55 protein-coding genes, 1 tRNA gene and 1 pseudogene (2 of these 57 cut by a window edge) are annotated in these 55,556 nt (G+C 72.0%); 26 read left to right on the top strand and 31 right to left on the bottom strand.

The window, feature by feature from the left end:
• Positions 1-360, bottom strand: the 5' portion of a protein-coding gene (locus QP939_RS31995; protein ID WP_020646628.1) for an ANTAR domain-containing response regulator. The gene continues 255 nt to the left of window position 1, outside the view; 360 of the gene's 615 nt are visible here — the first part of the coding sequence; it begins with the start codon at positions 358-360; its stop codon lies off the left edge, out of view.
• 174 nt (positions 361-534) lie between these two features.
• Between QP939_RS31995 and QP939_RS31990 the strand changes: the two genes are divergently transcribed.
• Positions 535-608 (top strand) — tRNA-Leu (locus tag QP939_RS31990).
• A gap of 86 nt (positions 609-694) precedes the next feature.
• Here the strand turns inward: QP939_RS31990 and QP939_RS31985 are convergent.
• The 3 genes from QP939_RS31985 to QP939_RS31975 all read right to left on the bottom strand — a co-directional run bounded on the left by QP939_RS31985 (position 695) and on the right by QP939_RS31975 (position 3,628).
• Positions 695-1,447 (bottom strand): hypothetical protein, encoded by a 753-nt coding sequence (locus tag QP939_RS31985; RefSeq protein WP_285449934.1) that lies wholly within the window; start codon positions 1,445-1,447, stop codon positions 695-697.
• A 72-nt stretch (positions 1,448-1,519) separates the two neighbouring features.
• Positions 1,520-2,689 (bottom strand): cytochrome P450, encoded by a 1,170-nt coding sequence (locus QP939_RS31980; protein ID WP_285449932.1) that lies wholly within the window; start codon positions 2,687-2,689, stop codon positions 1,520-1,522.
• Positions 2,690-2,695: 6 nt separating this feature from the next.
• The gene (locus QP939_RS31975; protein ID WP_285449931.1) at positions 2,696-3,628 is read right to left on the bottom strand and encodes a PDR/VanB family oxidoreductase; all 933 of its coding nucleotides are present in this window, start codon (positions 3,626-3,628) and stop codon (positions 2,696-2,698) included.
• An 84-nt stretch (positions 3,629-3,712) separates the two neighbouring features.
• Here QP939_RS31975 and QP939_RS31970 point away from each other — a divergent pair, with 84 nt between their 5' ends.
• Entirely contained in the window at positions 3,713-4,465 is a 753-nt protein-coding gene (locus tag QP939_RS31970) for an IclR family transcriptional regulator (RefSeq protein ID WP_285449929.1), read from the top strand.
• Positions 4,466-4,661: 196 nt separating this feature from the next.
• Here QP939_RS31970 and QP939_RS31965 read toward each other — a convergent pair whose 3' ends face one another.
• The 10 genes from QP939_RS31965 to QP939_RS31920 form a co-directional block, all read right to left on the bottom strand.
• A complete protein-coding gene (locus QP939_RS31965; protein ID WP_285449927.1) occupies positions 4,662-6,431 on the bottom strand; it encodes an amidohydrolase in 1,770 nt (589 codons plus the stop codon).
• 121 nt (positions 6,432-6,552) lie between these two features.
• Positions 6,553-8,145, bottom strand: coding sequence for an amidohydrolase (locus QP939_RS31960; protein WP_285449926.1), 1,593 nt, complete (start codon positions 8,143-8,145; stop codon positions 6,553-6,555).
• Positions 8,142-9,188 carry an ABC transporter ATP-binding protein gene (locus tag QP939_RS31955; protein ID WP_285449925.1) on the bottom strand — a complete coding sequence of 349 codons (1,047 nt, stop codon included), beginning with the start codon at positions 9,186-9,188 and terminating at the stop codon, positions 8,142-8,144. The genes QP939_RS31960 and QP939_RS31955 overlap by 4 nt, the downstream gene beginning before the upstream one ends.
• On the bottom strand, positions 9,178-9,993 hold the full coding sequence (locus QP939_RS31950; protein WP_285449924.1) for an ABC transporter permease: 816 nt from the start codon (positions 9,991-9,993) through the stop codon (positions 9,178-9,180). The genes QP939_RS31955 and QP939_RS31950 overlap by 11 nt, the downstream gene beginning before the upstream one ends.
• Entirely contained in the window at positions 9,986-10,852 is an 867-nt protein-coding gene (locus QP939_RS31945; RefSeq protein WP_285449923.1) for an ABC transporter permease, read from the bottom strand. Before QP939_RS31945 ends, QP939_RS31950 begins: the two co-directional genes overlap by 8 nt.
• Positions 10,853-10,877: 25 nt before the next feature.
• Positions 10,878-11,882 (bottom strand): extracellular solute-binding protein, encoded by a 1,005-nt coding sequence (locus QP939_RS31940; RefSeq protein ID WP_285449922.1) that lies wholly within the window; start codon positions 11,880-11,882, stop codon positions 10,878-10,880.
• An 11-nt stretch (positions 11,883-11,893) separates the two neighbouring features.
• The gene (locus QP939_RS31935) at positions 11,894-13,201 is read right to left on the bottom strand and encodes an aminotransferase family protein (protein ID WP_285449921.1); all 1,308 of its coding nucleotides are present in this window, start codon (positions 13,199-13,201) and stop codon (positions 11,894-11,896) included.
• Between the two features lie 20 nt (positions 13,202-13,221).
• Positions 13,222-14,655 (bottom strand): NAD-dependent succinate-semialdehyde dehydrogenase, encoded by a 1,434-nt coding sequence (locus tag QP939_RS31930; RefSeq protein WP_285449920.1) that lies wholly within the window; start codon positions 14,653-14,655, stop codon positions 13,222-13,224.
• Positions 14,656-14,833: 178 nt separating this feature from the next.
• Positions 14,834-15,415 (bottom strand): TetR/AcrR family transcriptional regulator, encoded by a 582-nt coding sequence (locus QP939_RS31925; RefSeq protein ID WP_285449918.1) that lies wholly within the window; start codon positions 15,413-15,415, stop codon positions 14,834-14,836.
• Between the two features lie 69 nt (positions 15,416-15,484).
• A complete protein-coding gene (locus QP939_RS31920; protein WP_285449917.1) occupies positions 15,485-16,594 on the bottom strand; it encodes an FAD-dependent oxidoreductase in 1,110 nt (369 codons plus the stop codon).
• Positions 16,595-16,664: 70 nt separating this feature from the next.
• On the opposite strand from QP939_RS31920, the gene QP939_RS31915 reads away from it, so the two are divergent.
• Positions 16,665-17,354 (top strand): TetR/AcrR family transcriptional regulator, encoded by a 690-nt coding sequence (locus QP939_RS31915; RefSeq protein WP_285459895.1) that lies wholly within the window; start codon positions 16,665-16,667, stop codon positions 17,352-17,354.
• A 95-nt stretch (positions 17,355-17,449) separates the two neighbouring features.
• On the opposite strand, the gene QP939_RS31910 is transcribed toward QP939_RS31915, so the two are convergent.
• Both QP939_RS31910 and QP939_RS31905 read right to left on the bottom strand, forming a co-directional pair.
• Positions 17,450-18,769 (bottom strand): alpha/beta fold hydrolase, encoded by a 1,320-nt coding sequence (locus QP939_RS31910; RefSeq protein ID WP_285449916.1) that lies wholly within the window; start codon positions 18,767-18,769, stop codon positions 17,450-17,452.
• A complete protein-coding gene (locus QP939_RS31905) occupies positions 18,766-20,064 on the bottom strand; it encodes an MFS transporter (protein ID WP_285449915.1) in 1,299 nt (432 codons plus the stop codon). Before QP939_RS31905 ends, QP939_RS31910 begins: the two co-directional genes overlap by 4 nt.
• A gap of 118 nt (positions 20,065-20,182) precedes the next feature.
• Here QP939_RS31905 and QP939_RS31900 point away from each other — a divergent pair, with 118 nt between their 5' ends.
• The gene (locus QP939_RS31900; RefSeq protein ID WP_285449914.1) at positions 20,183-21,037 is read left to right on the top strand and encodes a PaaX family transcriptional regulator; all 855 of its coding nucleotides are present in this window, start codon (positions 20,183-20,185) and stop codon (positions 21,035-21,037) included.
• 4 nt (positions 21,038-21,041) lie between these two features.
• Here QP939_RS31900 and QP939_RS31895 read toward each other — a convergent pair whose 3' ends face one another.
• Complete coding sequence (locus tag QP939_RS31895; protein ID WP_285449913.1) at positions 21,042-22,346, bottom strand: MFS transporter; 1,305 nt, start codon at positions 22,344-22,346, stop codon at positions 21,042-21,044.
• Positions 22,347-22,386: 40 nt separating this feature from the next.
• Positions 22,387-23,874, bottom strand: coding sequence for an argininosuccinate lyase (locus QP939_RS31890; protein WP_285449912.1), 1,488 nt, complete (start codon positions 23,872-23,874; stop codon positions 22,387-22,389).
• 142 nt (positions 23,875-24,016) lie between these two features.
• Here QP939_RS31890 and QP939_RS31885 point away from each other — a divergent pair, with 142 nt between their 5' ends.
• Positions 24,017-25,009: a LacI family DNA-binding transcriptional regulator gene (locus QP939_RS31885; RefSeq protein ID WP_285449911.1), complete on the top strand. Its 993-nt coding sequence runs from the start codon at positions 24,017-24,019 to the stop codon at positions 25,007-25,009.
• Positions 25,010-25,077: 68 nt separating this feature from the next.
• Positions 25,078-26,019: a threonine ammonia-lyase gene (locus tag QP939_RS31880; RefSeq protein ID WP_285449909.1), complete on the top strand. Its 942-nt coding sequence runs from the start codon at positions 25,078-25,080 to the stop codon at positions 26,017-26,019.
• A 6-nt stretch (positions 26,020-26,025) separates the two neighbouring features.
• Here QP939_RS31880 and QP939_RS31875 read toward each other — a convergent pair whose 3' ends face one another.
• Positions 26,026-26,307, bottom strand: coding sequence for a helix-turn-helix transcriptional regulator (locus QP939_RS31875; RefSeq protein WP_285449908.1), 282 nt, complete (start codon positions 26,305-26,307; stop codon positions 26,026-26,028).
• Positions 26,308-26,492: 185 nt separating this feature from the next.
• Here QP939_RS31875 and QP939_RS31870 point away from each other — a divergent pair, with 185 nt between their 5' ends.
• Positions 26,493-27,419, top strand: coding sequence for a TerC family protein (locus QP939_RS31870; protein ID WP_285449907.1), 927 nt, complete (start codon positions 26,493-26,495; stop codon positions 27,417-27,419).
• Between the two features lie 44 nt (positions 27,420-27,463).
• On the opposite strand, the gene katG is transcribed toward QP939_RS31870, so the two are convergent.
• Both katG and QP939_RS31860 read right to left on the bottom strand, forming a co-directional pair.
• Positions 27,464-29,740: a catalase/peroxidase HPI gene (katG, locus tag QP939_RS31865; RefSeq protein ID WP_285449906.1), complete on the bottom strand. Its 2,277-nt coding sequence runs from the start codon at positions 29,738-29,740 to the stop codon at positions 27,464-27,466.
• Positions 29,737-30,186, bottom strand: a complete 450-nt coding sequence (locus QP939_RS31860; RefSeq protein ID WP_285449904.1) for a Fur family transcriptional regulator — start codon at positions 30,184-30,186, stop codon at positions 29,737-29,739. Before QP939_RS31860 ends, katG begins: the two co-directional genes overlap by 4 nt.
• Before the next feature lie 250 nt (positions 30,187-30,436).
• Between QP939_RS31860 and QP939_RS31855 the strand changes: the two genes are divergently transcribed.
• Positions 30,437-30,943, top strand: coding sequence for a hypothetical protein (locus tag QP939_RS31855; RefSeq protein WP_285449903.1), 507 nt, complete (start codon positions 30,437-30,439; stop codon positions 30,941-30,943).
• Here the strand turns inward: QP939_RS31855 and QP939_RS31850 are convergent.
• Entirely contained in the window at positions 30,937-31,734 is a 798-nt protein-coding gene (locus QP939_RS31850) for a GntR family transcriptional regulator (protein ID WP_285449902.1), read from the bottom strand. The genes QP939_RS31855 and QP939_RS31850 overlap by 7 nt on opposite strands.
• Before the next feature lie 119 nt (positions 31,735-31,853).
• On the opposite strand from QP939_RS31850, the gene QP939_RS31845 reads away from it, so the two are divergent.
• The 3 genes from QP939_RS31845 to QP939_RS31835 all read left to right on the top strand — a co-directional run bounded on the left by QP939_RS31845 (position 31,854) and on the right by QP939_RS31835 (position 34,677).
• Positions 31,854-32,723 carry a Cgl0159 family (beta/alpha)8-fold protein gene (locus QP939_RS31845; RefSeq protein WP_285449901.1) on the top strand — a complete coding sequence of 290 codons (870 nt, stop codon included), beginning with the start codon at positions 31,854-31,856 and terminating at the stop codon, positions 32,721-32,723.
• A gap of 26 nt (positions 32,724-32,749) precedes the next feature.
• Complete coding sequence (locus QP939_RS31840) at positions 32,750-34,243, top strand: CoA-acylating methylmalonate-semialdehyde dehydrogenase (protein WP_285449899.1); 1,494 nt, start codon at positions 32,750-32,752, stop codon at positions 34,241-34,243.
• Positions 34,244-34,323: 80 nt separating this feature from the next.
• A complete protein-coding gene (locus tag QP939_RS31835; protein ID WP_285449898.1) occupies positions 34,324-34,677 on the top strand; it encodes a hypothetical protein in 354 nt (117 codons plus the stop codon).
• Here the strand turns inward: QP939_RS31835 and QP939_RS31830 are convergent.
• Positions 34,674-35,240 carry a TetR/AcrR family transcriptional regulator gene (locus QP939_RS31830; protein ID WP_285449896.1) on the bottom strand — a complete coding sequence of 189 codons (567 nt, stop codon included), beginning with the start codon at positions 35,238-35,240 and terminating at the stop codon, positions 34,674-34,676. The two genes, QP939_RS31835 and QP939_RS31830, sit on opposite strands and share 4 nt — an antisense overlap.
• Positions 35,241-35,433: 193 nt before the next feature.
• Here QP939_RS31830 and QP939_RS31825 point away from each other — a divergent pair, with 193 nt between their 5' ends.
• From QP939_RS31825 to QP939_RS31805, 5 genes and pseudogenes are all read left to right on the top strand, one after another.
• A complete protein-coding gene (locus tag QP939_RS31825; RefSeq protein WP_285449895.1) occupies positions 35,434-35,889 on the top strand; it encodes a (2Fe-2S)-binding protein in 456 nt (151 codons plus the stop codon).
• On the top strand, positions 35,876-36,838 hold the full coding sequence (locus QP939_RS31820; protein WP_285449894.1) for an FAD binding domain-containing protein: 963 nt from the start codon (positions 35,876-35,878) through the stop codon (positions 36,836-36,838). The genes QP939_RS31825 and QP939_RS31820 overlap by 14 nt, the downstream gene beginning before the upstream one ends.
• Complete coding sequence (locus QP939_RS31815; protein WP_285449893.1) at positions 36,835-39,009, top strand: xanthine dehydrogenase family protein molybdopterin-binding subunit; 2,175 nt, start codon at positions 36,835-36,837, stop codon at positions 39,007-39,009. Before QP939_RS31820 ends, QP939_RS31815 begins: the two co-directional genes overlap by 4 nt.
• 306 nt (positions 39,010-39,315) lie before the next feature.
• A pseudogene (locus QP939_RS31810) lies at positions 39,316-40,587 on the top strand (carboxylesterase/lipase family protein); the annotation flags it as partial.
• Positions 40,588-40,646: 59 nt separating this feature from the next.
• Entirely contained in the window at positions 40,647-41,423 is a 777-nt protein-coding gene (locus QP939_RS31805; RefSeq protein WP_285449892.1) for an alpha/beta fold hydrolase, read from the top strand.
• On the opposite strand, the gene QP939_RS31800 is transcribed toward QP939_RS31805, so the two are convergent.
• Both QP939_RS31800 and QP939_RS31795 read right to left on the bottom strand, forming a co-directional pair.
• A complete protein-coding gene (locus tag QP939_RS31800; RefSeq protein ID WP_285449891.1) occupies positions 41,401-42,678 on the bottom strand; it encodes a sensor histidine kinase in 1,278 nt (425 codons plus the stop codon). The two genes, QP939_RS31805 and QP939_RS31800, sit on opposite strands and share 23 nt — an antisense overlap.
• Positions 42,679-42,854: 176 nt before the next feature.
• The gene (locus QP939_RS31795; protein WP_285449890.1) at positions 42,855-43,217 is read right to left on the bottom strand and encodes a hypothetical protein; all 363 of its coding nucleotides are present in this window, start codon (positions 43,215-43,217) and stop codon (positions 42,855-42,857) included.
• A 142-nt stretch (positions 43,218-43,359) separates the two neighbouring features.
• Here QP939_RS31795 and QP939_RS31790 point away from each other — a divergent pair, with 142 nt between their 5' ends.
• Positions 43,360-43,806: a DUF2269 family protein gene (locus QP939_RS31790; RefSeq protein WP_285449889.1), complete on the top strand. Its 447-nt coding sequence runs from the start codon at positions 43,360-43,362 to the stop codon at positions 43,804-43,806.
• Here the strand turns inward: QP939_RS31790 and QP939_RS31785 are convergent.
• From QP939_RS31785 to QP939_RS31770, 4 genes are all read right to left on the bottom strand, one after another.
• Positions 43,803-44,480: a GNAT family N-acetyltransferase gene (locus tag QP939_RS31785; protein ID WP_285449887.1), complete on the bottom strand. Its 678-nt coding sequence runs from the start codon at positions 44,478-44,480 to the stop codon at positions 43,803-43,805. The two genes, QP939_RS31790 and QP939_RS31785, sit on opposite strands and share 4 nt — an antisense overlap.
• A gap of 55 nt (positions 44,481-44,535) precedes the next feature.
• Positions 44,536-45,168, bottom strand: a complete 633-nt coding sequence (locus QP939_RS31780) for a hypothetical protein (RefSeq protein WP_285449886.1) — start codon at positions 45,166-45,168, stop codon at positions 44,536-44,538.
• 99 nt (positions 45,169-45,267) lie between these two features.
• A complete protein-coding gene (pspAB, locus tag QP939_RS31775; RefSeq protein WP_285449885.1) occupies positions 45,268-45,825 on the bottom strand; it encodes a PspA-associated protein PspAB in 558 nt (185 codons plus the stop codon).
• A gap of 216 nt (positions 45,826-46,041) precedes the next feature.
• On the bottom strand, positions 46,042-47,031 hold the full coding sequence (locus tag QP939_RS31770; RefSeq protein ID WP_285449884.1) for a zinc-dependent alcohol dehydrogenase family protein: 990 nt from the start codon (positions 47,029-47,031) through the stop codon (positions 46,042-46,044).
• 85 nt (positions 47,032-47,116) lie between these two features.
• On the opposite strand from QP939_RS31770, the gene QP939_RS31765 reads away from it, so the two are divergent.
• From QP939_RS31765 to QP939_RS31740, 6 genes are all read left to right on the top strand, one after another.
• Positions 47,117-47,440, top strand: a complete 324-nt coding sequence (locus QP939_RS31765) for an ArsR/SmtB family transcription factor (protein ID WP_285449883.1) — start codon at positions 47,117-47,119, stop codon at positions 47,438-47,440.
• Positions 47,441-47,510: 70 nt separating this feature from the next.
• The gene (locus QP939_RS31760; protein WP_285449882.1) at positions 47,511-47,951 is read left to right on the top strand and encodes a MarR family winged helix-turn-helix transcriptional regulator; all 441 of its coding nucleotides are present in this window, start codon (positions 47,511-47,513) and stop codon (positions 47,949-47,951) included.
• Positions 47,948-48,751 carry an ABC transporter ATP-binding protein gene (locus tag QP939_RS31755; protein WP_285449881.1) on the top strand — a complete coding sequence of 268 codons (804 nt, stop codon included), beginning with the start codon at positions 47,948-47,950 and terminating at the stop codon, positions 48,749-48,751. The genes QP939_RS31760 and QP939_RS31755 overlap by 4 nt, the downstream gene beginning before the upstream one ends.
• Positions 48,711-49,532 (top strand): ABC transporter permease, encoded by an 822-nt coding sequence (locus QP939_RS31750; protein WP_285449880.1) that lies wholly within the window; start codon positions 48,711-48,713, stop codon positions 49,530-49,532. Before QP939_RS31755 ends, QP939_RS31750 begins: the two co-directional genes overlap by 41 nt.
• A gap of 36 nt (positions 49,533-49,568) precedes the next feature.
• Positions 49,569-51,689 carry a transglycosylase domain-containing protein gene (locus QP939_RS31745; RefSeq protein ID WP_285449879.1) on the top strand — a complete coding sequence of 707 codons (2,121 nt, stop codon included), beginning with the start codon at positions 49,569-49,571 and terminating at the stop codon, positions 51,687-51,689.
• Between the two features lie 136 nt (positions 51,690-51,825).
• Positions 51,826-52,703, top strand: a protein-coding gene (locus QP939_RS31740; RefSeq protein ID WP_285459629.1) for an IS5 family transposase whose coding sequence is annotated in 2 segments (ribosomal slippage) — positions 51,826-52,219 and positions 52,219-52,703 — 879 coding nt in all. Because the reading frame shifts where the segments join, the coding sequence is not laid out codon by codon here.
• Between the two features lie 18 nt (positions 52,704-52,721).
• Here QP939_RS31740 and QP939_RS31735 read toward each other — a convergent pair.
• Complete coding sequence (locus QP939_RS31735) at positions 52,722-53,147, bottom strand: nitroreductase/quinone reductase family protein (protein ID WP_285449878.1); 426 nt, start codon at positions 53,145-53,147, stop codon at positions 52,722-52,724.
• 134 nt (positions 53,148-53,281) lie between these two features.
• Between QP939_RS31735 and QP939_RS31730 the strand changes: the two genes are divergently transcribed.
• The gene (locus tag QP939_RS31730; protein ID WP_285449877.1) at positions 53,282-53,698 is read left to right on the top strand and encodes a zinc ribbon domain-containing protein; all 417 of its coding nucleotides are present in this window, start codon (positions 53,282-53,284) and stop codon (positions 53,696-53,698) included.
• A 254-nt stretch (positions 53,699-53,952) separates the two neighbouring features.
• Here the strand turns inward: QP939_RS31730 and QP939_RS31725 are convergent, their stop codons facing one another.
• Positions 53,953-54,564, bottom strand: a complete 612-nt coding sequence (locus tag QP939_RS31725; RefSeq protein ID WP_285449876.1) for a PhoU domain-containing protein — start codon at positions 54,562-54,564, stop codon at positions 53,953-53,955.
• 129 nt (positions 54,565-54,693) lie between these two features.
• Here QP939_RS31725 and QP939_RS31720 point away from each other — a divergent pair, with 129 nt between their 5' ends.
• Both QP939_RS31720 and QP939_RS31715 read left to right on the top strand, forming a co-directional pair.
• Positions 54,694-55,152 carry a single-stranded DNA-binding protein gene (locus QP939_RS31720; protein WP_285449875.1) on the top strand — a complete coding sequence of 153 codons (459 nt, stop codon included), beginning with the start codon at positions 54,694-54,696 and terminating at the stop codon, positions 55,150-55,152.
• A gap of 224 nt (positions 55,153-55,376) precedes the next feature.
• On the top strand, positions 55,377-55,556 hold the 5' portion of the coding sequence (locus QP939_RS31715; RefSeq protein ID WP_285449874.1) for a hypothetical protein. The gene runs 93 nt beyond the window's last position; the window shows 180 of its 273 coding nt (coding positions 1-180); its start codon is at positions 55,377-55,379; its stop codon lies off the right edge, out of view.

Genomic DNA, 55,556 nt, shown 5'->3' with positions numbered 1-55,556 from the left:
CGCGAAGGGCTTGACGAGGTAGGCCATGGTCCCGGCGTCGCGAGCGCGTTCGACGAGGTCACGCTGGCTGAAGGCGGTGAGGATGACCACGGGCGCGATCCGGTCACCGGTGATCTTGGAAGCGGCCTCGATGCCGTCGAGCTTGGGCATCTTGACGTCGAGGATCACGAGATCGGGCTTGAGATCGGTGGCCAGCGCGATGGCCTGCTCGCCATCCCCGGCCTCCCCGACGACTTCATAGCCCTCTTCACGCAGCATTTCGACGAGGTCCAGCCGGATGAGCGCCTCGTCCTCCGCGACGAGCACCCGACGCTGCGGAACGGTGGCGGCACCGTTGGCCTCGGTAGCCTGATCGGTCACCGGGGTCCTCCTGAAGACTCGGCGGGACGTTCGGTTTCGCGGCTTCCCGCGAACCTGAAGCCTACCGGGAACGATCCAGTTGACGAGATGGCGTTCACCACGTAGTGGCGGTGGCGACACCGATGGACCCGGTCACTGGCCGGATCCGGTGATCCCGTAGGGTTACGACGTCACGCCCCCGTAGCCCAACTGGCAGAGGCAACGGATTCAAAACCCGTCCAGTGTGAGTTCGAATCTCACCGGGGGCACAGTGGCCCACCAGCACGAACGTTGCCGGGGCATCCGGCCGCCTACGGACTCCGCCCCCGATACGCCCCCGAGAGTCGGGCTGTGATCAGGGGGTGGCCAGCGCGGCCTCCGGGCCGCACGGTTTCTCCTGCATCTGGTCGCGCCCGTTCAGTGACCACACTTTGACCGCGCCGTGCAGGCGGTGGCCCATCGTGCAGTCTCCAGTACTCGTGAAGAGGGCCACGCCCACATCCGCACCCTTGACCTGGAAAGCAGTTTCCGGCGGGATGGCGGCGAGGTGGGTCTCCGGGTCCACTCGCGGGGCAGGCAAACCAGTCGCCAGCGCCGTACGGACATCCGCGTCGCTGGGCGTTGTGGGCAACTTGCCGAGAAGAACTTCCAGCGCCGGCGCGTATTCCGGCGGGATGTCCCGCCGCGGCAAGGGCGCCGGCGTTATCGGCGCGGCGTTCGCCGGGCATGTGGTCCGGTCCACCGCGGTCGGCCCGTAGTAGTTGAACTCGACGGCGTAGCACGCGTCGAACGCCGGCGTTGTGTCCCAGCCCGTGCCCGCGGCACGGTGGATCCGCCACACCAGGTGCGCGAACGGGTCGTCGGCCGCGCTGTGGGCCAGGTCTCTGGCCTCGAGCACGCTCAAGCTGTCGCTGCGGCCCAGGGTGGTAGCCAGCGCCGCCCGGGCGAGCCCGGCCGCGTCGGGCTGCCGCGGGTAGCTGATCGCGTCCGCCAGCGTGGTGGACTGGCGGTCGGTTTCGGCGTCGCCCGTTGCCGATTCGAAGATGCCGCAGGCGGCCAGGAGCAAGCCCGCACCGAACAGCGTCAGAACCCCGCCCACCATCCGCATGGATCACACGCTAGCGACGTCACGGCGTCGCGCACATGAGTAGATCTGCTCAGGTCCCACGGGAAGCGGGGTTCAGCTCGACACCCGCACCGGTAGCGACTCCCAAGCCCGCAGCGTGTTGTTGTGGTGACGTCTCGGCACCCCGTCCAGCTCGATCCTCCGCACCCGCCGGACGAGCGCCGCCAGCAACGCCTCCGCTTCGAGGCGCGCCACGTGCTGGCCCACGCACTGGTGCAGACCCATCCCGAAGCCGACGTGGCCGGATGGGTCGCGCGACAAGTCGAACGCGTCCGGGTTGGGCCAGCGGCGGGGGTCTCGGTTGGCCGCCCCCAGGAACATCAGCACCTTGCTCCCCTCGCCGATCCGCACGTCGCCGATGCGGACTTCTGTTGTCGTCGTGCGGAAGAACGTCTGGACCGGGGACTCCCAGCGCACCGCCTCGTCGAACGCCACCCTGACGAGGCCCGGGTTGTCACGCAAGCGCTGCCACTGCTCCGGGTGCGTGGCGAACGCGTGCAATACCGCCGAGAGCGCGTGCACCGTCGTGTCGACGCCCGCCGTCAGCAGTGACCGCACGATCAGGGGCGCCTGCTCCGGCGTGATGTCGCCGCGGTCGGCTGCCGCCCAGATGTCCGCGCCGAAGCCCGCCGGGGCCAACGCCTCGCGGCTGCAGCGACTGGCCACCCAGGCTGACAGCTCCGCCACCCGGGGCTCCCCGCGCGCGACGAGGTCGTTGGCCGGGCCGAACGCGTTGAACGCGTGGTCTCCGTACGGGAGCAGGTTTTCCCGGCCGTCCGGGGGAAGACCTACAGCGTCGGGGAACACGCGCAGCGGAAACGCGTGGGCCAACGCCGTGGCCGCGTCGAGTCGGGACCCGCGCGCCAGGACCTCGTCGACCAGTTCCTCCGCGTCGGCCGTCCACTGTGTACGCAGCCTCCGGAGGGCGCGGGGGCCCAGGACCTTGCTCAGCACTCGGCGAGGCGCGTCGTGGTGGGGTGGGTCCGCCTCCAGCAGCAGGCTCGGTGGCCGCCACGGTTTCTCGGTCCGGAAGTTCGTCAGACCGACTCCCGCCGCCGACTGGAACCGTTGCCAGTCCGTGAGGGCCGCGTGCACCTCTTCGTACCGGGCGACGGCGTAGACGTCGTAGCGGGACAGGTACACGACCGGCCCCGCGTCGCGGAGTTCCGCGTGCATCGGCAACGGGTCTTCCAAGACGGCGTGGCTGAACGGGTCGATGGTCATGGCACCTCACAAATCCAGGACGAGACGGTCGGACAGGGATCGCGACACGCAGACGAACATGCAGTCGTCCGCGGCGCGTTCGTGGTCCTCGAGAATCGCGTCGCGGTGTTCGGGCCGCCCCGCGAGCACCGTCGTCTCGCACGTGCCGCACGTTCCCTGGCGGCAGGACGACAGGACCTCGACGCCCGCGCCGGCGACGGCGTCCAGGACGCTCGTCGACGGCGGCACCGTGACGAGGAGTCCACTGCGGACCAGCTCGACCTCGAACGGCTTGGTGCGCGCCGGTTCCCCCGCGTCGGCGACGAACCGCTCGGTGCGCAGCGTGTGCGGTGGCCACGGCTCGCAGACCCGCTCGATCGCGTCCAGCAGCGGGGCCGGGCCGCAGGCGTAGATCTTGACGTCCGGCCGCGGTGCGCCGAGGAATCCGGCGAGGTCGAGCAAGCCGTATTCGTCTTGCGGCCGGAGGAGGACGCGGTCGCCGTAGGCGGCGAGTTCGGCGAGGAACGCCATCGACGCCCGGTGCCGCCCGCCGTAGAGCAGCCGCCACCGCGCGCCGAGCAGCTCGGCCTGGTGCACCATCGGCAGCAGCGGCGTGATCCCGATGCCGCCGGCGACGAACAGGTACTCCGGCGACGGCACCAGCGGGAAGTTGTTCCGCGGCCCGCCGACGCCGACCTCGTCGCCGACGTCCAGCTCGTCGTGCACGTACGCCGAACCGCCACGCCCGCCGGGCTCGCGCAGCACCCCGATCCGGTAGCGCCCCGGGTCCCAGCGGTCCCCGCACAGCGAGTACTGCCGGGTCCCGGTGGGCAGGACGACGTCGATGTGCGAACCGGGCGTCCAGTCCTTCAACCGGCCGCCGTCCGCCGCGGCCAGCTCGAGCGTCACCACGCCGTCGGCCGCGACCGTCTTGCGGTGGACCCGCAGGGAAGCGTTCATCGGACGACGATCGCCGAGCCACCGCCCGGCGAGGAAACGAACTCTCAATGGACGAGAGAACCCGAGGCGGCGATACTCGGGCCCATGGCACGGGCACCCACCGGCGAGTCGTCCATCGCCCGGGCGGCGCGGATCATCGCCGCCTTCACCGCCGAGGAGACGTCGCTGACCGTCTCCGAGATCGCGCGGCGCACCGGCCTGCACATCGCCACCGCGTCCCGGCTGATCGCCGAGCTGACCACGCACGGCCTGCTGGCCCGCGGTCCCGGCCGCGAGGTCCGCGTCGGGGTCCGGCTGTGGGAGCTCGCCGCCCGGGCCTCCCCCACGACCTCGCTGCGGGACGCGGCGATGCCGTACCTGGAGGACCTGCACGCGGTCGTCGGCCACCACGCCCAGCTCGCCGTCCTCGACGGCGACGACGTGCTGTTCGTGGAACGGCTCTCGGCCCGCGACGCGGTGATCAACTACTCCCAGATCGCCGGGCGGCTGCCGGTGCACCTCTCCTCGAGCGGGCACGTGCTGCTGGCCTACGCGCCCGCCGAAGTGCGCGAGCGCGTGCTGCGACGCCCGATGCGGCGCTACACCGCGGCGTCGATCACCACCCCGGGCCAGCTGGAGCACGCTTGGGCCGCCGTCCGGAAGCAGGGCTACGCGCTGCTGCCCGGGCACGTCCACGAGGACGCGACCGGCATCGCGGTACCGGTCCGCGACGCGCTCAACGACGTCGTCGCCGCGCTCTCGATCATCGTCCCGAACGACGAACACGCGCACGCCGGGCTCCCGGCCCTGCTCGCCGCGGCGCGCGGCGTCACCCGCACGCTGTCCGGCAGACGCTGACCCAGCGGCGTGCTCCGGCCGAAGGTGGAAGGCGGGCCCGCCCCTGCACGGGCCCGCCTTCCCACGCCACCTCGCTCCCCCGATGAAACGAGGCCGGTCGCTCGTGCGTGAAACCTTCGCGGTCGGCTCCCGTGACAGGGGTTCGGGGCAAGATCCCTCATCAGGGGGAGGTACCGCGGCAGGAGCGGTTCAAGGCTCAGCCTCGGATCTCCTCCGCCACCTCGCAGCAGCAACGGCCGTTGTGGGAACAGCCGGACGTCGTCAACGCCGCGGCGTCCGCGAGCGTCCCCTGAGCACCGCTCGACCGCTCGTAGACCACCCGCCCGTCCACCACCGTCGCGGTGATCGGGAGGGTGCCCAGATCATGCGGGTCCACCTCGAGCACGTCGCCGCCCACCACGCAGATGTCCGCCGCCTTGCCCGGCTCGAGCGTTCCCTTCCAGCTCTCCGCGTGGTCCTGCCACGCCGACGTCGACGTGTACGTCGCGAGGGCTTCGCGCACCGTGATGCGCTCCGCCTCGCCCGCCACCTGACCCGCCGCTCCCTCGCGCAGCGTCGCCGCCAGCACGCCGCGCAACCACGCCGGGGCCACCACCGGCGCGTCCGACCCCGACGCCACCCGGACCCCCGCGTTCAGCGCGCTGCGGTACGGCCACTGGTACTCCGTCAGCTCCGGCCCGATGATCGACTCCAGCACGCGGCCCTGCAGGTACAGGATCTCCGCGTTCAGGTTGGCCCCGATGTCGTGGCGGGCCATCGTCCGCAGCGTCGCGGCCGACGGGAAGTTGCAGTGGATCACGTAGTGCCGCAGGTCGGGCCCGCCTGCCTTGACGTAGCCCGCGACCACCGCGTCCGTGGTCGCGTCGCCGGTGGCGTGCGTGCCCACCTGCATGCCCGCGTCCGTCGCGAGCCGAATCATCTCGTGCAGGTTCGCGATCTGCTCCGCCGTGTTCGCGCCGTCGATGACCATCGTCCCGTTGGTGCCGTCGAGGTACGGCTGGTTCATCCAGGACGTTTGGAACCGCGGGATGCCGTCGGCGTACACCTTGATCCCGGCCACCCGCACGAACCGGGGGTCGACGTCCTTCGCCGGCCGGTAGCCGCCCAGGATGCGGCGGACCGTCGCCGGGGCCATCCCGCCCGACAGCAACGCCGTGATCCGCATCGGCAACCTCCGCGCCCGCGCCTTGTCCCGGTAGATCTCCAGCGTGTCCAGGCCGATGCCTGGCTCGGTCAGGCTCGTGATGCCCACCGCGTGCAGGAGACCCACCCCGATGTCGATCGCCTGGGACACCTCCGCCGCGCTGAACGCCGGGATCACCGACTGCACCAGGTTTCTGGCCGTTTCGCGCAAGACGCCGGTGGGCTCGCCGTCGGCGTCCTTGTCGATCACCCCGCCGACCGGCGGCACCGTGTCGCGGGTGATGCCCGCGAGCCGGAGCACCGCCGAGTTCACCGAGATCGCGTGCCCCGAAAAGTCCTTCAGCACCACCGGGTGGTTCCCCGACACCGGGTCGATGTCGGCGGCCCGCGGCGCACGCGGCAGCTTCAGCTCCTGCCAGCCGCCGCCGCGGATCCACGAGTCGGGCGACGGCGCCTGGGCGACCGCCGCGCGCACGGCCTCGACCACCTCGTCGATCGTCGCTTTGTCGACGTCGTACGTCCACGGTGGACGGTTCAGCCCGAACGAGCTCAGGTGCAGGTGCGAGTCGTTGATGCCCGGCAGCACCGTGCCACCGGCGGCGTCGAGCAGCTGGGTGCGCGGACCCGCGAGGCGCTTGACCTCTCGCGCGCCGCCGACCGCGAGCACCCGCCCGCCGCGCACCGCGATCGCCTCCGCACTCCGGAAGTGCTGGTCGAGGGTCAAGACCCGGCCATTGTGGACGATCAGGTCGGCGGGGCCGCTCCTCGCCTCGGCGGTCCCCGCCGGGAACGCGCCCGCCACCGCGGCTCCGGCGGCCGCCATGACGGCTCCCCGCAACACTTGCCGTCGGCCCAGATCACTCTCCATGGAACTCTCCTTACCTTGGCGTTTCCGTGCAGGACGAACTCGGCCGGGCACGCGGCTCGGCCGTGAATACCGAAAATCAGGCGGTGACCACGCGGCCGCCGACCAGGGTCAGCACCGGCCGCAGCGCCAGCAGGTCGGGCGCCGGGACCGTCAGCGGGTCGGCGTCGAACACCGCCAGGTCCGCGAACCGGCCGACGGCCAGGCTTCCTTTGCGGTGCTCCATGCCTTCCAGCCACGCCGGACCGGACGTCCACAGCGCGAAAGCCTCTTCGCGCGTCAGCAGGTCGCCCTCGTCCGGACGGGCGAAGGGGTTCGGGCCCGGCGCTCCCGTGAACGTCGCGACCCCTCGCCGCCAGTCCGGGTTCGTCACCGGGGCGTCGGAGCTGTCCGCCACCGAGACCCCGTGGTCGAGCAGCGCCCGGGCACGGAATGCTTGCGACCACCGGGTTTCGCCGACCGTCCGCACCATCGACGGCCCGCTGAACGTCCGCATGAGCGAGCTGGTGATCACGCCGATCCCGGCGCGGGCGAGCCGCTCGTGGACCGGCGGCGTGAGGAACGTGCCGTGGATCAGCACGTGCCGCGCCCCGGGCCACGGGTCCGCGGCCTGGGCCGCTTCGATCGCGTCGGCCACGGCGTCGGCCGCGCGGTCCCCCGTCACGTGGACCTGCACCTGGACCCGGCGGCGGTGGGCCACGGCGACGAGCCGGTGCAGCTCGGCGACCCGCTCCTCGGTGGTGCCACCGGGCGTGACGAGGTCGCCGTGCCCGCCCGCGGGGTACGGCTCGTGCATCCAGGCCGTGCGGTGGGTCGGGACGCCGTCGGCGAACAGCTTGATCCCGCCCGCCCGCAGGAAGTCGTCGCCGCCGAAGGAAGCGCCCTCCAGGTGAGCGGCCAAGCCCTCGGCCGAGCTGGTCGGCGACGGCCAGTCCCAGTGCAGCAACGCGGTGACGCGCACGGTCAGCCTGCCCTCGGCGTGCAGGTCGCGGTAGTCACGCCACAGCTCCGGCGTGACGATCGGATCCGTCACGCTGGTGACGCCGAGGGCGTTGAGCCGCGCCATCGCGCGCACGATCGCGTCGAGCCGCTCGGCCCGGCTCGGCCGCGGCAGCAACCGCGCGACGAGGTCCTGCGCGCTTTCCACCAGCAGCCCGGTCGGCCCGCCGCGGGCGTCGCGGACGATCTCCCCGGCCACCGGATCCGGGGTGGCGGCGGTGATCCCCGCCCGCCGCAGCGCGGCACTGTTGGCCCACACCGAATGCGACGACGCGTGGTGCAGCACCGCGGGCCGGTCGCCGGTCACGCCGTCGAGCCAGGCCCGGCCGGGTTCGGCGGCGCCGGACGCGAACTCGGCGATCGTCGTTTCCCGCCAGCCGCGGCCGACGACCCACTCGCCGTCCGGGGCGGCCGCCAGCGCCTCGGCGACCGCGTCGAGACTCGCCGCGGCGGACAGGTCGACGCAGAACTCGGGGCCGCTGAGCGCGTGCCACACCAGGTGCAGGTGCGCGTCGTTGATGCCCGGCACCACCGTCCGGCCGTCCAGTTCGATCACCCGGGCGGTGTCCGAGACGACGTCGTCGCCGACGGCCGCGATGAGGCCGTCCCGCACCAGGAGCGCGGTCCCGCCGCCGTGGACGGTTCCGCCGCGCAGCAGCAGCTCCCCGCTCACCCGGCCGCGCTCCCGGCCAGTTCCGGCGTGCCCACCGGGTCCGGCACCACGGCTTGGTGCTCCGGGTGCCACGCCACGGCGACCTCCAGGCCGGGCCGGTGGTCGTGGACCGCACCGGCGGGCAGGATCGCGCACCCGCGCGCGCCGTCGGCGTAGCGCAGCCAGACCCGCGTGTGGTCGCCGACGTACACGACGTCGGTCACCGTCGCCCCGGCGCGCTGGTGTCCACTCGGGACGGACTCGGCTCCCGGGTGGAGGGTCACGCGCTCCGGACGCACGATCGTCACCTCGCCGGGCGTCAGCCGCAGCGAGTTCGACTCGCCGATGAACTGGGCGACGAACAACGTTTCCGGGCGCTCGTAGAGGTCTTCGGGCGTGCCGATCTGTTCGACCCGGCCGTGGTTGAACACGGCGATGCGGTCGGACAGGGTCAGCGCCTCCTGCTGGTCGTGGGTGACGAACAGGAACGTCATGCCGAGCTCGCGGTGCATCCGGGCGATCTCGCGCTGCAGCTGGTCGCGCAGCTTCTTGTCCAGCGCGCCGAGCGGCTCGTCCATCAGCAGCGCCCGCGGCTCGTAGACCACGGCCCTGGCGAGCGCGACGCGCTGCTGCTGCCCGCCGGAGAGCTGGCGGGGGAAGCGATCCGCGACCGCCGTCAGGTCGACCATCTCCAGCACCTCGGCCACCCGGCGGTCGATCTCCGCGCTCGGCCTGCCCCGGCGAGCGAGGCCGAACGCGACGTTGCGGGCGACCGTCATGTGCGGGAAGAGCGCGTACTGCTGGAACACCACGCCGAGGTTGCGCCGGTGCGGTTTGAGCCGGGAGATCTCCCGGCCGTCGACGGTGATCGACCCGGCGGACAGCGGCGTGAAGCCGGCGATCATCGACAGCATGGTCGTCTTCCCGGACCCCGACGGCCCGAGGAAGGTCATGAACTCGCCGTCGGCGATGTGCAGCGACACGTCGTCCACCGCCGGGCGGTCGACGCCGGGGTAGGCCTTGGTCACGTGCGCGGTGGTGATCCCGCGGGTGTCATCGGTCATGGTGGCTCCGTCGGCGAAGGATCTGGGGCACGAGCAGCAAAGCAGTGGTGAACACGACGATGAGGCTGGAGGCCGCGGCGATGGTCGGGTCGATCTCGAGGACGATCGACTCGTACATCCGCACGGGCAACGTCTTGATGTCGGGGGTCTGCAGGAACAGCGCGATGACGACCTCGTCGAACGACGTCGCGAAGGCGAACACGAACCCGGAGGTGACGCCGGGCGCGATCAGCGGCAGCACCACCGTCCGCAGGGTGGTCAGCCGGGTCGCGCCGAGGCTCGCGGCGGCGCGTTCCATCGTCGGGTCGTACCCGGCGAGGCTCGTCTGCACGGACGTGACGACGAACGGCAGGCCCAGCACGGCGTGCGCGAGCACGAAGCCGAGCATGGTGCCGTTGAGCTGCCAGCGCAGGAAGACGCCGTAGACCGCCACCGCGACGACGATCCCGGGGAGGATCATCGGGGCCATCAGCACCTGGCGCACGACGCCCCGGCCGCGGAAGCGGGCACGGTCGAGCCCGAACGCGGCGGCGACGCCGAGCACGGTGGCGAGGGCGGCGGCCAGCAGTCCCACCTGGACGGAGTTGGCCAGCGCGGCCAGCCACTGCTTGCTGCCGAAGAACTCGCCGTACCAGCGCCACGACCAGCCGTCGGGCGGGAACTGGAAGGTCGAGCCGGCGCCGAAGCTCATCGGGATGACCACGAGCGTCGGCACGACGAGCACGAAGCCGACGAGCACCACCCACACCCGCAGTCCCCAGCCGAGCGTGCGTTCGTGCCGGGCGCGGACCAGGTTGTCAGCCACGGTCGGTCCCTCCCGCCGCGCTGGTGGCCACCGGCGCCGCGACGCGGCTGATGGCCGCGAGCACGACCAGGGTGATCACCAGCAGGATCGCGCCGAGCGCGCCCGCGCCGGCGAAGTCGAGCAGGTCGTTGACCTGCGTGCCGATCACCTGGGCGGCGAGCGCCTGCTGCGGGGTGCCCAGCAGCGCCGGGGTGATGTAGAAGCCCAGGGACATGATGAACACGACCGAGACGCCCGCGAGCACGCCGGGCAGCGACAGCGGAAGGTAGACGCGGAGGAACGCGACGGGCCCGCGGGCGCCGAGGCTGCGGGCGGCGTGCAGCAGGTTCCGGTCGATGCCCAGCATGGTGTTCTGCAGCGGCAGCACCATGAACGGCAGCATCACCTGCACCATCGCCACGGTCACCCCGGCGACCGAGCCGAGCAGCGCGACGCCGGGAATCCCGATGGCGTCGAAGGCTTTTTCGATGACGCCACCGCGTTGTTCGAGGACGTACCAGGCGAAGTTGCGGGCCATCACGCTGGTCCAGAACGGCATCAGGACCAGCAGCGTCAGGAGCCCGCGGGCGCGGCGGCCCACCCGGCTCATGGCGTAGGCGTACGGGTAGGCGACGACGAGCGTCGCGACCGTGATGACCGCGGCGGTCCGCAAGGTCCGCAGCACCACCCGGATCTGCACTTCGTCGCCGAGCACGGCGAGGTAGTTGCCGACGCCGAAGTCCGGTTCGGTGAAGCTGCGCCAGAGGATCACGGCCAGCGGGTAGCAGAAGAACACCAGCAGCAGCGCGGCGGCGGGCAGCAGCAGCCACGCGGCGCGGGAACGGGGCGGGGCGACGGGCCCCGCGAGCACGGCGGTCATCCGGTCATCCAGTCCGACCAGGTCTTCACGACCTCGATCCGGTTCGCCGCCCACCATCGGACGTCGCTGAGCACGCGCAGGTCCTCCTTGTCTTCCCCCAGATGTCCAGGTCGCGGGCGGCCGCCGGGTAGACCGGTTTCGCCGCCGTGTTCGCCGGTCCGATGCCCGCCTGTTCGGCGAACGCGGCGGCCCGCGCGGGTTCGGACGCGTAGCGGATGAGGTCCTTCGCCCGTTCCGCGCGCCGGGATCCCTTGGGGACGACCAGCACGTCCCACGTCACCGGGATCGGCACCCCGGAGACGACTTTCCATTGCGTGGCACCGGTTTTCAGCAGGGAGTAGGCGCGGGCGCTGACGATCAGCGCGATGTCCGCCTGCCCGCCGGCCATCCGCTGCTGCTGGTCGCCGTAGGTGCTGGTGATGGTGAGCTCCGGGCGCACCCGGTCGTACACCGCGAGCGCGCGCGGCACGTCGAGCGGGTAGAGCCGGTCGGCCGGGACACCGTCGGCGAGCAGGGCCGCCTCCAGCGTCCCGACGCTCGGGTCGCCGCCGTAGATGATCCGCCGGCCGGGGAAGCGCTGCGGGTCGAAGAAGTCCGCGAGCTTCGTCGGCGGGTGCGCGCCGTAGACGTCCGCGTTGTACATCAGGGTCATGCCGAAGAACGCGTCCGGCACTCCGCACGGGGTGAGCGTGCGCTCGGGGAACGAAGCCGCCAGCGGTCCCATGTCGACCGGCTCGACGAGGGTGCCGCACGCCTGGGCCGCCACCGACGCTTCGGTGTCGACGACGTCCCAGGTGACCTTGCCCGCTTCCACCATCGCCTTGAGCTTGGCGGTGCTGGAGGGGCCGTCGATGGTGACGGTCGTGCCGGTCGCGGCCGTGTAGGGGTTCAGCCACGCCGAGCGCTGACCGGCCTGGTAGGCGCCCTGGCCGTAGGAGACGAACACCACGGAGTTCTCGCCGCCTTCCGACACGGCGCACCCGGTCGCCAGGAGCAGTACCGCCGCAGACAGCACCTTCGGTATCCGCACGGTCCCTCCCCTCAGCCCGCGGCCGCGGCGACGTGGCGGCACAGGACGTCGGCGAGCGTGTCGACCTGCGCCTCGGTGATCACCAGCGGCGGCGAGAGCACGATGCTGGCGCCGGAGGCTCGCACCACGACGCCGTCCGCGCGGCAGCCCGCCTGCACGGGCGCGGTGGGCGTGGCGCCGTCGAACTCGATGCCGAGCATCAGGCCGACGCCGCGGACCTCGCGGACGTGCGGCAGCTCCGTCAGCGGTTCGAGCCGCTCCCGCAGCCGCTCGCCGAGGACGCGGGCCCGCTCCAGGAGGTTCTCCCGCTCGATGATGTCGAGGTTGGCCAGCGCGACCGCCGAGCCGACGGGGTGGCCGTTGTAGGTGAAGCCATGCAGGAAGGTCGCGCCGTCGGCCAGGTCGAGCACCCGCTGTCCGATCAGGACCGCGCCCATCGGGATGTACCCGCTGGTGAGGCCCTTCGCCAGGACGACCATGTCGGGTTCGATGCCGAAGTGCTCGCTGCCGAACCAGTGCCCGGTGCGCCCGAACGCCGTGACGATCTCGTCCACGATGAGCAAGATTCCGTTGCGGCGCAACACTTCCTGCACACGCGGCCAGTACCCCTCCGGCGGCGGCACCATGCCGCCGACGCCGAGGACCGGCTCGCCGATGAACGCGGCGATGCGGTGCGCGCCGATTTCCTCGATGCGCCGTTCCAGCTCTTCGACGAGCCGGTCGGTCGCGTCCGGGCCGTGCTCGAGGCCGTGCGGCTTGCCGAGCCACTCGACGCCGGGGACGAGCGGGCCGTACCCGGCGCGCAGGCCGTCGATCCCGGTCGCGGCCAGCGAGCCGCCGCCCATGCCGTGGTAGCCGCCGGTGCGGGCGAGGATCACCGTGCGCTCGGGCGAGCCGGCGTGGTGGTGGGCCAAGCGGGCCAGCTTGATCGCGGTCTCGTTGCCCTCGGAGCCGCCGTTGGTGAGGAAGACGCGCTCCAGCCCGGCGGGCGCCAGCGACAGCAGCCGGTCGGCGAGCCGGATCGAGGGGGCGTTGGAGTAGTCGCCGAAGGACGAGTAGAACTCCAGCCTGCCGATCTGCTCGGCGGCGACGGCGGCCAGCTCGGCCCGGCCGTGCCCGACCGGGCACTGCCACAGTCCGCAGGTGCCGTCGATGTACTGCCGCCCTTCGGTGTCCCAGAGCAGGGCTCCTTCGCCGCGGTCGAGGACGAGCGGTTCGGCCGGGGCGCCGATGACGGTGTGGGGGTGGATGAGCCGGCGCCGGTCGAGGTCGGCGAGCTCGGCGGTCGGCGACGCGGGCGCGTCGGTCGTGGTGGTCACGGGTTTCCTTTCGCAGCGGGTCAGAAGCGGAGGGCGACGGCTTTGGCCTCGGTGTAGGCCTCGATGCCTTCGCTGCCGCCTTCGCGTTCCTGGCCGGAGTTCTTCTGCCCGCCGAACGGCAGTTCGGGGCGAACCGGGGCGGGGTCGTTGACGCCGATGACGCCGAAGTCGAGCCGGTCGAGCGCGCGCCAGACGCGGCGCAGGTCGGTACCGAAGACGTAGGCGGCCAGGCCGTATTCGGTCGCGTTGGCGAGGTCGACGGCTTCGTCGTCGTGGTCGAAGGCCGCGACGGCCAGCACCGGCCCGAAGGTCTCTTCGCGGGAGATCAGCATCTCGGGCGTCACGCCGGCGAGGACCGTCGGCTGGAAGAAGTGCCCGCGCAGCGCGGGATCGCCGGGTTCCCACCGGCTTCCGCCGACGACGACGCGGGCGCCGTGCTCGACGGCGTCGGCGACCTGCCGCTCGACCTTCGCCAGCCCGGCCGCGTCGATCAGCGGGCCCACGGTGACGCCGTCGGTGTCGCCGCGGCCGACCCGCAGCGCGGCCGTCTTCTTCTCGATCAGGGCAAGCAGGTCGTCGTGGACGCTCCGGTGCACGTAGAGCCGGTTGAGCGCGGTACAGCTCTGCCCGGCGTTGAAGAACTTCGCCGTCACCAGCCCGGCCGCGGCGGCTTCGAGGTCGGCGTCCGCGAAGACGATCGCCGGCGAGTGGCCACCCATTTCGAGCGACGTCCGGCGCAGCACGGAACCGGTGCGCCGCAACAGGCCGAGACCGACCTCGGTGGAACCGGTGAAGCTCATCTTGCGCAGGCGGCCGTCGGCCAGCAGCGCGTCGACCAGCTCGGCCGGGCGCGAGGTGGTCAGCGACTGCAGGACACCGGCGGGAAGCCCGGTCTCCTGCAGGATCTCCAGCAGCGCGGTCGCGATCAGCGGGGTCTGCTCGGCGGGCTTGGCGATCACCGGGCAGCCGGCCGCCAGCGCGAGCCCGACCTTGCGCAGCAGCATGCTGGCCGGGAAGTTCCACGGCGTGATCGCGAGCACCGGCCCGACCGGGCTCCGCAGCACCAGCCCGGGGCCGGCCGCGCTCGACGGCGTCACCCGGCCGTTCGCCCGCCGCCCCTCTTCGGCGGCCCATTCGAGCATCCGGGCGCCGTTGAGCAGCTCTCCCCTGGCTTCGGCCAGCGGCTTGCCGTTCTCCCGGGTGAGCAGCCGGGCCAGCTCCGAGCTTCGGGCCCGGATCGCGGCGGCGGCCGCGCGGAGGTGGCCGCCGCGGGTCTCCGGATCCGTGTCGGCCCACTCCCGGAAGGCGGCCGACGCGGCGTCGAGGGCGGCACGGGCGTGCTCGGCCCCGGCGTCCGACGCGGACCCGATCGGCTCGAGGCTCGCGGGGTCGACGACGTCGAACGCCGGGCCGTCGGCGATCCAGTTCCCGTCGACCAGCAAAGTCGCTGACATCCGAACACCTTTCCCATCCGTGGTTTCCGGCCACGAAGTCTGAACCGCCGCTGTTGACTAAGTCAACACCTGAACGGCGAAAATTCCGGAATCTTCACCAAGCCCCGAAGTCCGGGGAAAGAAAAAGGCGGCCGCCACTCGTCTCCGCATCGGAGACGAGCGGGCGACCGCCGTTTGTTCAGCGGGCGACCGGGTGGGCCGCCGCCTCGAGGAGCATCCGCAAGGCGTCGAGCGCGGCACCGGGATCGGCCTCGGGATCGGCTACCTGGTGCAGGAACATGCCGTCGAGGGCGTAGTAGACGAGCGCGGCCAGACCCTCGGGCGGCTCTTTCCCCGCTGCCGCCAGATCCTTGGCGACGGCCGCGAGATAACTGTCGTAGAGGCGCCGGACAACGGGCCGCAACTCTTCCCGCACCCGCGATTCCACGACGAGCCGATATTGGAAAACCTGAATGTCGGCGCTTTCGGTGAATCGTTTGCGAACATTCGCGCCGTCGGCGAAAACACCCGTCCGCGCACCGAGCAGACCGTTTTCGCTGCTTTCTTCGAGCACCCAGTCGAGCGACGACCGCAACAGGTCGTCGAGCGAGGCGAAGTGGTGCTGCACGGCCCCGGTGGTGACCCCGGCCGCGGCGGCGACGGCCCGGTAGGTCAGGCCTCGAACTCCTTCCCGGGCGACAACCTCGACAGCGGCCTGCTGCAGCGCCCGTTTCCTCTCTTCGGGGGCCCGCCGCCCCGTGCGGCTCGACGTGCGACCCACCTCCTCCGGTGGCGGTGACATTACAAACGTAATCTAGCCAGGTCAAGCCCCCTCCGCAGCCCGGGCCCCTCAGCCCGGTTGGAAGAACTCGAGCAGCCGCCGGGCCGCGTCCGGGGACATCAGCAGCTCCTGCATGTCCGCCGACATCCGGGCGGCCGCGCCGGTGCGCTCGAACATCTCGCGCTCGTACTCCTCGACGGCGGCCGGGATGTCGTCCGGGTGCGCGGCCAGCGCGAGCGCCAGGAAAGCTCCGTCGAGCAACGCCTGGTTGGCGCCCTGCCCCACCGGCGGCATCAGGTGCGCGGCGTCGCCGATCAAGGTGACGTCCGGCCGGGACGGCCACGTCAGGCCGACCGGGAGCGTCGTGAGCGGCCGCGGCACGACGACGTCGTCGCACGCCTCGATCAGTGCCGTGACTCGCGGGTGCCAGCCGGGGAGCAGTTCGATCAGGCGTGCCCGAGCGGCGGCCGGGTCGTCGAACGGGATCCCGCTGGTGGCGAACCAGTCCTCGCCGGTGTTGAAGAAGTTGATGCCGATGCGGACACGGCCGTCGCCGTTGCGTTGCGCCGCCAGGGAAATCCCGTCGCCGAACACCCAGTAGTTGCCGCGGCCGACCATCGCCGAGAGGTCGGGGTGCGTGCGGTCGATGTCGGGGATGCCGATCTCGACGGAGTTCTGACCGAGGTGCTCCGGACGCGCGTCGGTGAGCAGCGCGCGGACGCGGGACTGCGCACCGTCCGCGCCGACCAGCAGGTCGTACCGCGTGCTGCGGCCGTCGGCGAAGTGCACCACGCCGTCGCCCGCGGAGCGGTAGGCGTACCCCCAGCGCACGGTGCCTTCGGGGAGCGAGTCCAGCAGCAGCGCGCGCAGGTCGGCGCGGTCGACCTCGGGGCGGTCGAGCGGGGCGTCGTCGGGCGTGTCCTCCTGCAGCAGCAGCGTGCCGTCCGGCTCGAGCAGGCGCATGTCCTGGCCTTCCCCGCGGGCGATCGCGAAGAACTCCTCGAGCAGGCCGGCCTCGCGCAGCGCCCGCTGCCCGGAGTGGATGTCGAGCATGCCGCCCTGGCCGCGGGCGTCGCGGGACGGCTCACGCTCGTAGACGACGGCCTCGAGGCCGTGGACGTGCAGTACCCGGGCGAGGGCCAGGCCGCCCGGGCCCGCTCCGATGATCGCGATGGTCATGGTCGCATCCCTCCGATACGGTGTATTTCTCAATACACTGTATCGAACGATGCGGTATAAGGTCGGCGCCATGGTGGTGTGGGAACGGCCGGAGCCGCCGGAACGCCCGGTGCCGGCCCCGCTGAGCCGCGAGCTGATCGTGCGGGCGGCGATCCGGCTGGCCGACGCGGACGGCCTGGAAGCGGTGTCGCTGCGCAAGGTCGCCGCCGCGCTGGACGCCGGGCCGATGCGGCTCTACGGCTACATCGAAGGCAAGGACGAACTGCTCGACCTGATGGTCGACGCGGTGTACGCCGAGATCCGGCCGACCGGCAGCGGGTGGCGCGAGGTCCTGCGGTCCGTGGCCGAGCTGACCCGCCGCGCCGCCCACCGGCACGAGTGGTTCGCCGATCTGCTCGGCGGGCGGCCCCAGCTCGGCCCGAACGCATTGGCCAGGGGCGAGGCCGTGGTGGCCGCGATGGACGGCGTCGACGTCGACCGCGTCATGCCGGTGGTCGACGCGGTGAACTCGTACGTGATCGGCGCGGTGCGCCGGGAGATCGCCGAGCGCCGCGCCGAACGCACCAGCGGGATGGACAAGCGGCAGTGGCAGCGAGCGTACGGCCCCTACCTGGAGCGGACTTTCGCGACCGGCCGGTTCCCCGCGCTGGCGACGGTCATCCGCGACGCCGTCCACCTCGACGCCGACGAGATCTTCGAGGCCGGGCTCGGCTACCTCCTCGACGGCATCGGAGCCAGCCTCCGCGGCCGACCGAGCTGAAGGGGACGTTCGTCTCATCTGATGCGCTGAAGGGCCCTTTCCTCGCATCTGATGCGAGGAAAGGGCCCTTCAGCGCATCTCGACTGGGCGGCACGTCACCTTTCCCGCGGACCCGGCGTGAGCGCACCCACCAGGAGTGGCACGGCGAACCGCGTGTAGCGGCCCGTCCCGGCGACCGCGTTGAGCACGTCGGGCTCGGCCGCGTTCCCCCACCGGCCCGTCGTGATGCGGGTTTCGAGCGCGTGCAGCCCGGCGATCGTCTCCGACGGCTCGAACGCGCAATGCCCGGCACCGGCGACGTACGCCTGGCGCAGCAACGGCCCGGCACCCGCCGACGCCACCCGCCGCGCGTACCAGTTCTCCTGTTCCACCGGCACCAGGTGGTCGGCCACCGTGTGGAGGTTCAGTTCCGGCCCACGCAGGCGTCCGGTCGGCACCGACGTCCTGGCCAGCGTCGTGACGGCGCCCGGGTCGGCCGTGATGTCCGCGTCGCGGCTGAGCTTCGCCAGGTCGGCGTCGAGGCTCAGCCCCGCCCGCCGGTACAGCTCGCGGACCTGGCGCGCGTGGCTGCTGCTCGCGAACATCGCCGCGTAGTCGGCGCCGCGGGTGGCCGCGCTGTTGCCGCCCGCGGCCAGCTCGATCTGGTAGCGGCCGGTCAGCACGAAGCCGAGGACGAACTCCGTCAGCGCCTGTTCCTGGTGCGCCTCTTGGGTTTCGTAGTCACTGGGCGGCGTCGGGCCGGTGTACCACGTCGGCATGTTCAGCAGGGCGGCGGCGAGCGCGATCCGGGCCCGGCCCGCGGGCGTGGCCTGGGCGGCGCTCGTGACCCCCGTCAACGTCGACGCCGCGGCCGTCGCTTCCTCCTGGCTCGCGTAGCGGACCAGCTTGATCGACTGCTCGGGCGCGAGCAGGTGGGCGAGCGCGTACTCGCCGTGCAGCTGGTAGGCGTTGAGGTTCAGCGCCCCGGCGACCAGGCCGCACGTCGTCAGGGTGCCGTCGACGCGGTGGTCCTCCGCCTCGCGCGCGCTCACCAGCCCGCCCATCGACGTGCCCCACGCGATGGTGCGTTTCGCCGGGCCGATCCGCGCTTCGAGCGCGGCCAGCGCGTCGAACTGGTCGCGGACCGCGGACTCCAGCGCCCACCACGACGGTCCCGAATAGGACGAGCCGACGAGCGCGTACCCCTCGCCGAGCAGCGCCTGACCGGTCGCCTCGTCCGGTGCGTTCCGCGGCTCCAGCGGGCCGAAACCGTGGCTGTACAAGATGATCGTGCCGTTCCACGCGGCCGGGACGTCCGCGACCCACGTCGCGCCGTCCGGCAGTGCTCCGGTGTGGTGCCCGGCTTCGGTGGCTTCGGCCGCCGGTGCGAGACCGACCGCGAGCACCGCCGCGAACACCCAGGCAACGAGCTTCACCGCTCCACTCCCGTCAGCCGCTCCGCGACCGGCTCGGCCAGGTCGTCCCGGTGGCTTTCGCGCAGGATGAGCACGCACACCACGGTGAGCAGGCAGCAGGCCGCGATCACCGTCGAGATCACGCCCGTGCCCGCCCCGGCGACGGCCGCGAACACGACCGGCCCGATCCCCGCGCCCAGCCCCGCGATCTGGTAGCCGAGCGACGCGCCCGTGTAGCGCGTGCGGGTGGCGAACAGTTCGGTGCAGAGCGCGGCGAGCGGGCCGTACATCGCCGGGTGCGCGATCGACTGGCCCAGCACGACGGCGAGCGTCAGCAACGCGGCGGAACCCGTGTCGATCAACGGGAACAGCAGGAACCCCACGATCGCGACCGCCACCGCGCCGCCCAGCACGACCGGGCGGCGGCCGACGCGGTCGGACAGCGCCGAGAAGCCGATGATGCCGAGCACCGCGCCGATCGAGGACACCGTGATCGCGTTGAGCACGGTCTGCCGGACGAATCCCGCTTGCACCGCATAGGAAAGGACGTAGGTGGTGAGCGTGCCCTGCGCGACGAACGCGGCGAAGCCGACGCCGATCGCCAGCAGCAGGTTGCGCGGGTGGCGCAGCACTTCGAGCAGCGGGGCACCAGTCGGACGACGCGTCGCGGCGAACACCGGGGTCTCCTGGACCTTCAGCCGCACGAACAGGCCGATCGCCAGCAGCACCACGCTGAGCAGGAAGGGGATGCGCCAGCCCCACGCGAGGAACTGCGCGTCGGTGGTCACCGCGCCCATGAGCGTGAGCAGCGCCGTCGAGACGACCATCCCGCTGGGCGCGCCGGCGTTGGTGAAGCTCGCCCACAGCCCGCGCCTGCTGGTCGCGTGCTCGGCCGACATCAGCACGGCACCGCCCCACTCCCCGCCGACGGCGATGCCCTGCAGCACGCGGAGCACCACCAGCAGGATGGGCGCCCACACCCCGATCTGCGCGTAGGTGGGCAGGATGCCGATCAGCGTGCTGGCGACGCCCATCATCGTCATGGTGATCACGAGCATCCGCTTGCGCCCGAGCAGGTCGCCGAAGTGCCCGAAGACCACGCCGCCGATCGGCCGCGCCAGGTAGCCCGTGGTGAAGGTGCCCAGGCTGGCGATGGTGCCGATCACCGGGTCCAGGTTCGAGAAGAAGACCTTGTTGAAGACCACCGCCGACGCCGTGGCGTAGAGCAGGAAGTCGTAGTACTCGATCACGCTGCCGAAATAGCTGGAGAGCACCGCGCGGCGCAGCTGCGCTCGCGTCCGGGAGTTGTCTGCCATCGCGTGTTCCACCCGTCGCCGACCTCGCGTGACCCGTGTCACGCGGGGTCGAACGTTAGGCAAATTTGAGACCGCAGTCAACAGTCTGCCCAATGTCAACGTCGCTTATGCTCGCGACGTGACCGATCTAGCCGTGCCGGAGGCCGAGGAGGGCGTAGGTGCCGAGACCCCGCGGCCCCAGGCGCTGCTGCTCGCGTTCCTCGGCGGGCACGTCCTCGACCGCGGCATCCACGTCGCGACCGCGAGCGTGCTGGACGTGCTGGACCGCGCCGGGATCTCCGAGCACGCCACCCGGTCCACACTGAGCCGGATGGCCCGGCGCGGCCTGCTGCACCGGGTGCGCCGCGGCCGCAACGTCTACATCGGACTGACCGACCGGTCGCGGGCGATCCTGCACGACGGCGAGCGGCGCATGTGGCGCGACGGCGTCGTCGACCGGCAGTGGGACGGCACCTGGACGCTCCTCGGGTTTTCGATGCCCGAGTCGTGGCAGCGGCAGCGGCACGCCCTGCGTTCCCGCCTGCTGTGGGCCGGGTTCGGCGGCCTCCAGGGCGGGCTGTGGATCGCGCCGGGCGACGTCGACGTCCCGCCGCTGCTCGACGGCCTCGGCGCGGACGAGCACGTCAAGGTCTTCCAGGCCCGCGCCCTCCCGCCGACCGACCTGGCCGAGATCATCCGCGAGGCCTGGGACGTCGAGCGGCTGGCCGAGCGCTACCGGGCGTTCCTGGCCCGCTGGGAGGACCCGCCCGCGCACGCCCCGGACAGCCTGGCCCGCGACCTGCTCCTGGAGTCCGGCTGGCTGCAGACGATCCGCGCCGACCCGCGGCTGCCCCGCGAGCACCTGCCGGCCGACTGGCCCGCCGAACCGGCCCAGGAGCGGTTCTTCGCCCTCAGCGCCGAGATCAAGCCCGCGGCCCGGGCCATCGCGGCCGAGGTGCTCGACACGATCACCGACGCCGAGGCCGAGGACTGACCGGTCAGCGCACGCCGCGGATCAGCTGGGCGACGATCGCCCCGACGATGGCGAACCCGGCCGCGCTGAGGTAAAGCGCGGCGTAGTTGTGGCCGCCGCCGATGGCGAGGAACAGCGGCGCGATCGCGGGCGCGACGGTCTGCGGCAAGGCGTTGGCGATGTTGAACACGCCCATGCCCTTGGCCGCGCCGGTTTCGCGGTCCGGCAGCACGGACGCCACGAGCGCGTAGTCGACACCCACGTAGGTGCCCTGCCCGATCCCGGCGATCGCGACACCGACGAGGAACCCGGTGAGCGTCGACGAGGTCGCGATGACCACCATGCCGGTGCCGAAGAGCAGTGAAGCCGCGATGATGAACACCTTGCGCCGCCGCACGAGGTCGGACAGCCAGCCCGCGACGTTGCTGGCCACGACCACGCCGATCCCGAGGATGAGCATCGTCCAGCCGAGCACCGCGGCGGCGCGGGCGCTGCTGTAGCCGAGGTGGTCCATGAGGAAGTACGTCTTGTAGGTCAGCAGCAGCGACTTCCCGACCCACACCAGGAACCGGCTCAGGAACGCCCACGCGAAGTCGCGGTGCCGCAACGGGTTGATCCACAGGCTGCGCGGGAAGCTCGCCCACGACAGCCGGGGCAGCTCCGCCCGCGTCTTCGGGACTTCCTTGAGGTAGCAGGCGAAAGCGAGCACCAGCACCAGCCCGATCACGGCCGGGACGACGAACATCCCCAGGCCGCGGGTGCCGGTGAACTGCACCAGGAACGTGCCCGCCACCTGCGCGACCTGGTTCGTCATGCCCATCAGCCCGGAGACGGTGCCCCGGCGGTGCTCGGGCACGCGGTCGGGCAGCACGGCGATCAACGCGGCGACGGCGGCGTTGAGGGCCACCTGCGTCAGGCACCACCCCAGCAGCACCACCGGGATCGACGGGGCGATCCCGATGACGACCAGGGAGACCACGCCGCAGGCGACGCCGCCCACCATGAACGGCCGCCGCCGTCCCCACCGGGAGGTGCAGAGGTCGCTGAGCCGCCCGAAGACCGGGTTGGAGACCATCGCGAAGATCGCGCCGACGCCGGTCACCAGGGCGAGCGAGGACGCCTTGCCCGCCGGGTCGAGGTCGGCGATCCGCAGCGCCAGCGTGACCGAGGCGGGGGTCAGCAGGGCGACCCACACGCCGACGATGGCGAGCACGTAGAGGCCGACGAACAGGCGGCCGACGGGCTGCCCGGTCAGCCGCCGGGCCTGCTCCGGCCCGCTTTCCGGCGGTTCCGCGGCGAGCGAAGGCGTGTCGGGACGTGGTGTGGCCACGGGTGACTCCTTTGTCGAGGTGACGGTAACGGACGGAAGATCAGGCGGGCGGCTCTTCGGCCAGCGCGCGGGCAGCACGCAGGAGCCGCGCTTCGGCCCCGGAGACGGACTCGGTGATCGCTTCGACCGCCGAGCGGTGGGCTTCGAAGTCGTGCGCCGCTTCGGCGGCGAGCTCCTTGCGGCGGACCGCGGCCGTGCCCCCGGGACTGTCCCGGCTCTCGACGAACGCCCGCGGATCCAGGAGCTCGGCCAGCCGCGCGGCCGGGTACTCGCGCAACGGCCCTTCGGCGAGGTCCGGCCACACGGTCCCGTCCGGTTCGCCCGCCGCTTCGTGCGCGGCGACGAACCGGGCGACGACGTCGTGCGCGGCGCGGAAGCTGAGGCCATGGGCGCGCACCAGGTCGTCGGCCAGCGCACTCGCCGTCGACCAATGCCTGCCCGCCGACCGCGCGAGGCGTTCGACGTCGACCTCGAGGGTGCGCACGACCTGCCCGAGCAGGCCGAGCGCACCGGCGGTCTCGCGGCAGTAACCGGGCAGCCGGTTGTGGACGTACCCCTGGTCGGCGTCGGTGGAGGTGGCGAAATGCAGCACGCCGAGCTGGGCGGCGCCCCACCCGGCCGCTTCGCCCGCCAGGCCGCGGATGCGTTCCAGGACAATGGGATTGCGCTTCTGCGGCATCATGCTCGACGTGCCGCACAGCGACGCGGCCAGGCGCACCAGCCCTACTTCCGACGACGACCAGTAGTAGAGGTCGGACGCGCACCGGGCGGCCCCCGACAGCACCAGCCCCAGCGTGGCGGCCAGCTCGGCCCCGGTGTCCATCGCGGACAGACCGGCGTCACGCGCGTTGCGGACCGGCCGGGCGAACCCGAGGTGCGCGGCGGTCGCCTCGCGGTCGATCGGCCAGGACGTCCCGCTGTGGGCCGCGCCGCCGAGCGGGCATTCGTTCAGGCGCTCGTACAGCTGCCGCACGCGGGCGAGGTTGCGGGAGACGACCCAGTAGTGGGCGTTGAAGTAGTGCCCGAGCGTGGTCGGCTGGGCGTGCTGCAGGTGGGTGTAGCCGGGGGCGAGGACGTCGTCGTGGTCGTCCGCCGCGGCCAGCAGGACCCGGCCGAGGTCGACGAGCCCGACCAGCACCGGGAGCAGGGCCGCGCGGTTCGCCAGCCGCACGCCGGTCGCCTTCTGGTCGATCCGGCTGCGTGCCCGCTGGATGTCCAGGCCCGCCGGCCCGCACCGCTCCTCCAGGTACCGCTCGAGCTGGAGCGCGATCGTGCCCCGCGCCGGATCGCCGGCCAGCACGCGCGCGGGGTCGTCGTCCAGCAGCCGCAGCAGCGCCCGCGCCAGCGAGCGGCCGTGCGCTCGGTCGAACACGCCCTGTCGGGTCAGCATGAGGACGTGCGCCAGGTCGACGCGGACGTACTCCGCGGCCGCGGCGACCTCGTCGGCCAGCTCGACCGCGTTGACGTGGGCCACCAGGCCGGGGTCGGGCCGCGCGCCCAGCCGCCCGTCGGTCAGCACCGGCTCCATCGAAGGCACCTCCGGATGTAAACGATGACATTCTGATGTAAACGATGACATGAGGGAGTGTCAGCCACCGCCTCCCCGATGTCAACGATTACATTGGTCGGGAGACCGAGAGGGGCCGAAGGTGGCACAGGGTGGGCGGCGCGTGACGCTGCGAGAGGTCGCGAGCGCCGCCGGCGTGAGCACGGCGACGGTGACCCGGGTGCTGCAGAACTCGCCCCTCGTCGAGGCGGACACGCGGGCGCGCGTCCTCGCCGCGGTGCAGCGATTGGGCTACTCCCCCAACCCGATCGCGCGGAACCTGCGCACGGGCGGCCGCGAGGGCGCCGTCGGCCTGGTGACGGCCGGGTTCACCAACGTGTTCCAGGCCGGCGTCGCCGCGGGCGCCGAGCGGGAGCTGCGCCGCGCCGGGCTGCACCTCGTCATCGGCTCGACCGACGACGACCCCGCCCGCGAACCCGAGCTGGCGCGCGCGATGATCGACCGCCGGGTCAGCGCGCTGCTGATGATGCCGGACGGCGACGACCGCGATTTCCTCGCCGCGGAGCACACGTTCGGCACGCCGGTCGTGCTCGTCGGGCGCCCGGCCAACGGGCTGGCGGCCGACGTAGTGATGACCGACGACGACGAAGGCGTGCGGCAGGCGACCGGACAGCTCCTCGAACTGGGCCACCGGCGCATCGCGGTGCTGGCCGGACGGCCCGGCTCGTTCCGCGCCCGGCAGCGGATCGACGGCTTCCGCGCCGCGCTCGCCCGGACCGACGTCGCCGAGAACCCCGACCTGGTCGTCGGCGACCTCACGTCCCCGGACGAGGCCAGGGCGGCGGTCGCGAAGCTGATGGCACGCCCCGAACCGCCGACCGCGGTGGTCGCGCTGAACCTCGGCATCACGACGGGAGTCCTGCTCGACCGGATCGCCCACCAGCGCCGGACCGCGTTCATCGGCCTGGACGAACACGACCTGACGGCCGGGTTGGGTGTCTCGGCGGTCGTCCGCGACCCGCAGGAGATCGGCCGCCAGGCGGCGGCACTGGCACTCGACCGGATCAACGCCCCGGGCAGCCCGGCCCGCACGGTGACCGTCCCGTGCCGCTTCCTCCGGCGGGGTTCGGGCGAAATCCCGGTCGACGCCTGCTGAATCCGCGTCCCCGGCCGCGCACCGGAAACCACCGGCGTGCGCGGGCCTCGCTGAACTACGCTGCGGCCGTGCAGACACGCCTCGACCTCGCCCGGATCCAGGCGGCCCGCCCGCTGATCGACCCGATCTTCCTCGACACGCCGCTGTACCGCTGCGAAGCCCTCGAACCCGCCCTCGGCTGTGCGGTGAGCATCAAGCTCGAAACGGCGAACCCCGTCCGCAGCTTCAAAGGCCGCGGCACCGAGGTGGTCGCCGGTGGGCTCGCCGGACAGGCGGCGGTGTGCGCCAGCGCGGGCAACCTCGGCCAAGCCCTCGCGTGGTCCGCGCGGGGCCGGGGACTCGACGTCACGGTCGTCGCTTCCCGTTACGCGACACCGGCGAAGCTCGCCCGGATCCGCGCGCTGGGGGCCAGGCTGGAGCTGGTCGACGGCGACCACGAGCTGGCGCGCGAGCGGGCGGCCGCGATCGCGCGCCACGACGGCATCCGGCTGGTGGAAGACAGCCTGGACGTCGAAACGTGCGAGGGCGCGGCGACCATCGGGCTGGAACTCGTGGGCACGCCGTTCGACGCCGTCCTGATCGCCCTCGGCGGCGGCGCGCTCGCCACCGGCGTCGGGCACGTGGTGAAGACGCTGGCATCCGGCACCGAGGTGATCTGCGTCCAGCCGCTCGGCGCCCCGGCGATGACGCGTTCCTGGCACGAACGACGGGTCGTCACCACGGACACGACGGACACGATCGCCGACGGCGTCGCCGGGCGGCGGCCCATCCCGGAGGTCCTGGCCGATCTGCTGCAGGTCGCCGACGACGCCGTGCTGGTCCGGGAATCCTCGATCATCGCCGGGATGCGGCTGCTGTTCGAGCACGCGGGCCTGGTCGTCGAACCGTCGGCGGCGCTGGGCATCGCGGCGCTCCTCGAAGATCCCGGCCGCTTCGCCGGGAAGCACGTCGTCACGATCGTGTGCGGCGGCAACGCCGATCCGGCCGCGTTCCGCCGGTGGGTCGCCTGACGCCGGTCAGTGCCGCGCCGGGCCGAAGGCCGCGACCAGGTCGGCCACCCGGTGGTGGGCCTCCAGCGGGTGCCGCAGCCGTCCTTCCGGGTGCAGCGTGTAGTGGTTGCGCCGTCCGACGCGCTCGCGTTCGACGTACCCGCCCTCGATGAGGTCCGCGAGGATCAGCTGCACGCCGCGCTCGGTGATGCCGACCCGCTCGGCGATGTCGTGCAGCTTCCGGTCCGGGTCCTCGGCCAGGCACAGCAGCACGTGCGCGTGGTTGCTCAGGAACGTCCAGGAAGCCATGCGCGCAGCTTAGCCGTCCACACTTGACAGACGAACCACAGTTCGTCATTCTGGAGTGGACGGAGGGGAGTACCCGCCCGGTCCGGCATCGTCAATCCGGCTGCCTCGGCGCAGACCCGGTGCCGGCGCCACCTTCGGGTGGCCGGGAAGACCTCCGGTTCGCCACCGAACCGGAGGAGTGTGCCGTGACCGTTCCCATCTGGGCCTGGGCCGCTGTGCTCGGCGTCATCCTGCTCATGCTCGCGGTCGACCTGTTCGCCCACCGCAAGGCGCACGTCGTCGGCGTCCGCGAAGCCCTGGCGTGGTCCGGCGTGTGGGTGGTGCTCGGCGTCGCGTTCGGCGCCGTCGTCTGGTGGGCGTGGGGCGCGGAGTTCGCCGGGCAGTACTTCGCGGGGTACGTCATCGAGAAGTCCTTGGCGGTCGACAACGTCTTCGTGTTCGCGATCATCTTCGGCTACTTCGCCGTCCCGCGCGAACACCAGCACCGCATCCTCTTCTACGGCGTGCTGGGCGCGCTGGTGTTCCGGGCGGTGTTCATCGCCGCGGGCTCGGCGTTGCTCGCGAGTTTCGCCTGGATCCTGTACGTGTTCGGCGCTTTCCTCGTGCTGACCGGCATCCGGATGGCCCTGCACCGCGAGCAGGAGGTGGACTACGAGCGCAACGTCGTCCTGCGCGCGTTCCGGCGGCTCGTGCCGTCGACGGAGTCGTTGCACGGCAGGAAGTTCCTCGTCCGCGAGGCCGGGCGCTGGGTGGCGACGCCGTTGCTGGCGGTGCTGGTGCTGATCGAGGTGACCGACATCGTGTTCGCGGTGGACTCGATCCCGGCGATCTTCGCGGTGACGCGGGAGCCGTTCCTGGTGTTCACGTCGAACGCGTTCGCGATCCTCGGCCTGCGCGCGCTGTACTTCCTGCTGGCCGACCTGATGCACCGGTTCGTGTACCTGAAGCTCGGCTTGGCGCTGGTCCTGGTCTGGGTCGGCGTGAAGATGCTGCTGCTCGAGGTCTGGAAGATCCCGACGGGGCTGTCGCTGGCCGTGGTCGGCCTGATCCTGGTGACCGCCGTCGGCGCCAGCCTGCTCCGGACCCGCACCCCCGCCCGGACGGGCCGCTGAGCGTGGCACCGGCCGGGAACACGTCCCGGCCGGTGCCCCACAACTCAGGCCAGGTCGAAGCGGTCCAGCTCCATGACCTTGGTCCACGCCGCGACGAAGTCGGCCACGAACCGCTCACTGGCGTCCTGGCTCGCGTAGACCTCGGCGACCGCGCGCAGCTGCGAGTTGGCCCCGAAGACGAGGTCCACCGCCGTCGCGGTCCACTTCACCTCGTCCGTGGCCACGTCGCGGATCTCGTACACGTGCTCGCCGGACTCCGCCGCCTTCCACCGCGTGCCCGGCGCGAGCAGGTTGCGGAAGAAGTCGTTCGTCAGCACGCCCGGCCGGTCGGTGAGGACGCCGTGCTGCGTGCCGCCGGCGTTGGCCCCGAGCGCCCGCAGCCCGCCGACGAGGACGGTCATCTCCGGCGCCGTCAGGCCGAGCATGTACGCGCGGTCGACCAGCAGCACCTCCGGCTGGAGCTTCTCCCCCGGCCGCAGGTAGTTGCGGAACCCGTCCGCGCGCGGCTCGAGCACCTTGAACGAGTCGACGTCGGTCTGCTCCTGGGTCGCGTCCGTGCGGCCCGGGTGGAACGGCACGGTCACCTCGACCCCGGCGTCGCGCGCGGCCTTCTCGACGGCGGCCGAGCCGGCCAGCACGATCAGGTCGGCGAGCGAGATCTTCGCGCCGCCACCGTCGTTGAACTCCCGCTGGATGCCTTCCAGCTTCTGCAGCACGGTCGCGAGCTGCTCGGGCTGGTTCACTTCCCAGCTGCGCTGCGGCTCGAGGCGGATCCGGGCGCCGTTCGCGCCACCGCGCTTGTCGGTGGACCGGAAGCTCGCAGCGGCGGCCCAGGCCGTGGTGACCAGCTGGGCGGTCGTGAGCCCGGAGTCCAGCACCTTCGCCTTGAGCGTCTTGATGTCCGCTTCGCCCACCAGCTCGTGGTCGACCGCCGGCACCGGGTCCTGCCACAGCTGCGGCTCGGCGACCCACGGGCCGAGGAACCGGCTGACCGGGCCCATGTCGCGGTGCAGCAGCTTGTACCACGCCTTGGCAAACGCTAGCGCGAACTCGTCCGGGTGCTCCAGGAAGCGGCGCGAGATCTTCTCGTACGTCGGGTCGAAGCGCAGCGACAGGTCGGTGGTCAGCATCGTCGGCTTGTGCTTCTTGTTCGGGTCGTACGGGTCCGGGATGATCTCCGGCGCGTCCTTGGCGACGTACTGCTTGCCGCCGCCCGGGCTCGTCGTCAGCTCCCATTCGTAGCCGAACAGGATCTCGAAGAAGCGGTTGCTCCACTCGGTCGGCCGGTCGGTCCACGTCACCTCGAGGCCGCTGGTGATCGTGTCCGGCCCCTTGCCGGTGCCGTACGTGCTCAGCCAGCCGAGGCCCTGCGACTCCAGCGGGGCACCTTCGGGCTCCGGGCCGACGTGGGCGTCGGCGTCCCCGGCACCGTGCGTCTTGCCGAACGTGTGCCCGCCCGCGATGAGCGCGACGGTCTCCTCGTCGTTCATCGCCATCCGGGCGAAGGTCTCCCGGATGAAGTGGGCCGCCGCCCGGAAGTCCGCGCTGCCGCGCGGGCCCTCGGGGTTGACGTAGATGAGACCCATCTCGGTGGCGCCGAGCTCGGGCACCATCTCCGAGTCGCTGGCGTAGCGCTCGTCGCCGAGCCAGTCGTCCTCCGGGCCCCAGTAGATCTCCTCGGGCTCCCAGGTGTCCTCGCGGCCGAAGCCGAAGCCGAAGGTCTTGAAGCCCATCGACTCCATGGCGACGTTGCCGGCGAGCACGATCAGGTCGGCCCACGAGATCTTCTGGCCGTACTTCTCCTTGACCGGCCACAGGAGCCGGCGCGCCTTGTCGAGGTTGGCGTTGTCAGGCCAGCTGTTCAGCGGGGCGAAGCGCTGGGCGCCGTCCCCGGCCCCGCCGCGGCCGTCGTAGATGCGGTAGGTGCCGGCGGCGTGCCAGCTCATCCGGATCATCAGCCCGCCGTAGTGCCCGAAGTCGGCGGGCCACCAGTCCTGCGAGGTGGTGAGCACCTCGACGATGTCCCGCTTGAGGGCCTCGACGTCGAGCTTCGCGAACTCCTTGGCATAGCTGAAGTTCTCGCCGAGCGGGTTGCTCTTCGACGAGTGGGTGTGCAGGACCGAGAGGTCCAGCTGGTTGGGCCACCAGTCCTTGATCGTGCGCGGGCGGCCACCCGTGCGCGGGGTCGGCGAGTCGATCGCCGGGTTCTCGCTCTCGCTGCCGGTCGAGGTCACGGAGTCGTGGGCGACCGGGCAGCCTGCCGCTGCCTTTTCGTCCACGCCCTGCGCGCTGGACGGGCCGGTTTCCGGTGTGTTGCTCATGAGCTTCCTTCCGAGCGGCGGTCATCGGGGGTGGGTCCGGCCACGCACGCGGGGCAGGTGCCCCAGTAGACGACCTCCGCCTCGTCGATGACGAAGCCGCGGTCGTCCGAGGCGGTGAGGCAGGGAGCGTGGCCGGTGGCGCAGTCGACGTCCGCGATCGCCCCGCACGAGCGGCAGACGACGTGGTGGTGGTTGTCCCCCACCCGGGTCTCGTAGCGGGCGAGCGCGCCCGCCGGCTGGATGCGCCGCACCAGCCCGGCGTCGGTGAGGGCCCGCAGCACGTCGTAGACGGCCTGGTGCGACACGGTGGGGAGCTCGCCCCGCACCAGGTCGATCACGGTTTCGGTGTCGACGTGCGGGTGGTCCCGCAGCGCGGCGAGCACGGCCACCCGTGGCCGCGTCACGCGCAACGAGACCGCTCTCAGCTGGGCCTCGAAGTCGGACATCACCACAACCCTCGAACGCTTGTCTTGAACGAATCAAGCGTGCCCACGCCGTCGGCGCGGTAAACATCCCGATCGGGTCGACCTGTCCGCGCCGAGCTGAAGGGGACTTTCCTGGCATGTGATGCGAGGAAAGTCCCCTTCAGCTCATCAGATGAGAGCAAGGTCCCCTTCAGCCCTGTCCACCCGCCGAGGGAGCCCACCGGTACGCGAGAGGGAGGCGCGGGCGCCGCGCGCGGAGCAGCGTCGAGGCATGGTCTCGATCTCCGTCCGGGACGGCCGCCGCCCGCAGCGCTGGGCCGTCCTCGCCGCGCACACCGTCCCGTTGCTCACCCTGCCGTCCGGGCTCTGGCGGCTGGCCCTCGCCGCCGGGGTCGACGTCGGCATCCGGCCCCGCCCGGTCGTCACGCTCGCGGATTCCTTGAGCTTCGTAGCGCTCAGCCTCCTCTGCGAAGGCCTGGCCCTGCTCACGCTGGGGCTGGTCCGGCCGTGGGGCGAGCGCGTCCCGGCGTGGCTGCCATTGCTCGGCGGCCGTCGGGTGACGCCCTTCGCCGCGATCGTGCCCGCCGGGCTGGGCGCGCTGGCGCTGGCCGTCGTCTGGGCCTACGCGTTCCGCGCGTTCCCGGACATCGGCACGATCGAGTTCGCCGGCGCGGGCTGGCACGTCCTGCTCGTCGCCTGCTACCTGCCGCTGTTGCTGTGGGCCCCGCTGCTGGCCGCGGTGACCTGGGCGTACTTCCTCCGGCGCTGCCGCTACTGAGGCCCGTTGGTCAGCGAAAGGTTGAACGCGTAGCGGGACGCGCGGTAGACGTGCCAGCCGTACTCGACGACGCGGCCTGTGTCGTCGTAGGTCGTGCGCTGCATCGTCAGCAGGGCCGCACCCGGCTCCTCGTGCAGCAGGTCCGCGTCCTCCTCGGTCGCCAGGCGCGCGCCGATCGTCTGCTCGGCGGCGTGCAGGCGCACCCCCGCCGACCGCAGCAGCTGGTAAAGGCCTTTTTCGCGCAGCTCGTCGTCGGCCGGGTCGATAATGCCGTCGGGCAGGTAGTTGTTCATCAAGGCGAGCGGCTCGCCGTCGGTCGAGCGGATCCGCGTCAGCCGCCGGACGTGGCCCAGACCCGGCGCTTCGAGCAGGCCCGCCACCTCTTCGTCCGCCTCCTCGACGCGGTTGGCCAGCACCACCGACTCCGGCTTGCCGCCGAGCCCGGCGAGGTCGTCGAACAGGCTGCTCAGCCGCAGCGGCCGGGCGACCTTCGTGCGGACGACCTGGGTGCCGACCCCGCGCCGCCGCACCAGCAGGCCCTGGTTGACCAGCGTCTGGATCGCCTGGCGGACCGTCGGCCGGGACAGCCGCAGGTTCGCGGCCAGCTCGATCTCGTTGTCCAGCCGGGCGCCCGCCGGCAGCCTGCCGTCCTCGATCGCGGCGTGCAGCTGCCGCGACACCTGGAAGTACAGCGGCTCGGGGCTGCCCGGGTCCAGGACGATCTCCCGGCCCGGATTCCAGGCCTGCGGGTGGGTGACGTCGATGCGGTCCGACGGCGGCGGGGTGTTCACCACCCGGAGCCTACCGCCAGGATGTCCACTGTAGGGATGACCTGATGTCCATATGTCTTGACAAAGTCTCCGGCCGCTGGCACGGTCGACTTCATGACGGACCGAAGGGGGGCACAGCTGTGACCGACGTGGTGCGGCGGATCGTCGCCAGACGCGTGCACGACCCGGGGGCGATCGCCGAGGCGGCCGCGAACCGGGTCCGGGCGAAGTCGCCCTTCAACGACAAGGGCCGCACGATGATCATCGCCGCCGACCACCCGGCCCGCGGCGCTCTCACGGTAGGCGACAACCCCACCGCGATGGCCGACCGCGGCGAACTGCTCGAACGACTGTGCCTCGCCCTCGAACGCCCCGGCGTAACCGGCGTCCTCGCGACCGCGGACGTCCTCGACGACCTGCTGCTGCTCGGCGTCCTGGACGGCAAAACGGTGCTCGGGTCGATGAACCGCACCGGGCTGGCCGGCTCGAGCTTCGAGATCGACGACCGCTTCGCCTGCTACGACGCCGAAACGATCGAGAAGATGCGGTTCGACGGCGGGAAGACCCTGACCCGGATCTGTCTCGAGGACCCGGCCACGCCGAGCGTCCTCGAGAACACCGCGAAGGCCGTGAACGAGCTGGCCGACCGCGAGCTCATCGCGATGGTCGAACCGTTCCTGTCTCGCTGGGTGGACGGACGCCTCAAGAACGACCTCTCCCCCGACGCCGTCATCAAGTCGATCACGATCGCCGCCGCGCTCGGCCGCTCCTCGGCCCGCACCTGGCTCAAGCTCCCGGTGGTGGACGACATGGAACGCGTACTCGCCGCCTCGACCCTGCCCGCCGTCCTGCTCGGCGGCGAAGTCAAAGACCCGGACGCGGCGTTCGCCGCCTGGCAGCGAGCGCTCACCCTGCCGACCGTGCAAGGCCTGGTCGTCGGGCGCTCGCTGCTCTACCCGCACGACGGAGACGTCGCCGACGCGGTCGACACCGCGGTGGGGCTGCTGTGAACCCGGCACTACCTGGAGGAGCAAGCGTGACCACCATCGAACACTGGATCAACGGCACCGCCACCCCGGCGGGCTCGACCCGCACGGCGCCGGTCCACGACCCGGCCACCGGACGCGAGCGGGCCCGGGTGCTGCTGGCCGAAGCGTCCGATGTGGACACCGCGGTCGCCGCCGCGGGCAAGGCCTTCGAGTCCTGGGGCGATTCCTCGCTGTCCCAGCGCACGAAGGTGATGTTCGCCTTCCGCGAATTGCTGGTGAAGCACGAAGACGAACTCGCCCGGATCATCTCCGGCGAACACGGCAAGGTCGTCGACGACGCCCGCGGCGAAGTCGTGCGCGGCCGCGAGGTCGTCGAGTACGCCTGCGGCATCGCGGACGCGCTCAAGGGCAGCTTCTCCGACCAGGTCTCCCGCGACGTCGACGTGCACGACTTCCGCCAGCCCCTCGGGGTCGTCGCCGGGATCACCCCGTTCAACTTCCCGATCATGGTGCCCCTGTGGATGCACCCGATCGCGATCGCCACCGGCAACACGTTCGTCCTCAAGCCCAGCGAACGCGACCCGTCGGCGTCGAACCTCGTCGCCGAGCTGTACGCCGAGGCCGGACTGCCGGACGGCGTGTTCAACGTCGTCCACGGCGACAAGGTCGCGGTCGACGCGCTCCTGGACCACCCGGACGTCGCGGCGGTGTCGTTCGTCGGCTCCACCCCGATCGCCAAGTACGTGCACGAACGCGGGACGGCGGCGGGCAAACGGGTCCAGGCCCTCGGCGGCGCGAAGAACCACGCGGTCGTCCTGCCCGACGCCGACCTGGAGTACGCGGCGAACCACCTGACGGCGGCCGCGTTCGGCTCGGCGGGCCAGCGGTGCATGGCGGTCTCGGTGGCCGTGGCGGTCGGCGCGGCGGGCGACGAGCTGGTCGGGATCCTGGAGCGCAAGGCTCGCGAGGTGAAGGTCGGCCCGGGCGGCGACCCCGCGAGCGACATGGGCCCGGTCGTCACCGAGGCGGCCCGCGAGCGCGTGGTGAACGCGGTCGCCCGGGGCGCCGAACAGGGTGCGTCGGTGGTGGTCGACGGCCGCGGCCTGGAGGTCGAAGGACACGACGAGGGCTTCTTCGTCGGCCCGTCCCTACTGGACCACGTGACCCCGGACATGGACGCCTACCGCGAAGAGATCTTCGGCCCGGTGCTGGCGGTGGTCCGCGCGGAAACGGCCGACGAGGCGATCGCGATCATCAACGCCAACCCCTACGGCAACGGAACGGCGATCTTCACCGGCAGCGGCGAGGCGGCCCGCAAGTTCCAGCGCGCGGTGAAGGTGGGCATGATCGGCGTCAACGTGCCGATCCCGGTCCCGATGTCGTACTACTCGTTCGGCGGCTGGAAGGACTCCCTGATCGGCGACAGCCCGATCCACGGCCCGGCGGGCGTCCGGTTCTACACCCGCGCCAAGGTGGTCACCACGCGGTGGCCGCACACCAGCGCGTCAGCCGCGGCGTTCACCTTCCCCACGTCCAGCTGAACGCCGCCCCGCCGTAACCGGAACACCCATCTCCGGTTTTCCGGTACGGTGGGCGGCAGCACCGGCGAAGGAGAACTGCCGTGGGATATCGAGGCCCGCTCCCGAAGAAGACCGTCGACCGCGTGAACACCTGCGTCGGCACCCTCCGCACGTCGCCGCGCTGGGGGCCGCTCGTCCGCCGCCACCTCACCCAGGTCACCTACACGGGACGGCGGTCGGGACGCACGTTCACCACCCCGGTCGGCTACCGGCGCGCGGGCGACGTCGTCACCATCGGCGTGCGGCTGCCCGACGCGAAGTCGTGGTGGCGCAACTTCACCGGCGACGGCGCCCCGCTCACCCTGGAGCTGGACGAGCACGAGCGGACCGGTCACGCCGTCGCGCGGCGGGACGCCAAGGGCCGGGTCACCGTGACCGTGCGGCTCGACGGCTAGCGGGCCATCCCGTGCCAGAGCAGTTCGGCGAGCCCGGCCGCGTCGCCGCGCCAGTCGCCGTTCGGGTCGAGCATCAGCAGGCCCGCGAGGCCGCGCAGCACCTGCACCGGCTCGAGGTCCGGCCGCACCGTGCCGGCCTCGACGTTGGCCGCCAGCAGGGTCGCCACCGCGCCGACCATGGCGTCGTACGCGCTCGCCGGCAGCTCGCCGCGGGAGGCCGTCGCCCGGCGGAGCGCGTCGGCCAGCCCCTTCTTCGTCATCATGTAGTGCGCCAGGTGGTCGGTCACCCACACCCGGAACGCGCGCTCCGGGGCGTGCTCGGCCAGCAGCACCGGCACGATGTCCACGATGTGCCGCACCTCGCGCTGGTACACCGCCAGGATCAGCGACTCCGGCGTCGGGAAGTGCCGGTACACCGTGCCGACGCCGACCTCGGCCTGCTTCGCGATCGCGTTGAACGACACTTCGCCCGTCTTCGCCAGGGACTCCGCGGCCGCGACGAGGATGCGCTCGTGGTTGCGCCGGGTGTCCGCGCGCCGGGGACTGACCGATCCCGTCGTCATCGTCCTCCCGCTCCTCGTGCCGTCCCGCCGAATCTAACCCAGACCTGGAGCAACTCCAGCGTGACCGGCTCGTTGCCAACCGGATTGTAATCCGCTAGCCTCGCGTCCGGGTGAAGCGGATGACTATCCGCTCCCCGTTCGCCGCCACCACCACCGTCAGGTACCCACCCGGACGAGCCGCGGAAAGAGACCAGTGGACATATCCCTAGAAGTCAACGGCAGTACCGAACACCTGGACGTCGATCCCGGCGTCACGCTCCTGGACGCGCTGCGCGAGCGCCTCGCCGTCACCGGCCCGAAGAAGGGCTGCGACCGCGGGCAGTGCGGCGCCTGCACCGTGCACGTCGGCGGACGGCCCGTGCTCTCGTGCCTCACCCTGGCCGCCACCGTCACACAACCGGTGACCACCGTCGAAGGACTGTCCACAGAGGACGAGCCGCTGCACCCGGTGCAGCAGGCGTTCGTGGACCAGGACGCCCTGCAGTGCGGGTTCTGCACCGCCGGGCAGATCATGTCGGCGGTCGCCGCCGTCGAGCAGGACGTCGAGGACGTGCGCGAGTTCATGTCCGGCAACCTCTGCCGGTGCGCGGCCTACCCGAACATCGTCAAGGCGGTCGAGCAGGCGAGGCGGGCCAATGCGTCCCTTTGAGCTGACCGCGCCCACCACGGTCGACGCCGCCCTCGCCACGCCCGGCACGTTCCTCGCCGGCGGGACGACCCTCGTCGACCTCATGAAGCTCGACGTCCTCACGCCCGAGCACGTCCTCGACATCAACCAGGTGCCGCTGCGCGGCATCGACACCGAGGACGGGCTGCGGTTCGGCGCGCTGGAACGGATGAGCGCCATCGCCGCGCACCCCGGCGTGTACCCGGCGATCTCGCGCGCGCTGCTGCTGAGCGCGTCGCAGCAGATCCGGAACATGGCCAGCATCGGCGGGAACCTGCTGCAGCGCACGCGGTGCTCGTACTTCCGCGACGTCGCCATGCCGTGCAACAAGCGCGTCCCCGGCAGCGGCTGCTCCGCGATCGAAGGCGCCAACCGGATGCACGCCATCCTCGGCACCAGCGACTCCTGCGTCGCGACGCACGCCAGCGACGTCGCCGTCGCCCTGGTCGCCCTCGACGCGCGGCTGCGGCTCGAAAGCGCCGACGGCACCCGCGAGGTCGCCCTGCGCGAGTTCTACCAGCTGCCCGGCGACACGCCCGCGCTGGAGAACGACCTGCGGCCGGGCGAGCTGATCACCGAGGTGGTCGTCCCGCGGCTGGACTGGGCGGCGAACTCCACCTACGTCAAGGTGCGCGACCGTCAGTCCTACGAGTTCGCGCTGTGCTCCGCGGCCGTCGCCCTCGACGTCCAGGACGGCGTGATCGCCGACGCGCGAGTCGCGGCCGGTGGCGTCGGCACCGTGCCGTGGCACCTCCCGGCCGTCGAGGACGCCCTGCGCGGTGCCCCGGCGACCCAGGCTTCGTTCGAAGCCGCCGCGGCCGTCGCGGCCGACGGTGCCGAACCGTTGTCCGGCAACGCGTTCAAGGTTCCGCTGCTGAAGCGGACCCTGGTGCGCGTCCTGCTCGAACTGACCGAGGGAAGCTCCCGATGATCGCCCGGCTCGACGCGCCGCTGAAGGTCACCGGCGGGGCCAAGTACGGCGCCGACCACACCTTCCCCGGCATGGTCTACGGCTACGTCGTGCTCAGCACGATCGCCCACGGCGAGCTCGAAGCGATGGACTTCACCGCGGCGCGCGAAGCACCCGGCGTCCTCGCCGCGTACTCGCCGTTCGACCCGCTGAAGCTCCAGACGGCGACCTCGCCCCTGTTCGGCGAGACGTGGGTTCCGCTGCAGACCGAGGAAGTCACCTACTACGGCCAGCCGATCGGCTTCGTCGTCGCGGAGTCGTTCGAGCAGGCGCGCGACGCGGCCGGGCTCGTCAAGGTCACCTACCGCGAGCTGCCGGCGAAGACGTCGCTGTCCGAAGGTCTCGCCGACGCCGAGGACGCGCCGCCGGCCCGTGACGGCGCACCGCCGACCCTCGAAATCCTCGAAGACGGCGTCGAATCCATCGCGGACGCGTTCGCCGCGAGCCCGGTGGTCGTCGAGGCGACCTACACCACCGCGACGCAGAACCACGCCGCGATGGAACCGCACTCCGCCGTCGCGGTGTGGGACGGCGGCGAGGTGACCGTCTACAGCGGCAACCAGGCGTCGAACCTGCAGGCGATGGAGCTCGCCAGCGCGCTCGACGTGCCGCTGGAGGCCGTGCACTGCGTGAACCCGTTCGTGGGCGGCGCGTTCGGCGGCAAGGGGCGGACGTCGTCGCCGGCCTTCCTCGCCGCCGCGGCGGCCCGCGACCTCGGCCGGCCGGTGAAGGCCGCGCTGACCCGCGAGCAGGTGTTCACCGCGACGGCCGGCCGGGCCGCGACGGTCCAGACCATCAAGCTCGGCGCCGAGCGGGACGGCTCGCTCGTCGCGCTGAGCCACGACTCGTGGTGCAGCACGGACACGGCGCGGTCGTTCGTCGAGCCGACGTCGCACGGCACCTCGCGCGAGTGGTACGCGACGCGGAACCTGGCCATCAGCCAGAAGATCGTGCCGCTGAACGTCCCGCCGACGACGTTCATGCGCGCCCCCGGCGAGGCACCCGGTTCGTTCGCGCTGGAAAGCGCGGTCGACGAGCTCGCCGAAGCACTCGGCATGGACCCGGTCGAGCTGCGGATCAAGAACAACTCGATCGCCCCGCCGGGCAAGGATCTGCAGTGGGCGAGCAAGCACCTCGACGAGTGCTTCCGCGTCGGCGCGGCGCGGTTCGGCTGGCAGCACCGCCGTCCGGGCGGGCGCACCGACGGCGACTGGCTCGTCGGCATGGGCGTGGCCACGGCGATGTTCCCCGCCCTGCGCTTCCCGGCCACCGTCGGCATCACGCTCAACGCCGACGACACCGCCGTGGTCGCGACGAGCGGCGCGGACCCGGGCACCGGCCTGCTGACCGTGCTGTCGCTGATCGGCGCCGAATCGCTGGACATCCCGGCCGACCGGATCACGCCGAAGCTCGGCGACTCGGCGCTCCCGCCGGGCGGCCTGTCCGGCGGCTCGACGGCGACGGCGAGCGCGGGCACCGCGATCATGATCGCGGCGACCAAGGCGATCGACGAGCTCGTCGCCTTGGCGGCCGACCCGGGCGCGCCGTTCGAAGGCGCCGAAGTCACCTACGCCGACGGCCGCGTTTTCGCGGACGGGCGGACCATGACCTTCGGCGAGCTGCTGCGGGCGCTGGGCCGCGAGAAGCTCGAGGTGACCGGCTCGTCGGCACCCGGCGAGGAGGTCACGAAGCACTCGTTCAGCTCGTGGGGCGCCCAGTTCGTCGAGGTGCGGGTGCACAAGTGGACGCGTGAGGCCCGGGTGTCGCGGATGCTCGGCGTGTTCGACGCGGGCCGGATCATCAACGACAAGACGGCCCGCAGCCAGATCATGGGCGGCATGATCTGGGGTGTCTCGGCCGCGCTGCACGAGGGCCTGGAGATCGAGGCGAACGGCAGGCTCGCCAACGGCGACTTCGCGAGCTACCTGCTGCCGGTCAACGCCGACATCCCCGAGGTCGACGTCCAGTTCGTCGAGTACCCGGACACCCTGCACAACGCCGTCGGCGCGCGCGGGCTCGGCGAGATCGGCACGGTCGGCATGGCGGCGGCCGTCGCCAACGCCGTGCACAACGCCACCGGCATCCGCGTCCGGCACATCCCGATCACCATCGAGGACCTGCTGACGGACTGACCGCACGGGTCGTGAGTGAAAAACAGTGTTCTAACCCGGTTTCTCACTCACGACCCGCGGCGGAGACGATCAGGTCATGACGGCGGGCCCTCCGCGGTCCTAGGCTGGCGGGCACGCCTCCGGTCTTCCACGAAGGGACCCTCCGCATGACCGACCCCGTCGTCCCCACCACGTCCGGCGCGGTCCGGGGTCAGGTCACCGCCGCCGGCATCGCGCGGTTCCGCGGCATCCCGTACGCCGCCGCGCCCGAGGGCGAAGCTCCGCTTCGCCGAACCCGTCCCGGCGCAAGCGTGGGAAGGGGTCCGCGACACGGACAGACCGGGGCCGACCGCGCCCCAACGACGGCACGACGTCCCCGGCATCGACCTGTCGCCGCTCACCGGCAGCGGCTGGCGGCCGGGACCGGAGTACCTGACCGTCGACGTCTGGACCCCGCAGCTGGGCGCGGCCGGCCTGCCCGTGCTGGTGTTCCTGCACGGCGGCGCGTTCCTCGGCGGCAGCGCGGCGGCCCCGGCCCACGACGGCACCGCGTTCGCCCGGGGCGGCGCGGTGCTGGTGTCGGTGCAGTACCGGCTCGGCATCGACGGCTTCCTGCCCTTGGACGGCGGCGCGACCAACCTCGGCCTGCGCGACCAGCTCGCGGCCCTGCGGTGGGTCCAGGAGAACATCACCGGGTTCGGCGGCGACCCCGCCGACGTCACCCTCTTCGGCGAGGCGTCCGGCGCGGTCAGCGTCGCCTGCCTGCTCGGATCGCCGCTGTCGGCGGGACTCTTCCACCGCGCGATCGTCCAAAGCGGACACCCGGACATGGTCCGCGACGGCGTCCAGGCGCGGCGGCTGGCCAAGGTGGTCGCCGACGAGCTGAAGGCCGAGCCGACCGCGGAGGCGTTCCGGAAGGTGTCGACCGAGCAGCTGCTCGACGCGCAGGACGCCGTCCTGCGGCCCGGCGGCGCCCCCGACCTGCGCGACGCGCTGGGCTACGACCGCGGGTACGGGCTCAGCCCGTTCCTCCCGGTGGTCGGCGACGACGTCCTGCCCCGGCACCCGGGCAAGGCCATCCGGGCCGGCGCCGGGGCCGACGTCGACCTGCTCGCCGGCAGCTGCAGCGAGGAGATGCGGCTGTTCCTGGTGCCGACGGGCGTGCTCGAAGCCGTCACCGACGACCAGGCCGTGGCGTCGCTGGCGGTGTCGCACCCGGACCCGGCGGGCGTCCTGGCGGCCTACGGCCTGGGCACCGACCGCGCGGCGGGCGAGGTCCTCGTCGAGGCGCTGACCGACCTGGTCTTCCGCGACGGCGTCCGCGACCTCGCCGAGCACCACACCGGCCGGACGTTCCGCTACGAGTTCGAGTGGGGCTCTCCCCTGCTCGAGGGCAGGCTGGGCGCGTGCCACGGCCTCGAAGTGCCGTTCGTGTTCGACGCGCTGGAGCCGGCCTCCGGGCCGCGCGGACTGGTCGGCGAGAACGCCCCGCGGCAGCTGGCCCGCGAGCTGAACGGCGCCTGGCTCCGGTTCGCCGCCACCGGCTCACCGGGCTGGACCGAGTACACCGGCGACGACACGGTGTTCCACGCCTACTGACCGCTGTCCGGTGCCGCAGTGAAAGAAGGGTGCGGCCGGATGCGCGCTACCGTCGGGCGATGGAGCGGTTCACGATCGACCACGACGGCGTCACGATCGCGGTTTCGCGCGGCGGACGGGGACAGCCGCTGGTCCTGTGCCCCGGGCTCAGCTCGACCCAAGCGGACCTCGACGAGCTGAGCACGCTGCTGCGGCGCGACCACGACGTGGTGACGTTCGACTTCCGGGGCCACGGTCTCGCCTCAGCTGCCGACGACTACACATTCGAGGCGTTCTTCAGCGACCTCTCGGCGGTGCTTGCTCGGGTCGACCTGCCCGCACCGCCCGTGCTCGTCGGGTATTCGCTCGGCGCGGACCTGGCAGTGCGGTACGCGGCCGAGCACCCGGGCTCCGTCGACCGGCTCGTCCTGGTGGACGGGGCGAACCCGATCCCCGAGCCATTCTTGACCGAGGCCGACCTGCCGGCCTTCCGCGCGATGTGGACGGTCATGGCGGCCGCGAACGAGCCCCGGCGCGGCACGAAGCGCCAGGTGCTGCTGACCGGGCCGGAGATCCTCGCGCTCAACGTCGAGATCGACGAGTACCGGGCGCGGATCCTCGGGCTCTACCAGGAGATCGACCGCCCGATCGACCTGATCATGGCGACGTCGATGGCCGGCGACGGCGACGACGAGCTCGTGGTGCGGGCCAACCGGAACTGGCGGGCCGGCGTCGAGCGGCTCACCCGTGCGCGGCCGGACGTCTCCGTGTCCTGGCTGGCCGCGGACCACCTCCTGGTCTTCAGCCACGCCCGCGAAATCGCGCGGCTCGTGGCTAGCCCGGCACCCACAGCGTGACGCGGGTGCCGCGGCCGGGTTCGGAGTCGACGGTGCCGTGCCCGCCGACTTCGGCCAGCCGCGACACGATCGACTGGCTGATGCCGAAGCCGGGCGGCCGCTGCCGGACGTCGAAGCCCTGACCCTGGTCCCGGGCCACGACCGCGATCCCGCCGTCGCGCTTTTCGACGCGCAGCACGACCTGCTTGGTCCCGGAGTGCTTCACGGTGTTGCGCAGGGCTTCCCGGACCGCCTCGCACAAGGCGGTGCGCCGGTCCTCGGAAACCTTGTGGTCGTCGGCGAAGTCCGCGGCGACGAGCTGGGTGCGCAGGCCGTCGCGGGCGAGTTCGGTGGCGACGTCGGCGAGTTCGACGGCGAAGCCGCGGGTCGTCCCGGTGGGCACCGGCTCGGTGATCTTGCGGCGCAGCTCGGCCGCTTCGGCCTTGGCGACCGACCGCAGCTCCGCCAGCCGAGAGACGGCTTGCGCGTCGTCGCCCGGCGCGGAGATGGCCAGCGCCTCGAGGGTTTGCAGCACGCTGTCGTGCATGATGCGCCGGGTGCGGCGGCGTTCGGCCTCGCGCCCGCGCCGCAGGCCGATGTCGACGGCGAAGCGGGTGCCGACGCCGAGCAGGACGAGGATGGCGGTGGCGAGCACGATCGCCACGGCCAGGGCGACCAGGCAGCCGATCGAGCGGGTGAGGGCGAGCTGGTCGTCCAGCGGAAGGCCCCCGGCCAGGGTCAGCGTCGCCCGCAAGGGGACGGCCGCGGCGAACAACCACAGCGCCGTCGGCAGCCCGGAGGTGCCGGCCCACATCGCGACGGCACCGACGAGCCAGGTCCAGGAGACGTCGACGGCGAAGGGCTGCACGGCGGCCGGCGCGCTCACCGCGACGGCGAAGTTGAGGGCCACACCCACGGCGAGGTCCAGGCCGAGCGCGCGGCCGGTGATACGAGCCCGCAAGCCGCCGCGGCGCAGGACCCACACCATCGCGGCGGTGTTGGCGAGGACCGCGAAGACGGTGGCACTCAGCACGGGCCCGAGGCCGAGGGAGCCGTTGGCGGCGGCGAAGCCGATGAAGACCTTGACGAAGGCGGCGATGCGGTAGGCCAGCGGCACGACGACCCAGTACCGGGAGGCGCGGGCGAGGGTGGCATCGCCGACGGCGGTGAGGTCGCCGTTGTCCTCGACGGGTTCGGCGGGTTCCGCGGGTGTGCCGCTGCGCAGGAGCGTGCGGACGAAGGCGCGCGGCGGTGCGGCAAAGCCCGCCTCGGGCATCGGGATCCCCATTTCATCCGGCCGTCCGGGCGGCCTGAGCCTGGCAGCGCGGCGGCCGACTAGTCAATGGCCCGGCGGCGGGTCCAGCCCGGTGGAGCAAGCCCCCTCGGCCCGGCGGCGACCATCGGACTGGTTCGAGCCACGGTCAGCCGGGCGGCGGCGACCCCCAGCCCAGCTCAAGCCGCGCGACGAGCCGCCCGCTCAGCCGCCAGACTCGCCCGGCAAGCCACGGTCAGCCGCGCGGTGGCCGCACTCCCACCCCGCCCACACCGCGGGCACGTCATCGCGACCGTCTGCGACAGCTCGTCGACCGCGACCGACAGCTCGCACCGGCAACCCCGGCACCAGCGGTGGCGCGTGACCGGGCTGACGTGCGCCGGCGAGGCGACGCACTGGTGGATCCACCGGCCGTGCACGTGGCAGGTCAGCCGGTCGTCCGGCGCCAGCAGGCCCATGTCCTCGGCGTCGTCCTCGGTGGCGAGCAGGACCGGCAGGCTCCGGACCCGAGTCGAAGCGGCGGTGCAAGTCGTGGTGGTCATCGTGGGTCCCCTTTCCCGTTCCTACCCACGCGTCGAACCGCGGCCGCCGGAATCGACATCCAGAACCCACCTGGCTCGATCTTGGCGGTTCCTGGCATTCCAGCCACTCCCCGGCTCGCGCCGCACCCAGTAGGTTCGGCGCGTGTCGAAGTTCCTGCTCTCCGTCCACGTCCTGGCGGCCGTGCTCGCCGTCGGCCCGGTCGCCGTCGCGGCCAGCATGTTCCCCGCCGCCGTCCGCAAGGGTGACGTCAAAGTCGTCACCGTGCTGCACCGCATCTGCCGGGTCTACGCCTACGCCGCGATCGCCGTGCCCGTGTTCGGCTTCGGCGTCGCGGGCACCATGCACGTCATGGGCGACCCGTGGCTGCTCACGTCGATCGGGCTGACCGCGGTCGCCGCCGCCGTGCTCGCCTTGCTCGTGCTCCCACACCAGAAGCGCCTGCTCGCCGAGCTGACCGGGGAGTCCACTTCGGACACCTTGGGCAGCCGGGCCGCGCGGCTGGCCATGGTCACCGGCGTGTTCAACCTGCTGTGGGCCGCGGTGACGGTGCTGATGATCGTGCGCCCCGGCTCGTCGACCGGTGCCTAGCCCGGCACGCGGACGGCGATGAAGTCCGGCCGCCACCGCAGGCGGAAGCCCAGCGAGAGGTAGAGGCGGATCGCGGAGGTGTTGCTCGCCGCCGCGTGCATCATCGGCGTCTCCCCGCGCTCGCGGATGCCCGCGGCGACGGCGAGCACGAGCCGCGTCGCCAACCCCGAGCCGCGGAACGCGGGGTCGGTGCAGACCGCGCTGATCTCGGTGTACCCGGGCGGCCGCAACCGCTCACCCGCCATCGCGACCAGTGCGCCGCCGCGCCGGATCCCCAGGTACGTGCCGAGCTCGATGGTCCGCTTCCGGAACGGCCCCGGCTTCGTCCGCTCGACGAGGTCGAGCATCTCCGGCACGTCCGCGAGGCCCAGCCGCACGGCTTCCGGCTCCGGCGCGGCCGCGACACCGTCGTCGACCAGCTGCACGCCCGGCGTCTCGTCGAGGACCGTCCAGCCGGACGGCGGCCGCGCGGGCGTGGCGGCGAGCACGACGAAGGCGCCCGGCCCGGCGAGCTCGGCGAGGTCCCGCCAGTCCTGCTCGGTGGGGTCGTCCGGCAGGGCGAAGAACGGCGAGACGTCCTCGGGGTAGCGCAGCACGCGCCCACGCCGTTCGGCGAAACCGGCGTGCGGACCGGTCAGTGACGTCCACGCCGGGTTGTCGAGCGGAGAAACCATGCCTCCAGCATGCGGAAAACCGCCGGATCGACGGCGGCGCTCCCACATCGTGAGCTCAGCCGACCGTCGTGAGCTCCTCGTTCGAGAGCACCTCGCCGCCCGCCGAGACGACGAGCCTGCCGCCCGAGATCGTGTAGCGGTAGTCGCCGTTGACCGCGACGAAGCCGTCGCCCGCGGCCTCGGCGGGCAGGAAGATGTGGGTGTCGGGCGAGGCCGCCTGCCCGCGGGCCTGGCCGTCGTAGAAGATCCGCCCGTCGGGGACGCGGCAGACCGTGACGAGCGACCGCCCGGTCTGAGCCACCAGCAGCGCGGTGCCGGTGCCGCCCGGCAGGTACCGCGCGGCGTCGCCGGGGCACGGCTTCCCGGCCGGTGTCGCCGAGGTGGACGTCGACGGCGTGACCGGCGGGGTGAGGCCGTTCGCGGTGGTGACGACGGTCTTGGTCGTCGGCAGCACCGGCGTCGTGTACTGCGGGAACGGCCCGGACGCGGCGGGCTCCGGCTTCGATCGCCCAGCGAAGAGCAGGACGCCGACGACAGCGACCCCGGCGACCAGCATCAGGGTGAGCAGCACCCACAGCGCCCGCACCCGGGCCCGGCCGGGGGCCAGGCTCGCGCAGGTGCCGCACCGCCGGGCAGCGGCGTCGTTGACCGCGCCGCACTGCGCGCACGTCCAGGGAAAACCCGCCATCGGGCCTCCTTCGGCCCGGCGCTCTCGCACGCCGACACCTCATCGTCACCGACGACGACGTCGTCTGCAACGCCCCGGTCACCCGGCCGGACGACGGCGTCAGACGACGAACCGGCGGTGCGCGACCGGCTCCAGCGGCAGCGCGCCGTGCAGCGCGGCCCGGGCGCGCAGCTCCAGCGCGCGGTTCAGGGGTCCGGCCCCGGACGCCGCCGCGGCGTGGAACGTGCCGCGGTCGAACAGGTACACGAGCGCGAGCTTCCGGTCGCAGCGGCCGGTCTGCTCGGCGAACTCGACGGTCGCCGACCGCAGGCAGCCGCCGTAGCCCGCCCTGGCCAGCCGGTCCGCGACGTCGACGAGGTCGCCGGTCAGCACGCGCAGGTCGCGGTTGCGGCGCCAGCACCGCACGGTCGAGCGGCCACTCAGGTCCTGCGTCACCAGGGGGTGCACCGGCAGCCGCGCCGACGTCGCGGCGATCAGCTCCGCTTCGGTGCGGGCCAGCGCGTCCCCGTCCACCTTGAAGCCGACCGTGCCGCCGCCGGTGGGCGCGAGGCCGAGCGCCGCGCGCATCCGCGGGGCCGCCGCGGCGAGGTGGTAGAGGGACTGCAGGTGCGGGCGGGACGTCCAGCACCGGACGAGCTTGCTGTCCAGCAGATTCATGTGTCCTGTCTCCGGTCGAGAAGACCGCCGGGCCGGGCGCACTGGCAATGTCCACAGTGGACGTCAGGCGCGGGGACCCGGGGTCGGAAAGGACAGCATGCGCCCGCCGCGGCCGATTCCGGAGCGGAACCCGCCGGTCACGCGGCGAACGGCACGGGGAATCCGCCGAACGGTCGACGGCGGCCCGTTCCGCCGATCAGCGGTATCCCTTCCCCCTCACGCGTGGGTGAGCACGACCTTGCCCAGGTTGGCCCGGCTCCGGAAGTGCTCGACCGCCGCGTCGGCTCGCTCGAAGGGGTGAACGCTGTCGATGACAGGCTCGATCGGCCGGGCCTCGAGCCATCGGACGAGGTCCTCGGTGTCCTCGCGGCTGCCGACCCAGATCTTGCGCACGGTCGCGCCGCTGCGGAACAGGTCCATGAAGTCGACCGCCGCGCCGCCGCGGCCGACGAACCCGACGAGCGCGATCTCGGCGTGGTGCGTCCCGGCCGCGATCAGCGACTGCGCGAACGTGCCGGGCCCGCCGACCTCCACGATCCGGTCCGCGCCGCGGCCGCCGGTCGCGTCGAGCACGGCCTTGCCCCACTCCGGCGTCGCGACGTAGTCGAGCACCGTGTCCGCGCCGAGCTCCGTCAGCTTCGCCGCTTTCGCCGCGCTCGACGTCGTCGCGACGACCCGCGCCCCGCGCGCCTTCGCCAGCTGAAGGGCGAACAAGGAGACGCCCCCGGTGCCGAGCGTGAGCACGACGTCGCCCGGCCGCACGCCGTCGAGCGACGTCCACGCGGTGACCGCGGCGCACGGCAGCGTCGCACCCTGCTCGTAGGTGAGCGAATCCGGCAGCGCGACGAGCGCTTGTTCGGAGACCGTGCGGTATTCGGTGAGCCAGCCGTCCTGGCCGTTGCCGTAGCCGACCAGGGTGTCCGGCAGCCGCCCGGCGATCCAGTGCGAGTGGAAGGCGTTGAGCACCCGGTCGCCGACCGCGAAGCGCGTGACGCCGTCCCCGACCGCGACGACGTCGCCGGCGGCGTCGGACACCGGGACGAGGTTCCCCGGCCCGGTGGTGAAGTGGTCGCCGTCGAGGATGAGCAGGTCGCGGTAGTTGAGCGAGGTCGCCCGCACGCGAACGAGCACTTCGCCGCGCTGCGGCTCGGGAACGGGCTCCTCGCGCAGGACCAGCTTTCCCGCCTCGGGACGGTAGACGCGCATCGGACGACCTCCTCATGTTAACCAATCGACTAACATCGACCCTGGCACAGCTCCCGTCCGCCCGGCAACCAGGGATACTCGGGACATGGCGAGCCGCACCGCGACCCCGTTGGACCACCCGGACCTCGAGGACGTCCCGCTCAGCGCCGCGCTCGAGGCCCTGCGCGACCCGCACCGGCTGGCGATGGTCGCCGCGCTCGCCCGCCGGCCCGGCCAGTCGTGCGGCGCGATCATGCCGCCGGTCAGCAAACCCGCGGCGTCGCGGCACTTCAAGATCCTCCGCGCGGCCGGGCTGCTCAAGCAGTGGGACAGCGGCACGCAACGGCTGAACGCGTTGCGCCGCGAAGAGTTCGACGCCCGCTTCCCCGGGCTGCTCGACCTGGCCCTCGCCGAAGCCGCGCGCGGCTGATACCTCGCATTCCTCGCCAACCAGACATTAAGCGTTGCTAATAGATCTGACTCAGAGCTACCTTGGCGGCATGACCGAACTCGCCGAACGGCTGCTGGGCGCCGTGCAGGGCATCCGCCGCGTGGTGCGCCGCCGGGTGCGCGCCGACGTTCCCGGCTCGCCGCTGCCCGGCGCGCAGGTCGAGGTCCTGCGCGTGGTGGCCGACCACCCCGGCATCGGCGTCGCCGCGGCCGCGCGCGAGCTGCACCTCGCGGCCAACTCCGTCAGCACGCTGGTGAACCAGCTCGCCGAAGCCGGGTTGCTGCGCCGCGAACCCGACCCGGCCGACCGCCGCGCCACCCGCCTGGAGATCACCGGCGCGGCCCGCGACCGGATGGCGAACTGGCGCCGCGCGCGCACCGGGCTCGTCGCCGACGCGCTCGCCGGACTGTCCGAAGAGGACGTCGAGGCGATCGAACAGGCGTTGCCCGCCTTGGAAAAGCTCATGGGCGTCCTGAAGGAGCAGCCATGACCGAACCCGCGGTGCGGTGCACCGGCCTCAGCCACTCGTTCGGCGCGACCCGCGCGGTCGACGGCGTCGACCTGGAGATCCACGCGGGCGAGGTGTTCGGCCTGCTCGGCCCGAACGGCGCCGGGAAGACGACGACGCTGCGGATGATCACCACCCTGCTGCCGACCACGCCGGGCCGCATCAGCGTCTTCGGCGTCGACGTCGCTCGCCGCCGGATGGCCGTGCGACGGCTGATCGGCTACGTCCCCCAGCAGCTGTCCGCCGACGGCGCCTTGACCGGCCGCGAAAACGTCGCGTTGTTCGCGCGGCTCTTCGACGTGCCCCGCGCGCGGCGCACCGAACAGGTGCGGCTCGCGCTGGAGCTGGTCGGCCTCGCCGACGACGCCGACCGCACGGCCAAGACGTACTCCGGCGGCATGATCCGCCGCCTGGAGCTGGCGCAGGCCCTGGTCAGCTCGCCCCGGCTGCTGATCCTCGACGAGCCGACGATCGGGCTCGACCCGGTGGCTCGCTCGTCGGTGTGGGAGCGCATCGCCGAGATCCGCGCCGCGACCGGGATGACCGTGCTCGTCACGACCCACTACATGGACGAAGCCGAGCAGTACTGCGACCGCGTCGCCCTGATGCACGCCGGCCGGATCCGCGCGCTCGGCACCCCCGCCGAGCTGGAGGACGGCCTCGGCGAAGGGTCCACTTTGGACGACGTGTTCCGCGCCGTCACCGGGAACCGCCTGGAGAGCGAAGAAGGAGGGATCCGCAGTGTCCGCGCCACTCGCCGCACCGCCCGCCGTCTCGGCTGACCCCGGCCCGCTCGGCCGCCTGCGCGTGCTCGTCGCCCGCGTCGGCGCGATGTGCCTGGTGGAGCTGCAGAAGCTGCGCCGCGACCAGACCGAGCTGCTCACCCGGGCCATCCAGCCCGCGCTGTGGCTGCTGATCTTCGGCGAGACGTTCACCCGGCTGAAGGCGATCCCGACCGGCTCGACGCCCTACCTCGACTACCTCGCGCCGGGCATCCTCGCGCAGTCGGCGTTGTTCATCGCGATCTTCTACGGCATCCAGATCATCTGGGAACGCGACGCGGGCGTGCTCGCCAAGCTCCTGGTCACCCCGACCCCGCGCGCCGCGCTCGTCGCCGGGAAGGCGTTCGCCGCCGGGGTCCGCGCGCTCGTCCAGGCCCTGATGGTGCTGATCCTGGCCGCGCTCCTCGGCGTCGGGCTGACGGCGAACCCGCTGAAGCTGCTCGCCATGGCCGTCGTCCTCGTGCTCGGTTCGGCGTTCTTCTGCTGCCTCTCCATCGTGATCGCCGGGATCGTGCTGTCGCGGGAACGGCTGATGGGCATCGGGCAGGCGATCACCATGCCGCTGTTCTTCGGTTCGAACGCGCTGTACCCGGTGGACCTGATGCCGTCGTGGCTCAAGGTGCTCAGCCACGTGAACCCGTTGAGCTACCAGGTCGACGCGCTGCGCGGGCTGCTGATCGGCACGCCCGCGCACCTCGGGCTCGACTTCGGCGTGCTCGCCGTCGCGACGGTGGCGGCGATCGCGGTCGCTTCGGCACTGCTGGGCAGGTTGGCCCGGTGAGGCACATGTCTCACCGGACGGAAGCATTGTCCGCCGATGGCTAATCTCGGTTCCGTGAATCGTCGTGGTGGCGTGGTCCCTTTTGTCGGGTTGTGCGTTCTCGCCGGAATTCTGGTGGCCGGGACAATGGCACCGGCGGCCATCGGCGCCGGCTTGCTGTCGAACCAGGTGAGCGATTCGGTGGACGCCATTTCCGCCCAGCTCGCCGCGGCCGACCCGCCGTTGACCACGACGGTGACCGACCGCGACGGCACCCCGATCGCGACGCTCTACGCGCAGTACCGCCTCCCGGTCGCCGCGGCCGGGATCGCGACGACGATGAAGGCCGCGATCATCGCGGTCGAGGACCGCCGGTTCTACACCGAAGGCGGCGTCGACCTGCAGGGCACGCTTCGCGCGGCCGTCAACGACACCACCGGCGGCGCGCTGCAGGGCGCGTCGACGATCACGCAGCAGTACGTCAAGAACTACCTCGTGAACGTCGTCGACCGGAACAACCCGCTCGCCCAGCAGGAGGACCGCGAAGATTCGCTCGCGCGCAAGCTGCGGGAAGCGAAAATGGCCGTCCAGCTCAACGACACGATGAGCAAGGACGACATTCTGGCGGACTACCTCAACGTGGTCGAATTCAGCGGAACCGTGTACGGCGTCCAAGCGGCCGCGAAAGCGTATTTCGGGACGACGGCGGACAAACTGACCGTGCCACAGGCGGCGTTGCTCGCCGGAATGGTGAACAACCCCAGCATCTACAACCCGTACACGCACCCGGACAAAGCTCTGCAGCGCCGGAACCTCGTCATCGACGACATGGCGACCAACGGCTCGATCCCGGCGTCCTACGCCGCGACGGCGAAGGCGGCGCCGCTCGGGCTGCTGCCGAACGGTCCCGTGACGCCGTCGGCAACCTGCATGGGCGCGGCCCCCGACGCCGGGTTCTTCTGCGCCTACGCGGAAAGCTACCTCGTGCACGCCGGGTTCACGGTCGACCAGCTGGCCACCGGCGGGTACACGGTCAAGACCACGCTCGACCCGCGCGTCTCGCAGGTGACGAAGGACGCCGTCGACGCGAACGTCCCGACCACCCAGGACGGCGTGGCCAACACCTTCGCCGTGGTCCAGCCGGGCGCGACCGGGCACCAGGTGCTCGCCATGGTGGCCAACCGCAATTACGGAACGGACCCGGCGCAAGGCGAGACGTCCACGAACATCGTCGCCGACGCGAGCAACGAGTTCGGCGCGGGCTCGTCGTTCAAGATCTTCACCTCGGCCGCGGCGCTGGTCTCGGGCAAGGCGGGACTCGAGACGCCGCTGCCCAACCCGGACAGCCAGTGCTTCACGCCGCCGAACGCCGACAGCCACACGCCGTGCTACACCGTCCACAACGACGGCCACTACGCGGACCCGATCTCCCTCGCCGACGGGCTGGCGACGTCGCCGAACGTCGCGTTCGTCGGCCTGGAGAACCAGGTCGGGATGCCCGCCGTGCTCGACATGGCCTACAAGCTGGGCCTGCGGAACACGCTGGCGACCAACGACGCGGGCCGCACCCCCGACCCGAAGTCGTCGAACCCGCAGTTCAGCGAGCCGCAGTCGCAGTACTTCCGGAACCTGCTGTCGTTCACCCTCGGCAACAGCCCGGTGAGCCCGCTGGAGATGGCGAACGTCTCGGCGACGCTGATGAGCGGCGGCGTCTGGTGCCCGCCGAACCCGATCCTGTCGGTGACCGACCGGAACGGGAACGCCGTGCCGGTGGCGCAGCAGGCGTGTGAGCAGGTGATCCCGACGGGGGTGGCGAACACGCTGGAGGCGGGGCTGAGCAAGGACACGACGAGCGGCACGTCCGCCGAAGCGGCCCGCGCGGCCGGCTGGACCCGCCCCGACATCGGCAAGACGGGCACGACCCAGCTGAGCGAGTCGGTGGCGTTCGTCGGCGGCGTCGACGACTACGCGGTGTCGTCGATGGTGTTCGCCGACGGCCCGCACCCGCGCGAGATCTGCCCGGGCACCCCGGTGCACCTGGGCGACTGCGGGCACGGCGCGTTCGGCGGCACGGTCGCCGCGCCGCCGTACTTCCACGCGATGAGCCAGCTGCTGGCCGGGGTGCCGGACCAGCCGATCCCCGGCCCGGACCCGGCGTACCTCACGGCGCGGAGCTAGGGCCTGTATCGAAGTCGTCTCGGGCTGGTTGAGCTGGTGTTGGGCGTGTCGGTGGCCGACATGGGTGAGGTCTCCGGTAGGTGGTTCGTCGACCAAGAAGAACCTGAACACCGGAGACCTCGTGGACACCCTAGCGGTGACGAGGCGGTTCGACCTGACCGACGAGCAGTGGGCGGCGCTGGAGCCGTTGCTGCCCGTGCCGTCACGGCCGGGTCGGCCGTCGTTGTGGAGCAGACGGCAGTTGATCGACGGGATCCGGTGGCGGGTGCGCACCGGCGCGCCGTGGCGGGACATGCCCGAGGGATATGGGTCCTGGGCAGCGGCTTATGGCCTGTTTCGGCGCTGGCAACGGGCTGGTGTCTGGCAGCAGATTCTGACCGCGTTGCAGGCTCTGGCCGAGGCGGCAGGGCGGATCACGTGGGATGTCAGCGTGGATTCCACGATCGCGCGGGCGCATCAGCATGCGGCGGGTGCGCGGAAAAGGGGGATCTGCAGGCCGAGCCACCGGGCGGGGTCACCGTCGAGCCGGAGGATCATGCGTTGGGCCGGTCGCGGGGCGGCTTGACCACGAAAGTGCATCTGGGGTGTGAGCAGGGGCAGAAGCCGTTGTCGATCGTGCTGACCGCCGGCCAGCGTGGCGACAGCCCGCAGTTCATTCCGGTCCTGGCCGGGATCCGGGTGCCCCGACCGGCCGGTGGGCGGCCGCGGACACGTCCTGATCGGGTCCTTGCGGACAAGGCCTACACCTCGAAAGCCAACCGTGCTCACCTGCGCGGTCGCGGGATCAAGGCGACCATTCCGAGCAAGACCGACCAGGATGCGCATCGCAAGGCCAAGGGGTCGAAGGGCGGCCGGCCACCGGCCTTCGACCCCGAAATCTACAAGCAGCGGCACGCGGTCGAGTGCGGCATCAACCGACTCAAACGCCACCGTGGGGTGGCCACCCGCTACGACAAACTCGCCGTCCGCTACGAAGCCACCGTCCACGTCGCCGCGATCAACGAATGGCTCTGACCCACTTCGATACACGCCCTAGCGCGGTTCGAGGAAGACGAGCGGGATCTCCCGGTCGGTCTTGGTCTGGTACTGAGCGTAGTTCTTGAAGTCGGCGGTGATCTTCGGCCACAGCTTCGCGCGCTCTTGGGCGTCGGCGACCCGGGCGCGCATGGGCCGCTTCGGGGCACCCTTGAGCGAGACCTCGACGTCGGGGTTGTCCCGCAGGTTGAGGAACCACGCGGGGTGCGTGTCGTCCCCACCACGCGAGGCGACGACGACCAGGGTGTCGCCGTCCTGGTGCGGCGAAGTCAGCAGCACGGTCCGCGGCTGCCCGCTCTTGCGGCCGACGGTGGTGAGTTCGAGGACGGGCATGGCGGCGTGCCAGCCCAGCCGCCCGCCGGAGAGCTTGATCAGGCCCCGGTGGACGGCGTTCATGGTCTTGAGGGCGAAGTCGCTCGGCATGATCCCAATCTAGTACGGACCGAATGTCCACTTTGCCCAGATCTGGTCCGGACCAGTTCCGGAAAACCGCGACGCGGGACGCCCCCGGTGTGCGAGGCTGCCGGGCGAACGAAGGACCGAAAGAGAGAAGACCGATGCTGATCTGGGGCTGGCGAACGCGCATCTACGTGCTCGCGATGACAACTTTCCTGTGCGGCCGCTGCGGCAACCCGGCCTCGCACGCGGTCCGCAAGGCGGTCACGAAGTTCACGCTGTTCTTCATCCCGCTGTTCCCGATCGGGGTGAAGTACACGGCCCAGTGCACGTTCTGCGGCATCGAGAACCGCATCCCGAAGGAGGACGCCGTCCGGCTGCAGGCCCAGGAGGAGCAGGGGCAGCAGGCGTCGTCGGGGTACCCGCAGGGCGCCCCTCAGGGTGCGCTTCCGCAGGGGGTCGAGCAGCACCCGTCGCAGCCGTTCCCGCAGCCGCAGCACCCCTCGCAGCAGCAACCGTATCCGCAGCAGGGGCAGCAGTTCCCCCAGCAGGGCCAGTTCCCGCAGCAGGGCCGCTGACGCACCCGGTCGCGGTCGCCCCCCGTGCGGCCGCGACCGGGCCGAGCCGGGTCTGACGGCCTGCCACCTCCGGTTGAGGCGGCCCGAACGCAGCAAATTCGCACCAAGCCTGACCCGGCTGCCCCACCCGCCACCACGACCGCAGTCCGCGGCGCCCCCGGCCGCACCCGAACCGAGCCGGGTCTGGCGGCCTGCCACCTCCGGTCGGCGCGGGCCTGACCCGACCGCCCTCCCGCGACCGCAGTCCGCGGCGCTCAGGCGCCGACCGGGACGAACTCGGCGGTCCGCCGGGCGATCCGGGCGGCGGTCGCGGCGAACCGGCCGTACCGCTCGGCGAGCACCACGACCTCCACCGCAACACCCCCACCACGCGGCCATTCCCCACCGCCCGCCCACGCGCGCAGCTCACGTTCAACGTCACCAGCGAGCGCGACGGCATCGTCCAACCCGGCGGCGTCCTCCCCGACGAGGAGTCCCCGCAGCGCCCGAGCGGCGGCGACGGCGTGCGCGCCAAGCCTGCCGAGAGCGGGCCGCGCACCGGGCGGAACGGGTCCCCGCGGCTCCGCGACCTCCCACGCAAGTCCACCCATCCGAGTGAGATCCGCGGCGACGTGCACGGCGGCGACGACCGCCTTCACCTCCCCGGCGAGTGGCGCGTGGAGGGCCAGCAGCGCACACGCCTGGTCCTCGCAAGCGGCCCCGAGGGCAGCCACCGCAGCGGCTTGTTCCCGCGCACGTCCGCCCAGCGTGTGGTCACTTTCGAGCACCGAGCGCGAGGCCTCTTCGAACGCGAGCGCGACGAGGCCGCACAGGTCCGCCAGCCGGTGCGCCAGCGTGCCCAGCTCGTTCTGAAACGCCGTCGGCATGGCGGGAGGAAACCACCCCGGCCGGGTGTCGGCATCTCGTCGCCCGGCCGGAAATTGTCGGACCCCCGTGCTCTCCTCGACGGCGAGAGCGGGGCACCCCGGACCCGCGGAGAAGGGAGTTTGATCATCATGGCGGGCGAAACGATCATCACCGTGGTCGGCAACCTGACGTCGGACCCGGAGCTGAGGTTCACCCCGTCCGGCGCGGCGGTCGCGAACTTCACGGTCGCCTCGACACCGCGCACGCTGGACCGGCAGTCGGGCGAGTGGAAGGACGGCGAGCCGCTGTTCCTGCGCTGCAGCTTGTGGCGCCAGGCGGCGGAAAACGCGGCGGAGAGCCTCACGCGCGGCGCGCGGGTCCTGGTCACGGGAAGGCTGGTCCAAAGGTCCTTCGAGACCAAGGAGGGCGAGAAGCGCACGGTGGTGGAGTTGCAGGTGGACGAGATCGGCCCGTCCCTGCGCTACGCGACGGCAGCGGTCAACAAGGTCAACCGCACCGGCGGCGGAGCGAGCCCCGCGGACGGCAACGCATGGGGAGCCGCCCCGGTCCCGGCAGGCGTCGGGGCGGGAGAGGAGCCGCCCTTCTAGCCTTCCGGTGTGCCGCTGACCGATCAGTTCGTCGACCGCAGCCCATCCATCCCCGCGCGGCCTCCGAACGACAGTCGACGGGAAGTCGACCCGCCCTTGACCGGGGGCGGCGACCATGGGGGCGACGCTCCGACCGGGCCGGTACCGGATGTGCTGTCGAAATCCCGTCAGCTGGTTCGACGCATGAGTAGGACGATGCCGGACCACGAGCGGGAGGGACCGAGATGAACGGGAACCGGAACGACACGAGCCTCAACCACCGGATGCTGGCGATGCTCCGAGCCGTCGGCGCCGGCCGCGGACGGGTGTCCTGCAGCAGCGAACCCGACCTGTTCATCGACGGGCTCTCGTGCGGCGACCAGTTCGCCGCCCACGCGCTGGCCCACCAGGGCCTGGTCCGCGCG

The organism is Amycolatopsis nalaikhensis (genome assembly GCF_030264295.1).
GTDB classification, from domain to species: Bacteria; Actinomycetota; Actinomycetes; order Mycobacteriales; family Pseudonocardiaceae; genus Amycolatopsis; species Amycolatopsis nalaikhensis.
Note: the sequence above shows the minus strand (reverse complement) of the source record. Positions and strands in the feature narration are given on the sequence as shown.

Bases quoted from the DNA above. Each gene is read 5' to 3' on its own strand.
- QP939_RS31730 (WP_285449877.1), top strand. From the start codon at position 53,282: ATGCTGATCTGGGGCTGGCGAACGCGCATCTACGTGCTCGCGATGACA.
- QP939_RS31800 (WP_285449891.1), bottom strand. From the start codon at position 42,678: ATGCCCGAGGCGGGCTTTGCCGCACCGCCGCGCGCCTTCGTCCGCACG.
- QP939_RS31795 (WP_285449890.1), bottom strand. From the start codon at position 43,217: ATGACCACCACGACTTGCACCGCCGCTTCGACTCGGGTCCGGAGCCTG.
- QP939_RS31820 (WP_285449894.1), top strand. From the start codon at position 35,876: ATGCGTCCCTTTGAGCTGACCGCGCCCACCACGGTCGACGCCGCCCTC.
- katG (WP_285449906.1), bottom strand. From the start codon at position 29,740: ATGAGCAACACACCGGAAACCGGCCCGTCCAGCGCGCAGGGCGTGGAC.
- QP939_RS31890 (WP_285449912.1), bottom strand. From the start codon at position 23,874: ATGGAGCCGGTGCTGACCGACGGGCGGCTGGGCGCGCGGCCCGACCCC.
- QP939_RS31760 (WP_285449882.1), top strand. From the start codon at position 47,511: ATGACCGAACTCGCCGAACGGCTGCTGGGCGCCGTGCAGGGCATCCGC.
- QP939_RS31915 (WP_285459895.1), top strand. From the start codon at position 16,665: ATGGTGGTGTGGGAACGGCCGGAGCCGCCGGAACGCCCGGTGCCGGCC.
- QP939_RS31785 (WP_285449887.1), bottom strand. From the start codon at position 44,480: ATGGTTTCTCCGCTCGACAACCCGGCGTGGACGTCACTGACCGGTCCG.
- QP939_RS31970 (WP_285449929.1), top strand. From the start codon at position 3,713: ATGGCACGGGCACCCACCGGCGAGTCGTCCATCGCCCGGGCGGCGCGG.
- QP939_RS31920 (WP_285449917.1), bottom strand. From the start codon at position 16,594: ATGACCATCGCGATCATCGGAGCGGGCCCGGGCGGCCTGGCCCTCGCC.
- QP939_RS31875 (WP_285449908.1), bottom strand. From the start codon at position 26,307: ATGGCTTCCTGGACGTTCCTGAGCAACCACGCGCACGTGCTGCTGTGC.
- QP939_RS31815 (WP_285449893.1), top strand. From the start codon at position 36,835: ATGATCGCCCGGCTCGACGCGCCGCTGAAGGTCACCGGCGGGGCCAAG.
- QP939_RS31765 (WP_285449883.1), top strand. From the start codon at position 47,117: ATGGCGAGCCGCACCGCGACCCCGTTGGACCACCCGGACCTCGAGGAC.
- QP939_RS31735 (WP_285449878.1), bottom strand. From the start codon at position 53,147: ATGCCGAGCGACTTCGCCCTCAAGACCATGAACGCCGTCCACCGGGGC.
- QP939_RS31755 (WP_285449881.1), top strand. From the start codon at position 47,948: ATGACCGAACCCGCGGTGCGGTGCACCGGCCTCAGCCACTCGTTCGGC.
- QP939_RS31745 (WP_285449879.1), top strand. From the start codon at position 49,569: ATGGCTAATCTCGGTTCCGTGAATCGTCGTGGTGGCGTGGTCCCTTTT.
- QP939_RS31725 (WP_285449876.1), bottom strand. From the start codon at position 54,564: ATGCCGACGGCGTTTCAGAACGAGCTGGGCACGCTGGCGCACCGGCTG.
- QP939_RS31975 (WP_285449931.1), bottom strand. From the start codon at position 3,628: ATGAACGCTTCCCTGCGGGTCCACCGCAAGACGGTCGCGGCCGACGGC.
- QP939_RS31985 (WP_285449934.1), bottom strand. From the start codon at position 1,447: ATGCGGATGGTGGGCGGGGTTCTGACGCTGTTCGGTGCGGGCTTGCTC.
- QP939_RS31720 (WP_285449875.1), top strand. From the start codon at position 54,694: ATGGCGGGCGAAACGATCATCACCGTGGTCGGCAACCTGACGTCGGAC.
- QP939_RS31965 (WP_285449927.1), bottom strand. From the start codon at position 6,431: ATGGCGGCCGCCGGAGCCGCGGTGGCGGGCGCGTTCCCGGCGGGGACC.
- QP939_RS31780 (WP_285449886.1), bottom strand. From the start codon at position 45,168: ATGGCGGGTTTTCCCTGGACGTGCGCGCAGTGCGGCGCGGTCAACGAC.
- QP939_RS31930 (WP_285449920.1), bottom strand. From the start codon at position 14,655: ATGTCAGCGACTTTGCTGGTCGACGGGAACTGGATCGCCGACGGCCCG.
- QP939_RS31770 (WP_285449884.1), bottom strand. From the start codon at position 47,031: ATGCGCGTCTACCGTCCCGAGGCGGGAAAGCTGGTCCTGCGCGAGGAG.
- QP939_RS31855 (WP_285449903.1), top strand. From the start codon at position 30,437: ATGGTCTCGATCTCCGTCCGGGACGGCCGCCGCCCGCAGCGCTGGGCC.
- QP939_RS31945 (WP_285449923.1), bottom strand. From the start codon at position 10,852: ATGACCGCCGTGCTCGCGGGGCCCGTCGCCCCGCCCCGTTCCCGCGCC.
- QP939_RS31830 (WP_285449896.1), bottom strand. From the start codon at position 35,240: ATGACGACGGGATCGGTCAGTCCCCGGCGCGCGGACACCCGGCGCAAC.
- QP939_RS31905 (WP_285449915.1), bottom strand. From the start codon at position 20,064: ATGGCAGACAACTCCCGGACGCGAGCGCAGCTGCGCCGCGCGGTGCTC.
- QP939_RS31805 (WP_285449892.1), top strand. From the start codon at position 40,647: ATGGAGCGGTTCACGATCGACCACGACGGCGTCACGATCGCGGTTTCG.
- pspAB (WP_285449885.1), bottom strand. From the start codon at position 45,825: ATGAATCTGCTGGACAGCAAGCTCGTCCGGTGCTGGACGTCCCGCCCG.
- QP939_RS31955 (WP_285449925.1), bottom strand. From the start codon at position 9,188: ATGACCGATGACACCCGCGGGATCACCACCGCGCACGTGACCAAGGCC.
- QP939_RS31860 (WP_285449904.1), bottom strand. From the start codon at position 30,186: ATGTCCGACTTCGAGGCCCAGCTGAGAGCGGTCTCGTTGCGCGTGACG.
- QP939_RS31980 (WP_285449932.1), bottom strand. From the start codon at position 2,689: ATGACCATCGACCCGTTCAGCCACGCCGTCTTGGAAGACCCGTTGCCG.